Annotated in this window: 52 protein-coding genes and 1 pseudogene (1 of these 53 cut by a window edge); 30 read left to right on the top strand and 23 right to left on the bottom strand. The window is 67.7% G+C overall.

Going from position 1 to position 56,856, the window contains the following annotated elements; all coding sequences use genetic code 11:
- The 5 genes from M9902_RS05315 to M9902_RS05335 all read left to right on the top strand — a co-directional run.
- On the top strand, window positions 1-1,209 hold the 3' portion of the coding sequence (locus tag M9902_RS05315; RefSeq protein ID WP_297221500.1) for a bifunctional (p)ppGpp synthetase/guanosine-3',5'-bis(diphosphate) 3'-pyrophosphohydrolase. It extends 831 nt beyond the left edge of the window; only the last 1,209 of its 2,040 coding nucleotides appear in the window; its start codon lies off the left edge, out of view; the stop codon is at window positions 1,207-1,209.
- Window positions 1,210-1,303: 94 nt separating this feature from the next.
- On the top strand, window positions 1,304-3,793 hold the full coding sequence (gene mrcB / locus M9902_RS05320) for a penicillin-binding protein 1B (RefSeq protein WP_297221463.1): 2,490 nt from the start codon (window positions 1,304-1,306) through the stop codon (window positions 3,791-3,793).
- A 68-nt stretch (window positions 3,794-3,861) separates the two neighbouring features.
- Entirely contained in the window at window positions 3,862-5,805 is a 1,944-nt protein-coding gene (locus M9902_RS05325) for an ATP-dependent DNA helicase (protein WP_297221501.1), read from the top strand.
- Between the two features lie 8 nt (window positions 5,806-5,813).
- On the top strand, window positions 5,814-6,527 hold the full coding sequence (tsaB, locus tag M9902_RS05330) for a tRNA (adenosine(37)-N6)-threonylcarbamoyltransferase complex dimerization subunit type 1 TsaB (protein ID WP_297221464.1): 714 nt from the start codon (window positions 5,814-5,816) through the stop codon (window positions 6,525-6,527).
- Between the two features lie 77 nt (window positions 6,528-6,604).
- Complete coding sequence (locus M9902_RS05335; RefSeq protein ID WP_297221465.1) at window positions 6,605-7,093, top strand: hypothetical protein; 489 nt, start codon at window positions 6,605-6,607, stop codon at window positions 7,091-7,093.
- 44 nt (window positions 7,094-7,137) lie between these two features.
- Here M9902_RS05335 and M9902_RS05340 read toward each other — a convergent pair whose 3' ends face one another.
- Complete coding sequence (locus M9902_RS05340) at window positions 7,138-8,025, bottom strand: TonB family protein (protein ID WP_297221466.1); 888 nt, start codon at window positions 8,023-8,025, stop codon at window positions 7,138-7,140.
- Window positions 8,025-8,987 carry a glutathione synthase gene (gene gshB / locus M9902_RS05345; RefSeq protein WP_297221467.1) on the bottom strand — a complete coding sequence of 321 codons (963 nt, stop codon included), beginning with the start codon at window positions 8,985-8,987 and terminating at the stop codon, window positions 8,025-8,027. Before gshB ends, M9902_RS05340 begins: the two co-directional genes overlap by 1 nt.
- A 154-nt stretch (window positions 8,988-9,141) precedes the next feature.
- Between gshB and pilG the strand changes: the two genes are divergently transcribed.
- The 7 genes from pilG to M9902_RS05380 all read left to right on the top strand — a co-directional run bounded on the left by pilG (window position 9,142) and on the right by M9902_RS05380 (window position 20,203).
- Window positions 9,142-9,543, top strand: coding sequence for a twitching motility response regulator PilG (gene pilG, locus M9902_RS05350; RefSeq protein ID WP_297170626.1), 402 nt, complete (start codon window positions 9,142-9,144; stop codon window positions 9,541-9,543).
- Between the two features lie 16 nt (window positions 9,544-9,559).
- Window positions 9,560-9,925 carry a response regulator gene (locus tag M9902_RS05355; protein ID WP_297221468.1) on the top strand — a complete coding sequence of 122 codons (366 nt, stop codon included), beginning with the start codon at window positions 9,560-9,562 and terminating at the stop codon, window positions 9,923-9,925.
- Window positions 9,926-10,261: 336 nt separating this feature from the next.
- The gene (locus M9902_RS05360; RefSeq protein WP_297170666.1) at window positions 10,262-10,831 is read left to right on the top strand and encodes a chemotaxis protein CheW; all 570 of its coding nucleotides are present in this window, start codon (window positions 10,262-10,264) and stop codon (window positions 10,829-10,831) included.
- A 33-nt stretch (window positions 10,832-10,864) separates the two neighbouring features.
- Entirely contained in the window at window positions 10,865-12,880 is a 2,016-nt protein-coding gene (locus tag M9902_RS05365) for a methyl-accepting chemotaxis protein (protein ID WP_297170630.1), read from the top strand.
- Between the two features lie 80 nt (window positions 12,881-12,960).
- The gene (locus M9902_RS05370; RefSeq protein ID WP_297221469.1) at window positions 12,961-18,747 is read left to right on the top strand and encodes an Hpt domain-containing protein; all 5,787 of its coding nucleotides are present in this window, start codon (window positions 12,961-12,963) and stop codon (window positions 18,745-18,747) included.
- Window positions 18,744-19,721, top strand: a complete 978-nt coding sequence (locus M9902_RS05375; RefSeq protein ID WP_297221470.1) for a chemotaxis protein CheB — start codon at window positions 18,744-18,746, stop codon at window positions 19,719-19,721. The genes M9902_RS05370 and M9902_RS05375 overlap by 4 nt, the downstream gene beginning before the upstream one ends.
- An 8-nt stretch (window positions 19,722-19,729) precedes the next feature.
- The gene (locus M9902_RS05380) at window positions 19,730-20,203 is read left to right on the top strand and encodes a chemotaxis protein CheW (protein WP_297170636.1); all 474 of its coding nucleotides are present in this window, start codon (window positions 19,730-19,732) and stop codon (window positions 20,201-20,203) included.
- A 31-nt stretch (window positions 20,204-20,234) separates the two neighbouring features.
- Here the strand turns inward: M9902_RS05380 and M9902_RS05385 are convergent, their stop codons facing one another.
- Window positions 20,235-20,966 carry a 16S rRNA (uracil(1498)-N(3))-methyltransferase gene (locus M9902_RS05385; RefSeq protein ID WP_297221471.1) on the bottom strand — a complete coding sequence of 244 codons (732 nt, stop codon included), beginning with the start codon at window positions 20,964-20,966 and terminating at the stop codon, window positions 20,235-20,237.
- A gap of 43 nt (window positions 20,967-21,009) precedes the next feature.
- A complete protein-coding gene (gene bioA / locus M9902_RS05390; protein WP_297221472.1) occupies window positions 21,010-22,440 on the bottom strand; it encodes an adenosylmethionine--8-amino-7-oxononanoate transaminase in 1,431 nt (476 codons plus the stop codon).
- Between the two features lie 29 nt (window positions 22,441-22,469).
- Here bioA and nudE point away from each other — a divergent pair, with 29 nt between their 5' ends.
- From nudE to M9902_RS05460, 14 genes are all read left to right on the top strand, one after another.
- Entirely contained in the window at window positions 22,470-23,024 is a 555-nt protein-coding gene (gene nudE, locus M9902_RS05395; protein ID WP_297221473.1) for an ADP compounds hydrolase NudE, read from the top strand.
- Window positions 23,011-23,802, top strand: coding sequence for a 3'(2'),5'-bisphosphate nucleotidase CysQ (gene cysQ, locus M9902_RS05400; RefSeq protein WP_297221474.1), 792 nt, complete (start codon window positions 23,011-23,013; stop codon window positions 23,800-23,802). The genes nudE and cysQ overlap by 14 nt, the downstream gene beginning before the upstream one ends.
- On the top strand, window positions 23,799-24,623 hold the full coding sequence (mazG, locus tag M9902_RS05405; protein WP_297221475.1) for a nucleoside triphosphate pyrophosphohydrolase: 825 nt from the start codon (window positions 23,799-23,801) through the stop codon (window positions 24,621-24,623). Before cysQ ends, mazG begins: the two co-directional genes overlap by 4 nt.
- Before the next feature lie 158 nt (window positions 24,624-24,781).
- Window positions 24,782-25,087, top strand: coding sequence for a DUF962 domain-containing protein (locus M9902_RS05410; protein ID WP_297221476.1), 306 nt, complete (start codon window positions 24,782-24,784; stop codon window positions 25,085-25,087).
- Between the two features lie 352 nt (window positions 25,088-25,439).
- Window positions 25,440-26,141 carry a response regulator transcription factor gene (locus M9902_RS05415; protein ID WP_297170668.1) on the top strand — a complete coding sequence of 234 codons (702 nt, stop codon included), beginning with the start codon at window positions 25,440-25,442 and terminating at the stop codon, window positions 26,139-26,141.
- A gap of 15 nt (window positions 26,142-26,156) precedes the next feature.
- Window positions 26,157-27,206 carry a HAMP domain-containing sensor histidine kinase gene (locus tag M9902_RS05420; RefSeq protein ID WP_297221477.1) on the top strand — a complete coding sequence of 350 codons (1,050 nt, stop codon included), beginning with the start codon at window positions 26,157-26,159 and terminating at the stop codon, window positions 27,204-27,206.
- A 159-nt stretch (window positions 27,207-27,365) separates the two neighbouring features.
- Window positions 27,366-28,934, top strand: coding sequence for an efflux RND transporter periplasmic adaptor subunit (locus tag M9902_RS05425; protein WP_297170653.1), 1,569 nt, complete (start codon window positions 27,366-27,368; stop codon window positions 28,932-28,934).
- Window positions 28,934-29,656, top strand: a complete 723-nt coding sequence (locus M9902_RS05430; protein ID WP_297221478.1) for an ABC transporter ATP-binding protein — start codon at window positions 28,934-28,936, stop codon at window positions 29,654-29,656. The genes M9902_RS05425 and M9902_RS05430 overlap by 1 nt, the downstream gene beginning before the upstream one ends.
- Window positions 29,653-30,888: an ABC transporter permease gene (locus tag M9902_RS05435; RefSeq protein ID WP_297170657.1), complete on the top strand. Its 1,236-nt coding sequence runs from the start codon at window positions 29,653-29,655 to the stop codon at window positions 30,886-30,888. Before M9902_RS05430 ends, M9902_RS05435 begins: the two co-directional genes overlap by 4 nt.
- 144 nt (window positions 30,889-31,032) lie before the next feature.
- The gene (locus M9902_RS05440; protein ID WP_297170659.1) at window positions 31,033-31,419 is read left to right on the top strand and encodes a diacylglycerol kinase; all 387 of its coding nucleotides are present in this window, start codon (window positions 31,033-31,035) and stop codon (window positions 31,417-31,419) included.
- Between the two features lie 27 nt (window positions 31,420-31,446).
- On the top strand, window positions 31,447-32,196 hold the full coding sequence (locus M9902_RS05445) for a TerC family protein (RefSeq protein ID WP_297170662.1): 750 nt from the start codon (window positions 31,447-31,449) through the stop codon (window positions 32,194-32,196).
- Window positions 32,197-32,241: 45 nt separating this feature from the next.
- On the top strand, window positions 32,242-33,123 hold the full coding sequence (gene lgt / locus M9902_RS05450; protein WP_297221502.1) for a prolipoprotein diacylglyceryl transferase: 882 nt from the start codon (window positions 32,242-32,244) through the stop codon (window positions 33,121-33,123).
- On the top strand, window positions 33,123-33,917 hold the full coding sequence (locus M9902_RS05455) for a thymidylate synthase (RefSeq protein WP_297221479.1): 795 nt from the start codon (window positions 33,123-33,125) through the stop codon (window positions 33,915-33,917). Before lgt ends, M9902_RS05455 begins: the two co-directional genes overlap by 1 nt.
- A 138-nt stretch (window positions 33,918-34,055) precedes the next feature.
- Window positions 34,056-34,541 (top strand): dihydrofolate reductase, encoded by a 486-nt coding sequence (locus tag M9902_RS05460; protein WP_297221503.1) that lies wholly within the window; start codon window positions 34,056-34,058, stop codon window positions 34,539-34,541.
- Here the strand turns inward: M9902_RS05460 and M9902_RS05465 are convergent.
- The 13 genes from M9902_RS05465 to M9902_RS05525 all read right to left on the bottom strand — a co-directional run bounded on the left by M9902_RS05465 (window position 34,526) and on the right by M9902_RS05525 (window position 47,532).
- Complete coding sequence (locus M9902_RS05465) at window positions 34,526-35,473, bottom strand: symmetrical bis(5'-nucleosyl)-tetraphosphatase (protein WP_297175722.1); 948 nt, start codon at window positions 35,471-35,473, stop codon at window positions 34,526-34,528. The two genes, M9902_RS05460 and M9902_RS05465, sit on opposite strands and share 16 nt — an antisense overlap.
- Before the next feature lies 1 nt (window position 35,474).
- Window positions 35,475-35,855 (bottom strand): Co2+/Mg2+ efflux protein ApaG, encoded by a 381-nt coding sequence (gene apaG, locus M9902_RS05470; RefSeq protein ID WP_297175724.1) that lies wholly within the window; start codon window positions 35,853-35,855, stop codon window positions 35,475-35,477.
- Between the two features lie 78 nt (window positions 35,856-35,933).
- The gene (gene rsmA / locus M9902_RS05475) at window positions 35,934-36,776 is read right to left on the bottom strand and encodes a 16S rRNA (adenine(1518)-N(6)/adenine(1519)-N(6))-dimethyltransferase RsmA (protein ID WP_297221480.1); all 843 of its coding nucleotides are present in this window, start codon (window positions 36,774-36,776) and stop codon (window positions 35,934-35,936) included.
- The gene (locus M9902_RS05480) at window positions 36,773-37,111 is read right to left on the bottom strand and encodes a tRNA-binding protein (protein WP_297221481.1); all 339 of its coding nucleotides are present in this window, start codon (window positions 37,109-37,111) and stop codon (window positions 36,773-36,775) included. Before M9902_RS05480 ends, rsmA begins: the two co-directional genes overlap by 4 nt.
- A complete protein-coding gene (pdxA, locus tag M9902_RS05485) occupies window positions 37,111-38,085 on the bottom strand; it encodes a 4-hydroxythreonine-4-phosphate dehydrogenase PdxA (protein ID WP_297221482.1) in 975 nt (324 codons plus the stop codon). The genes M9902_RS05480 and pdxA overlap by 1 nt, the downstream gene beginning before the upstream one ends.
- Window positions 38,086-38,091: 6 nt before the next feature.
- Window positions 38,092-39,516, bottom strand: coding sequence for a peptidylprolyl isomerase (locus tag M9902_RS05490; RefSeq protein ID WP_297221483.1), 1,425 nt, complete (start codon window positions 39,514-39,516; stop codon window positions 38,092-38,094).
- The gene (lptD, locus tag M9902_RS05495) at window positions 39,513-41,813 is read right to left on the bottom strand and encodes an LPS assembly protein LptD (protein ID WP_297221484.1); all 2,301 of its coding nucleotides are present in this window, start codon (window positions 41,811-41,813) and stop codon (window positions 39,513-39,515) included. The genes M9902_RS05490 and lptD overlap by 4 nt, the downstream gene beginning before the upstream one ends.
- 89 nt (window positions 41,814-41,902) lie before the next feature.
- Complete coding sequence (locus M9902_RS05500) at window positions 41,903-42,832, bottom strand: histone deacetylase family protein (protein WP_297221504.1); 930 nt, start codon at window positions 42,830-42,832, stop codon at window positions 41,903-41,905.
- Window positions 42,833-42,843: 11 nt separating this feature from the next.
- Entirely contained in the window at window positions 42,844-43,410 is a 567-nt protein-coding gene (locus tag M9902_RS05505; RefSeq protein WP_297221485.1) for a cob(I)yrinic acid a,c-diamide adenosyltransferase, read from the bottom strand.
- Between the two features lie 60 nt (window positions 43,411-43,470).
- Entirely contained in the window at window positions 43,471-44,037 is a 567-nt protein-coding gene (locus M9902_RS05510) for a DUF6580 family putative transport protein (protein WP_297221486.1), read from the bottom strand.
- Window positions 44,038-44,099: 62 nt separating this feature from the next.
- Window positions 44,100-45,188, bottom strand: coding sequence for a 23S rRNA (cytidine(2498)-2'-O)-methyltransferase RlmM (rlmM, locus tag M9902_RS05515; RefSeq protein WP_297221487.1), 1,089 nt, complete (start codon window positions 45,186-45,188; stop codon window positions 44,100-44,102).
- Between the two features lie 25 nt (window positions 45,189-45,213).
- Entirely contained in the window at window positions 45,214-45,777 is a 564-nt protein-coding gene (locus M9902_RS05520) for a nucleoside deaminase (protein ID WP_297221505.1), read from the bottom strand.
- Window positions 45,778-45,789: 12 nt separating this feature from the next.
- Window positions 45,790-47,532 carry a glutamine--tRNA ligase/YqeY domain fusion protein gene (locus M9902_RS05525; RefSeq protein WP_297221488.1) on the bottom strand — a complete coding sequence of 581 codons (1,743 nt, stop codon included), beginning with the start codon at window positions 47,530-47,532 and terminating at the stop codon, window positions 45,790-45,792.
- 99 nt (window positions 47,533-47,631) lie between these two features.
- Here M9902_RS05525 and M9902_RS05530 point away from each other — a divergent pair, with 99 nt between their 5' ends.
- Window positions 47,632-47,901: a DUF2007 domain-containing protein gene (locus M9902_RS05530; RefSeq protein ID WP_297221489.1), complete on the top strand. Its 270-nt coding sequence runs from the start codon at window positions 47,632-47,634 to the stop codon at window positions 47,899-47,901.
- A 65-nt stretch (window positions 47,902-47,966) separates the two neighbouring features.
- Here M9902_RS05530 and M9902_RS05535 read toward each other — a convergent pair.
- From M9902_RS05535 to ahpC, 3 genes and pseudogenes are all read right to left on the bottom strand, one after another.
- Window positions 47,967-48,830, bottom strand: a pseudogene (locus M9902_RS05535) (LysR substrate-binding domain-containing protein); the annotation flags it as partial.
- 3 nt (window positions 48,831-48,833) lie between these two features.
- Window positions 48,834-50,414, bottom strand: a complete 1,581-nt coding sequence (ahpF, locus tag M9902_RS05540) for an alkyl hydroperoxide reductase subunit F (protein WP_297221490.1) — start codon at window positions 50,412-50,414, stop codon at window positions 48,834-48,836.
- A gap of 152 nt (window positions 50,415-50,566) precedes the next feature.
- Window positions 50,567-51,130, bottom strand: coding sequence for an alkyl hydroperoxide reductase subunit C (gene ahpC / locus M9902_RS05545; protein WP_297175740.1), 564 nt, complete (start codon window positions 51,128-51,130; stop codon window positions 50,567-50,569).
- Window positions 51,131-51,297: 167 nt separating this feature from the next.
- On the opposite strand from ahpC, the gene prmC reads away from it, so the two are divergent.
- Window positions 51,298-52,152, top strand: coding sequence for a peptide chain release factor N(5)-glutamine methyltransferase (prmC, locus tag M9902_RS05550; RefSeq protein WP_297221491.1), 855 nt, complete (start codon window positions 51,298-51,300; stop codon window positions 52,150-52,152).
- An 82-nt stretch (window positions 52,153-52,234) separates the two neighbouring features.
- A complete protein-coding gene (gene pip / locus M9902_RS05555) occupies window positions 52,235-53,179 on the top strand; it encodes a prolyl aminopeptidase (RefSeq protein ID WP_297221492.1) in 945 nt (314 codons plus the stop codon).
- 197 nt (window positions 53,180-53,376) lie between these two features.
- On the opposite strand, the gene M9902_RS05560 is transcribed toward pip, so the two are convergent.
- Together M9902_RS05560 and M9902_RS05565 are read right to left on the bottom strand one after the other, a co-directional pair.
- Window positions 53,377-53,919, bottom strand: a complete 543-nt coding sequence (locus M9902_RS05560; RefSeq protein WP_297221493.1) for an NUDIX hydrolase — start codon at window positions 53,917-53,919, stop codon at window positions 53,377-53,379.
- 172 nt (window positions 53,920-54,091) lie between these two features.
- Window positions 54,092-54,985, bottom strand: coding sequence for a 5'-3' exonuclease H3TH domain-containing protein (locus tag M9902_RS05565; RefSeq protein WP_297221494.1), 894 nt, complete (start codon window positions 54,983-54,985; stop codon window positions 54,092-54,094).
- Window positions 54,986-55,419: 434 nt separating this feature from the next.
- Here M9902_RS05565 and M9902_RS05570 point away from each other — a divergent pair, with 434 nt between their 5' ends.
- Window positions 55,420-55,815: a hypothetical protein gene (locus M9902_RS05570; RefSeq protein ID WP_297221495.1), complete on the top strand. Its 396-nt coding sequence runs from the start codon at window positions 55,420-55,422 to the stop codon at window positions 55,813-55,815.
- A gap of 623 nt (window positions 55,816-56,438) precedes the next feature.
- Here the strand turns inward: M9902_RS05570 and M9902_RS05575 are convergent.
- Window positions 56,439-56,585 carry a hypothetical protein gene (locus M9902_RS05575; protein WP_297221496.1) on the bottom strand — a complete coding sequence of 49 codons (147 nt, stop codon included), beginning with the start codon at window positions 56,583-56,585 and terminating at the stop codon, window positions 56,439-56,441.
- Window positions 56,586-56,856 lie beyond the last annotated feature (271 nt).

Here is a 56,856-nt window from a genome sequence, read left to right on the forward strand (position 1 = left end):
ACCCTCGAAGTCCAGATCCGCACCCGCGAGATGCATGCCCAGGCCGATCTGGGCGTGGCCGCCCACTGGCGCTACAAGGAAGGCAGCAGCGCCGGCGGGGCGGCGATGGACAAGCGCATCGCCTGGATGCGCAAGCTGCTGGAACAGGCCGCCGAGGCCGCCCGCGAAGGCGAGCCGGCGCCGCTGCAGGGCGTGGACAGTGACCTGATCGAAGACCGGGTGTATGCGCTCACGCCCAAGGGCGAAGTGATCGACCTGCCGCAGGGCGGCACCGTGCTCGATTTCGCATACGCGGTTCACACGATGGTCGGGCACCGCTGCCGGGGCGCCAAGGTCGACGGCCGGATCGTGCCGCTGTCGCATGCGCTGCACACCGGGCAACGGGTCGAGATCCTCACCGGCAAGATCCCCGACCCGAGCCGTGACTGGCTGCTGGCCAGTAGTGGCTTCCTCGCCAGCTCGCGCTCGCGAGAGAAAGTGCGCTCCTGGTTCAACAAGCTCGATCGCGAGCGCAATCTGCAGGCGGGGCGCGATTTGCTGGATCACGACCTGCGCCGGATGGGCCTGCTGCACGCCGACCTGGCGCCGGTGCTGGCACGCTTCAACGCCCAGACCGAGGACGACCTGCTGGTGGCGGTGGCGCTGGGGGACGTCGGGCCTGGCCAGGTCGGCCGGTCGCTGCTGGAACTGGAGAAACCCGCGCCACCGCCGGAGCCGCCGTCTGCGCCCCTCACGCCGGCCGAAGGCGTGACGGCGCGCAGCGCCGGCACCGTCACCGTGCAGGGCGTGGACAACCTGCTGGCGCAGGTAGCGCGCTGCTGCCAGCCGCTGCCGGGCGAGGCCATCGTCGGCTACCTGACCCGCGCGCGCGGGGTCAGCGTCCACCGCCCGGACTGCGCCGCTTTCCTGCGGCTGGTGGCGAAAGAGCCGGCGCGTGCGCTGCCGGTGGAGTGGGGCGCGCGCCAGAGCGGGCAGAGCGTGGCGATCCGGATCGAGGCGCTCGACCGCAAGGCTTTGCTCAAGGACATCACCACCCTGATGGCCCAGCTGGGGGTCCACGTCCTCGGGCTGAACGCGGAGCAGAGGCGCGGCGGCCATGGCCAGGTGCGGATCGCTCTGCATGCGCGGGTGGCCGATTTCGGCCAGCTCGGGCTGCTGCTGGCCCGGCTGGAATCGTTGCCCGGCGTGCGCTCGGCGCGCCGGGATTGAGGGCGCTGCCTGCGCGGGTTCAAGGCAGCGTCATCCGACTGCGCTAGACTGCTCGCGGCTGTGCCAGTGACGCTCAGGAGTTCCCAGTTCGCCCATGCCCCGGATCGAAGACGATGACCTGCGCGACGGGGACGACGACGAGGTCGGCGCGGACGATGAAGGCAGCGGTTGGCACGGCGGTCTGCTGCGCTTGGGACTGCTGGGCCTGGCCCTGCTGCTGGGTTTCCTGATTCCGTATCTGCTCTATCTCAACCACGAGGTGGGCGAACGCTTCGGCAAATTGCGCTGGCAGGTGCCGACCCGGGTCTACGCCCGCCCGCTGGTGCTGCGGGACGGGCTGGCGATGGACGCCCAGACCCTGCAAATCGAACTGCATGCGGCCGGCTACCGGGCCGGCAACGGCAAGGCGCCGGGCAGCTACGCCCGCGATGGCGCGCGCTGGCGGATTTCCAGCCGTGGCTATGACGATATCGACGGCCGGGTGGCGCCGGCGGTGGTCGAGGTGACGCTGGCTGGCAGCACGGTGGCGACGATCCGCGATGTTTCCGGCAGGCGCATGCTGCGCAGCGCGCGCATGGATCCGGCCCGGATCGCGACCTTGTACGGCCAGCTGCAGGAGGAGCGCCGGCTGGTGCGGATCGACGAAGTCCCGGAGCTGCTGGTCACGGGGCTGCAGGCGGTGGAGGACCGCGATTTCAATCACCACATCGGCGTCGATTTCAGCGGCATGCTGCGCGCGGTCTTCGTCAACATCAAATCCGGCGGCGAGACCCGCCAGGGGGCCAGCACCCTGACCCAGCAGCTGGCGCGCAGCGGCCTGCTCGGGATCGGCAAGGAGCAGACTTACCGGCGCAAGTTCAAGGAAATCCTGTTCGCGCTGCTGCTCGAGGCGCGCTACGACAAGCGCACGATCATGGAGGCCTACCTCAACCAGGTCGACCTTGGCCAGAACGGCGCCCAGTCCATCCGTGGCGTCGCCGCCGCATCCGAATTCTGGTTCGGCAAGGACCTGAAGAGCCTGTCGTCAGAACAAATCGCGCTGCTGATCGGCATGGTCAAGGGACCGTCCTGGTACAACCCTCGGCGCAATCCGGAACGTGCGCTGGAACGCCGCAACTTCGTCCTCAAGCAGATGTTGGACACCCACCTAATCGATGCGGCGAGCTACCACCGCGCGGTCGCGGCCCCGCTCGGCGTGACGGCCACGCCCGGCACGCCCAATGCCAATCGTTTCCCGGCCTACGTCGATCTCGTGCGCAAGCAGCTGGCGCGCGATTACCCGGCGGACCAGCTTTCCGGCGCCGGCCTGATCGTGATGAGCGGCATGTCTCCTTCTGCCCAAGGCTATGCCGAGGGGGCGGTGCAGCGCACCTTGACCGCGCTGGATCGCCGCGGCCGGCCGCCGCTGCAGACCGGGTTGGTGATGACCGATGTCCACAACGGCGACGTGCTGGCGGTGGTCGGTTCCCGGGAGTTCACCCAGCCCGGCTTCAATCGCGCGGTGGATGCGCGACGCCCGGTCGGCTCGCTGTTGAAACCGTTCGTCTACCTGCTGGCGTTTTCGCAACCGGACAAGTGGTCATTGGCGACGACCATCAGCGATGCCCCGGTCGAGGTCGGGCTCGGTCGTGGGCGGAAGTGGAAGCCGGGCAATGCCGACGGGCGCAGCCATGGCGACGTGGCCCTGGTCGATGCGCTGGCGCACAGCTACAACCAGGCAACCGTGCGGCTCGGGATGGCAGTGGGCACGCAGCGGCTGGCGGATCTGATCCACGTCCTGACCGGGGTCACGACCAATCCGCAGCCCGCGCTGATCCTCGGGGCCACCGATCAGAGCCCGTTCATGATGGCGCAGCTCTACGAGTTCCTCGCCTCGGAAGGCGAGATCCATCCACTGCACGCGGTGCGCGGTGTGCTCGATGCGCGGGGTCGCGCGATCAAGCGCTACGACAGCTCGGTGCCGCCGGCGCAGCCGGGCGACTCGCTGGCCGCGCGCCTGGTCGGCAATGCGCTGCAATTCGTCGTCACCTCGGGAACCGCGACCGGATTGCTGCGTGATGGCCTCGGGCGGCTGGCGCCGGCCGGCAAGACCGGCACCAGCAACGATGGCCGCGACAGCTGGTTCGCCGGCTATACCGGTGACCACCTCGCGGTGGTCTGGGTAGGCAATGACGAAAACAAGCCGACCGGGTTGTTCGGCGCGTCCGGCGGGATGCGGGTCTGGGCCGACATCTTCCGGCGCATGCCGAGCGCGCCGCTGCGGTTGTCCAACGCCGGCATCGACTGGCGCTGGGTGCTGGACGGCCAGAGCACCGATCCGGATTGTCCCGGCGCCCGGCACCTCCCGTTCGTGGCCGGGCACGCGCCCGCCTATCAGCCTTGCCAGTACCCACCGCCGCAGGAGTTCGATGAATTCGGCAACCCGCTGCCGTCGCCGGATGATGCCAGCGGCGATCCGCTGGAGCGTGCCGGTCAGTTCTTCCGGGGCCTGTTCGGCGGTGATGATCCGGCCAAACGGGAACCGCCGCCGCCGCAGCCGCCGGCACCGCCCCCGCAGACGCCCGTGGCGCCACCAGTCCAGTGAGTTCTCCAGCGCCCGGCCAGGAGCGGCTTGCGGTTGAGGTCAGTGCCGCGCTCGCGGCCGGCTCGGCGCTGGCCGGCTGTTTCCCCGGGTTCACGGAACGCCCGGCCCAGCAGCGGCTGGCCGCGGAAATCGCGGACACCGTCGAGGCACGCGCCATCCTGCTTGCCGAGGCCGGTACCGGCACCGGCAAGACCTTCGCCTATCTCGTCCCGATCCTGCTGTCGGGCGCCCGCACGATCGTTTCGACCGGAACCCGCGCGCTGCAGGACCAGTTGTTCCTGCGCGACCTGCCGCGGGTGCGCGAAGCGCTGGGCGTCGAGTGCAAGGTGGCGCTGCTCAAGGGGCGCGCCAATTACCTGTGCCACTACCGCCTGGAACAGACCCGGGAGGATCCGCGTTTCCAGCGCGGCCCGCTGGCGGCACAATTGCAACAGATCGTCGACTGGAGCCGGCAGACCCGCAGCGGTGACCTGGCCGAGCTCGACGGTCTGCCGGAGGATTCACCGCTGCTGCCGCAGGTGACATCGACCGCCGAAAACTGCCTTGGCACCGCCTGCGCGTTCTGGAACGAGTGCTTCGTGGTGCGTGCCCGCCAGCGGGCGCAGGCCGCCGACCTGGTCGTGGTCAATCATCATCTCCTGCTGGCCGACCTGGCGCTGAAGGAGGAAGGCTTCGGTGAAATCCTGCCCGGCGCGCAGGCCTACGTGGTCGATGAAGCCCACCAGCTTCCCGAACTTGCCGCCCAGTTCTTCGGGGAAGCCACCAGCCTGCGTGCGCTGACCGAGCTGGCCACCGATGTGATTGGCGAGTGCCGCCATCTGGCGGGCGCGTTGGCCAGCGTGCAGGGGCCGGCACGGGCGCTGGAGCTGGCGGCGCGTGCCGCCCGTGCGGCGATGGAAGTCCTGCCTGCGCGCGGCACCGCGTCGCGGGCGCTGGCGGCGGTGGACGTGGAGTCGGCCTTTGCGGCGCTGGTTGCGGCGCTGCGGAAGCTGTCGGACACACTGGAGCCGCTGCGCGAGGCGACGGCCGGATTCGATGCCTGCCGGCTGCGCGCGACGCTGTTGCTGGCCCGGCTCGAACGCTGGCTGGCAACACCGGAGGCAGCGCTGGCTCTTGATGAGGCCCGTGCCGATGCAGGCAACGCTGCGGCAGACGTGGACGCGGATCCCGACTTGCGTGTTTCCGTGCACTGGTACGAGCTGACCCCGCGCGGTTTCCGCTTGCAGCGCACGCCGCTGGACGTGTCCGAGCCGCTGCGGGCGCACCGCGAACGCTCGCACGCGGCCTGGGTGTTCACATCGGCGACGCTCGCGGTGGCCGGCAGCTTTCGCCACGCCGCCCGTCGTCTTGGCATCAGCCAAGCGCGTGAGTTGATCGAACCCAGCCCCTTCGACTGGCCGCGGCAGGCGCTGTGCTACCTGCCGCCGAACCTGCCGGAGCCGTCCGCGCGCGACTACACGCGCAGCGTGGTCGCCGCAATACTGCCGGTGCTGGAGGCCTCCGGCGGTCGCGCATTTCTGCTGTTTGCCTCGCATCGTGCCCTGCGCGAGGCCGAGGACTGCCTGCGCGACGCCCCTTGGCCGCTGTTCGTGCAGGGCAGTGAACCGCGCCACGCGCTGCTGCAGCGCTTTCGTGCTTCCGGCAATGGCGTTCTGCTGGGCACTGCCAGCTTCCGCGAGGGCGTGGACGTGGCCGGCGCGGCGCTCAGCGTGGTGGTGATCGACAAGCTGCCGTTCGCGGCGCCCGACGACCCGGTCTTCGAGGCCCGACTCGACGCGATCCGCCGGGCTGGCGGCAACCCGTTCCGCGACGAGCAGCTGCCGCAGGCGGTGATTGCGCTCAAGCAGGGCGCGGGGCGGCTGATCCGCACCGAGACCGACCGCGGCGTGCTGGTGTTGTGCGACCCGCGGCTGCGCGGCCGATCCTACGGGCGCACTTTCCTCGATTCCCTGCCGCCGATGCCTTTGACCCAGTCCATTGGCGACGTGGCGGCATTTTTCGCTGGTTCATAATGTCAGCGATGAGACTGCTTGCCTTTGAAACCGCGACCGAAGCCTGTTCGGTCGCCGTCTGGGCCGATGGCCAGGTGCTGGAACGTTTCGAGATCGCCCCGCGCCGGCACGCGGAGCTGGCCTTGCCCTGGGCCGAGGCGCTGCTTGCCGAAGCCGGACTGGTGCGCGCGCAGCTGGATGCGATCGCGGTCAGCCGGGGCCCGGGCGCATTTACCGGGGTGCGGCTCGGGATCGGGGTGGCCCAGGGGATCGCGCTGGCGCTGGATCGTCCGGTGGTCGCGGTTTCGACGCTGGCGGCGCTGGCGGCGAGCGCGTCCGGACCTGCGCAGGCGGCGGCCGGCCACGATATCCGCGTCCTCGCCGCCATCGACGCGCGCATGGGCGAGGTCTATTTGGGACGCTTTGCGCTGCGGGCAGGCGAGGTGGCCGGGCTGGGGCCGGAGTCGGTGCTGCGCCCGGACGCCGTCGAGCCCTTGGAAGGTGTCGGCTGGCTGGCTGTGGGCACCGGGTTTGCCGCGGCTGGGGGCGTGTTGCAGGCCCGGTTCGCGGGTGCGCTGGCGGGCGTGGACGCACAGGCCATGCCGCACGCAGGCGCAGTGGCAAGGCTGGCTGCGGCCGCGTTCGCGCGCGGCGAAGCCGTGGCGCCGGAGCGGATCGAACCTGCCTACCTGCGCGACAACGTGGCGCTCACCCTGGCTGAACAGCGGCGGCGTGCGCCCTGAGCCTCACGGGCCGTCACTTTGCGTTATCCTTCGGGAACGAGCCCCTTGATGCAAGCGAATTGATGCAAGCAAAACCCGTGACGTCGAGACATCTGATTTTCCTCGCCGCATTGGCCCTGGCTCCGGCATTCGCCGCTGACGTGCCCTACAACGGACACACGCTGGAAATTGCCGATGGTCAGGACAATGGCCCGATCCAGCGCATGCTCAGCGCGCAGTACACCATCCCGGGAACCGGCGCCGACATCATCAATAAAGCGCAGACCTGTGCGGGCGGGGTTGCCGGCCTGACCGTGGAATCGTCCGCGCCCGAGGCTGGCACGCTGGTGCTGCGGGCCACGACCGATTACCGCTCGGGGTTTTCGAGCTGGACGATTCGCAGCCGGCTCGATTTTGGCGCGGCCGATGCCGCTTTCCGCATCGCCGCCACGGAGATCGCGGTTCGGCAGGGCTCGGGAGACGAGGCGGCCTTCGCGCCGCTGGCCAAGGGCGCCTCCGGCTGGGAGAAAGGCCTGGACGCCCTGCTCGGGGTGGAAAACAAGCTGGTCGACTGCCTGTACCGCTGAAGTTCGGGCGCCTGAGCGCGCCGGGAAGCTCGGCCCTGCGCAGGTCAGCGATCGATCAGCTCGCCGCCCGGCAGGAATTGCCAGGTGCGGGTGACGTGGAGGATGTCGGGGTCCTCGCGGGTCTTGGGCAGCGGCGCGAACGGCTCGGACAGGCGGACGATCCGTTGCGCGGCCTCGTCCAGCATGGGGATGTGGCTGGAGCGGATGATCTTGATGCTTTCGACGCTGCCGTCGCGGCGCACTCCGACGCTGATCACCACAACCCCGCCGATGTGGCGACGGCGCGCCTCGTCCGGGTAATTCAGGTTGCCCACCCGCTCCACCCGGTTCACCCAGCCGCGCAGGTATTGCGCCCATTCGTATTCCTTGGTGCTGGCCGACACGAACTTGCGTTTGGGACGGCGCGCATACTGCTCGGAACGCAGCTCAATTTCCGCGGCCAGCCGCGCCATTTCGATGTCGTGATCGATCTTCTCGCGCCCGCGCGGCGCGGTGGTGGCATCGGCGTCGGGGCGGCTCAGTGGCTCGGGCAATGCGGTCTCGCCGCGCGTCGAGGCGACGATGCGGTCGCGCGGTGGCGGGCTCGGGGCCGGCGACTGCACGTGCAGCGGGCGCGGCGCCAGTCCGTCCTCCGGCTGCGGCAATGGCCCGGCCTGCGGGGCGCTGGGGCGACTGCTCTTGTCGTGCTCGCCGCCGCCCTGGTTGCTGGCCTGGGCGAGGAAGTCCGCCTGCTTTGGCGTCAGCGGGGTCTGGACCCGGGTCTGGATCACGTCCAGGGTGGGCACCAGCGGCGCCGCGTCCTCGAGGGTGAAGCCGATGCCGAAGATCACCATCGCATGCACCAGCACCGACAGCACCACGGTCGCGCGCATCCGCTCGACCTCGCCGATGCGCGGCGGTGGCGGAACGACCGGGGCGGGCGTGCTGGCCATCAGCCGCCGACCAGCGCTTCGATGCGGTCGAACAGGGTGCCGGCGATGTTCAGGCCGAACTGTTTGTCCAGTTCACGGATGCAGGTCGGGCTGGTGACGTTGACTTCGGTGAGATGGTCGCCGATCACGTCCAGGCCGACGAACAGCATCCCGCGTTCACGCATCAGCGGTCCGACCTGGGCGGCGATCCAGCGGTCGCGGTCGCTCAGCGGGCGACCCTCGCCGCGGCCACCGGCAGCGAGGTTGCCGCGGAACTCATCTCCCTGCGGGATCCGCGCCAGGCAGTAGTCCACCGGTTCGCCGTCAACCAGCAGGATGCGTTTGTCGCCGGCGGCGATCTCGGGCAGGTAGCGCTGCGCAAGCGCGAGCTGGCGCCCGCCTTCAGTCAGGGTTTCCAGGATCACGTTGAGGTTGGGGTCGCCGGCATGGGTGCGGAAGATCGAACGCCCGCCCATGCCGTCCAGCGGCTTCAGGATTGCCTCGCCCAGTTCGTGCACGAAGGCCTTGAGCGCCTTGCCATCGCGGCTGACCAGGGTGGGCGGGATGCACTGCGGGAACAGCAGCGCCGCCAGCTTTTCATTGAAATCGCGCAGCCCCTGCGGATCGTTCACCACCCGCGCGCCCTGGCGCTGGGCCAGGCCGAGGATCTGGGTGTCGTGCAGATAGGCGGCATCGACCGGCGGGTCGGTGCGCATCAGCACCACCTGGCCGGGACCGAGGTCCAGCGTGGTCCAATCGCCCCGGCTGAAATGGTCGCCGTGGATGTCGCGGACGGTCAGCGCGGCGGCGCTGGCAACGGCGCGCCCGGCCCGCACCGCCAGCCCGCCGGGGCGGACGTAGTGCAGGCGGTGGCCGCGCAGTTGCGCCTCCAGCAACATCGCGAAAGTGGAGTCCTTGGCGGTCTTGATGGATTCGATCGGGTCCATCACCACCACGACGTCAAGCGCGCTGGATTGCGGCATACGGGCCTTCCGGGATGGGGATGGGGATGGTAGCAGGCTGCGACCGGCTGCCGGTTTCGGCCATGCGGCGCTTGACAGTCCGTGCGCGTGCTGGAATATAGGTATTCCGCAATGCGTCGGTGCGTTGCGGCAGGCAATCGCCAAAGGGGACTACATGGCGCAGCAAGGCGACTCCGATTCGGGCCTCAAGGGTCTGAGGGTGATGATCATCGATGACTCGAGGACGATCCGGCGCACGGCGGAGACCCTGTTGTCGCGCGAAGGTTGCGATGTTGTCACCGCGACCGATGGGTTCGAGGCCTTGTCCAAGATCGCGGACCACACCCCGCAGATCATTTTCGTGGACATCATGATGCCCAGGCTCGACGGCTATCAGACCTGTGCGCTGATCAAGAACAACCAGACCTTCAAAAACGTGCCGGTGATCATGCTTTCGTCGAAAGATGGTTTGTTCGACAAGGCGCGAGGCCGTATTGTCGGGTCGGAGCAGTATCTCACCAAGCCGTTCACTCGGGAGGAGCTGCTCGGAGCGATTCGAACTTACGTGAACGCCTGACCAGGGGAAGGCAATCGTGGCCCGCATTTTGTTGATCGAAGATTCACCGACCGAGACCGCCGTGATGGTCCAGTTGCTCGAACGCAACGGCCATCAGGTGACGACCTCGGGCAGCGCCGAGGACGGCATCGAAGCCTGTCGGCGCGGCAAGCCGGATCTGGTCCTGATGGACGTGATCCTGCCGGGCATGAACGGTTTCCAGGCCACCCGCCTGCTGTCCCGCGATGCCGAGACCAAGCACATTCCCGTTCTCATCGTGAGCACCAAGGGCCTGGACACCGACCGGGTCTGGGGGATGCGCCAGGGGGCGAAGGATTACATCGTCAAACCACCGCGCGAGAGTGACCTGATCGCGCGCATCAATGCACTGATCGGACACTGACGCATGGCCAAGCGCGGCAAGCAGAAGCAGAAGCAGAAAGGCAAGCCGGCGGCAGCCCCCGCGGACAAGGCTGGGCAGGTTGCCGCTTCCGCTGCCGATGCGCCCGTGGACACCGAAGCAGACTCGGGTGCGGTGGCGGAAGCGGAAGTCAGCGCCGAAGCCGACGCCGTTGCCGAGGGAAGCGATGCGTCCGAGGCCGTCGTCGCGGCCGCCGAGGAAGTCGCGGCGGCCGCTGCCGACAGCGACTCGCAATCGGAGCCGGCCGCCGACGAAGCAGAAACCGTGGCCGAGCTTGACGCCGGCGCGGCTGATGCCGGTCTGGCGGAGCCAGTCGAAGTGCCGGCACCGCGGCCGCGCCGGGCCCGCCCGCGCGACCAGCGCTCACCGTTCCTGGTATTGGCCGACTACGAGCAGCGCAGCCTGGCGCACGTGGCCGGCCTGCCCGAACAGCTCGATGCGCCCGGGCTCTGGCGCGGCGTGGCCTACCGCATCGGGTCCCGCCGGCTGGCGTCCGGGTTCGATGAGGTGCTGGAAATCCTGCCGATGCCGGTCGTCACCCATATCCCCGGATCCATGCCGTGGATGCTGGGCGTGGCCAACATCCGCGGCACCCTGCTGCCGGTGGTCGACCTCAAGCAGTTCCTCGAGGGCGAGCGCACCGTGCTGCAGGAAAAGCAGCGGGTGCTGGTGGTCCACCAGCCTGGCGGCGACGTTGCCGTCACCATCGACGAACTCTACGGGCAGCGCAGTTTCATCGATGCCCAGGGCGTCGATGCCGCCGTGATTGCCGATGGCCGCTATGCGCATTTCGTCGAGCGCGCCTACCGATACGGTGATTTCGATTGGGGCGTGTTCAGCCTCAGCCGTCTCGCCCGAACCCCTGAATTCCGCCAAGCCGCCGCCTAATCCGCGGACTTCACTGCAAGCCGAGGTTTCAACATGAGCACGATGATGGATACTGCCGCCGGCAAGGGCCGCAATCTCAGCACCAACTTCTGGATCTGGATGCTGATCGGTTCGCTGGTCGTATTTGCGGGCAATACCCTGTACGCCACGACCAAGGCTTCGCGCCTGGGCGGTGCCAGTACCTCGGCATCACGGCTGCAGCTGAACTCGCAGCGCATGGCCAACCAGAGCCGTGAGGCCATCGACGGCAATGCGCAGGCCTTCGATGCCTTCAAGGCGACCCGGGCGGAAATCGACGAGGACATCAAGTCCCTGAACGATCGCTTCGGTGATACCGCCGGCGTTGCCGGGCCGATCCGCAGCGTGTCCGCGACCTGGGCGCCGCTGGCCAAGCGCGCCGACGAAGTGCAGGCCTCGCAGTCGGCGGTGCTGGCGCTGGCCGGCCACGCCGACAGCTTCACCTCCAAGGTGCCGCAGCTGCAGGCCCAGCTCAGCGAGGCGGTGCGCGGACTGGCGTCCGGCGGTGCGACCTCGGCGCAGCTGTTCACCGCGCTGAACCAGGTGGTGACCTCGGCTTCGATGGCCCGCCGCATCGCCGAACTGCGCGCCGGTGGCGAAGGCGCGCAGGTGGCGGCCGATGCGCTTGGCCGCGACGCGGCGGTGTTCGAGCGTCAGCTCAGCGCCCTGCGCGAGGGCGGTGGCGACATCGCCAAGGTGACCGCAGCCGGCGCGCTGGCGCCGCTCAACCAGGCCGCCGCGATGTGGGTGGGCATGAAGAAGGACCTGGACGCGATCGTCAGCGACTCCGGCAAGCTGATCGGCGCGCAAACCTCGGCGGCGGCGCTCGGCAGTGGCTCCGACAAGCTGCTTTCGGACAGCGAGAGCCTGTTCGCGGCCTTCACCTCGTTCGGCTCGCTGAAGGACACCAGCATCATCGGCGGCGTCTGGGTCAGCATCCTGTCCGGCGTGGTGGCGCTGTTCTCGATCGTCGGCCTGCTCTGGGCCCTGGGCCGCGCGCAGCGCGTCCGCTACCAGACCACCAAGGAACTGAATGACCGCAACCAGGAGGCGATCATGCGCCTGCTGGACGAAATGGGTTCGCTCGCGGAAGGCGACCTCACCGTGAAGGCGACCGTGACCGAGGACATGACCGGCGCGATCGCGGACTCGATCAACTTCGCGGTCGAACAGCTGCGTACCCTGGTGACCACGATCAATGACACCTCGGTGCAGGTGGCGTCGAACGCGCAGGAAACCCAGGCCACCGCCATGCACCTGGCCGACGCGGCCGAGCACCAGGCGCAGGAAATCAACTCCGCCACCGACCGCATCAACGAAATCGCGGCCAGCATCAACCAGGTGTCGCGCAACTCCGCCGACTCCGCCGAGGTGGCGCGGCGCTCGGTGCAGATCGCGACCAATGGTGCCGGCGTGGTGCGTCAAACCATCGCCGGCATGGACAGCATCCGCGACCAGATCCAGGAAACCTCGAAGCGCATCAAGCGCCTCGGCGAGTCCTCGCAGGAAATCGGCTCGATCGTGGAACTGATCAACGACATTTCCGAGCAGACCAACATCCTCGCGCTGAACGCGGCCATCCAGGCGGCCTCGGCCGGTGAAGCGGGCCGCGGGTTCGCGGTGGTGGCGGACGAAGTGCAGCGCCTCGCGGAACGTTCCTCCAACGCGACCAAGCGAATCGAATCGCTGGTGCAGACCATTCAGGCCGATACCAACGAAGCGGTCAGCTCGATGGAGCAGACGACCTCGGAAGTGGTCGCGGGTGCGCGCCTCGCCGAAGACGCGGGTACCGCGCTGGGCGAGATCGAAAAGGTGTCCTCCGACTTGTCCGGGTTGATTGAAGGCATCTCGGTGGCGGCGCAGGAGCAGTCCTCGGCGGCCTCCAACATCACCCAGGCCATGAACACGATTCAGGCCATTACCGCGCAGACCTCGCAGGGCGCCAGCCAGACCGCCGAATCGATCGGAAACCTGGCCCAGCTCGCGTCCGACCTGCGGCGTTCGGTCGCCGACTTCAAGCTGCCTGCCTGATCCGGAGTGCACAGAGGAAACGGAATGAACAGCACTCGCCAGGCCATCCCCGCGGCGCGGGGTCCTAACGGAGCCTCGACATGACGACGGCACTGCGGGACGCCATCGACCAAACCGCGCTCGGCTGGGTGAAGCCGGAAATCGACGAGACCCTGCGGCAGACGCGGATCGACCTGGAAACATTCGCCGATGCGCCGGATGACGCCTCGTCGATGAATTCCTGCATCAGCGGCCTGCACCAGGTGGCTGGCACCCTGCAGATGCTGGAATTGCAGGCGCCGACGCTGGTTGCCGGGGAAATGGAGCAAGTGGCGGTGGCCCTGCTCGGCGGTGCCGTGCAGCAGCGCGACGAAGCGCTGGCGGCGCTGATGCGCGGCATGGTGCAGCTGCCGGATTATCTGGAGCGCCTGCAGGGCGGTCACCGCGACATCCCGATCGTGCTGCTGCCGTTGATCAACGAGCTGCGCGCCGCGCGCGGCGCCGAGCCGATGGCGCAGGAAGATCTGCCCGCGCTGGTGGTTGCACCGACCGAAGCCGAACTCGAACACGCCCGCGGCAGCCTGGCCGGGCGCAACCGCGCCCTGCTCGACACGGTGTCGGCGGCGATCAAGGAAGACCTGCTGCGGGTCAAGGATGCGTTGGACCTGTTCCTGCGCGGCACCCGGGAAAATGTCGGTGACCTGATCCCGCAGGCCGAGGCACTGGACCGGATCGGCGACACCTTGGGCATGATCGGCCTGGACGGTGCGCGGACCACCGTGCATGCCCAGCGCCAGATCGTGCAGGACATTGCCACCGGCGCACGGCCCTCGAGCGAGGCTGACCTGATCGAGGTCGCCGGCGCGCTGATCACCATCGAACATTCCCTGGATGACCAGGTGGCCGACATCGGCAGCGGCAGCTCGGGCGGCGCCGAGGAAGACCAGCTGGCGCAGGAATCGCGCAAGGTCATGGGCGTGCTGTCGCGCGCCGCAGCGGCCAACTTTGCCGAAGTGCGCGGGGCGTTCGTCGCGTTCATCGAGACCAATTGGGACCATGCCGCACTGAAGAAGGTCCCGGACATGCTGACCGAGGTCAGCGGCGCGATGCGCATCCTCGAACTGCCGGAACCGGCGGGGTATCTGGATGCACTGCGGGCCTATTCCGAACGTGAACTGATCGCCAGAAAACGCGTGCCCGACGGTGTCCAGCTCGATACCCTCGCCGACGCCCTGTCGAGCATGGAGTATTTCCTGGAATCGCTGCGCGACCCGCGCGACACCCGCACCGATCTGCTCGGAAAGGCGCGTTCCAGCCTGGAGGCGCTGAGCTACTGGCCCATCCCCGAGCCGGAGGCCTTGCCCGAAGTGGAGGCGGCGCCAGAAGTCGAGGCGAGCGTCGAGGCGAGCGTCGGGACGACGGTCGAGGTGTCGGCCGGCGAAGCCGCCGCTGCGGCGACCGCCCAGGCGAGCGTCGAGGAGGACGAGGAAGCCGGCGCGCCGGAGGCCGCAGCGGCCACCGTCGCACTTGCGCAGGGCGGTTCCGGCCTGGATGCCGGATTCATCACCGCGGGCGAGGAAATCGACGACGAAATCCGCGAAATCTTCGTCGAGGAGTTCCAGGAAGAGCTCGCCAACCTCGACCAGCTGCTGCCACCGTGGCGGCTGCAGCCGGACGATGTCGAGCTGCTGCGCCCGATCCGGCGCGTGTTCCACACCCTCAAAGGCAGCGGGCGCCTGGTGGGTGCCAAGGTGCTGGGCGAGTTCAGCTGGCACGTCGAGAACATGCTCAACCGCGTGCTCGACGGCACTCGCCCGGCCAGCTATGCGGTCGTGGCCTTCGTCGGTGAGGTCAACGGCGTGCTGCCCAAGCTGCATGCGGCGCTGCGCGGCGAGCCCGGGTTCGACGTGGATATCCCCACTTTCGAGTCCGTGGCCGATCGTTTGGCGGCGGGCGAAGACGTGTTGCTGCAGGCGGCGGCGCCGGTGGCGGCAGAAGCCGTGCCGGAAGCGGCGGTCGAGCCGGTTTCCGAACCGCCGGCGGCGGCGGAAGCCGAGACCGCAGCCGTGGCAGTCGATCCGGTTCTGCTCGAAATTCTGGGCTCGGAAGTCGGCGGCCACCTCGAGACCATCGATGCCTGGCTGGCAGCTGCCCGCAGTGGCAATGCCCAGCCTACCGATGGGTTGGTGCGCGCCATCCACACCCTGAACGGTGCCTTCGCGATGACCGAAGTGCCGTCCGTCACCGAGTTCACGGCGCCGGCCGAGGGCTACGTGCGCCGGCTCATCGCGGCGCGCCAGACCCCGGATGCGGATGGCATCGCAACCATCGGCGAGATGGCCGATGCGGTGCGCGCGTCCACGGCGGCGTTGCAAAACACGCCCGATCGGGTGCCGCTGTATGCCGCTCTGGCCGGGCGCATGGCGGCCCTGCGCGATACGCTGCCGGAGCCCAGTGTGCCGTTCATCGACCATGCCGCAGCCGAAGCGCTGCGCGAGGCCGAAGCGGAGGCAGAAGAGGCCGAGCGCCTGGCGGCGGAGCAGGCGGCAGCGGAAGAGGCGGCGCGCCTGGAAGCCGAACGCGTCGCGGCCGAACAGGCCGAAGCCGAGCGCGTCGCGGCTGAACAGGCCGAAGCCGAACGTGCCGCGGCGGAGCAGGCGGAAGCCGAGCGCGTCGCGGCCGAACAGGCCGAAGCCGAACGCGTCGCAGCCGAACAGGCCGAAGCCGAGCGCGTTGCGACCGAACAGGCCGAGGCCGAGCGACTCGCTGCTGAACAGTCCGAAGCGGAACGGGCGGAAGCGGAACGGGCGGAAGCCGAGCGCGTGGCGGCCGAGCAGGCCGAAGCCGAACGCGTGGCGGCGGAACAGGCCGCAGCGGAGGCAGAAGAGGCCGAGCGCGTCGCGGCGGAGCAGGCGGCGGCGGAAGAGGCGGCCCGCCTCGAAGCCGAGCGCGTTGCGGCCGAGCAAGCCGAAGCCGAACGCGTGGCAGCGGAACAGGCCGAAGCCGAGCGCGTTGCAGCCGAGCAGGCCGAAGCCGAACGCGTGGCAGCGGAACAGGCCGAGGCCGAGCGCGTGGCAGCCGAGCAAGCCGAAGCCGAACGCGTGGCAGCGGAACAGGCCGAGGCCGAGCGCGTGGCGGCCGAACAGGCGGCGGCGCAGGAAGCGGCACGTCTGGAGGCCGAGCGCCAGGAAGTCGAACGCATCGCTGCGGCCCGCGCGGCCGCGGAAAAAGCCGAGGCCGAGCGGATTGCGGCCGAGCGCAGGGAAGCGGACCGGCGCGAAGCCGAACGGCGTGCGGCCGAGGCGGCCGCTGCCGCCAAGGCGCGCGAAGATGCCGCGCTGGCATCGTTGCTGGCAACCGCGACCGCGGCCGAAGACCCGGACGCGCCGCTCGATACCAGCGATCTCGACGTCGAATTGATCGATATCTTCGTCGAAGAAGGCAACGATCTGCTCGATCATTCCGACGGCCTGCTGGCGCAGTTGCGCGATGCCCCGGACGACAATGAGCTGATCGTGGGCTTGCAACGCGACCTGCACACCTTCAAGGGTGGCGCGCGCATGGCCGGCATGATGACGGTTGGCGAACTGGGCCATGCCATGGAGTCGCTGCTGGAAGCCGTGGCGGTCCAGCGCGCCGAGCTCGGGGACGATGGCGTGCGTCTGCTGGAGCGCGGCTTCGATCGCCTGCGCGACATGGTGACCCGGGTGACGGCGCGACGTGCGGTCGGCTTGCCGGCCATGCTGATCGAGGAATTCGTCGCCCGTTCCGAAAACCGGGCCTACGAAGCGCCTGCGGCGGCCGAGCCGCAGCCTGCCCGCCAGCCGGAGGCGGTCGAGCCGCCGGAAGTGGACGCGACACAGGCGGCCGAGGCCGGCAGCGATGCGGCCCCGGCCCAGGCCGACGCGGCCCCGGCAAGCGCCGATTCAACGGCAGAGGAAGCGACGCCCCGGGCTGCGGAAGTCCCTGCGCCGGCCAAGGTTGCCGCCCTCAAGCCGCTGTCGGCACCGATCGACGAGCGGGCGTTTGCCGGCGACGACGATGCCGCCGTGCGCGCGCCGCAGGAACAGGTCCGCATCCGCGCCGACCTGCTCGACCGGCTGGTGAATTACGCCGGCGAAGTCGCGATCTACCGCGCGCGCCTCGAACAGCAGCTTGCCGCGTTCCGCGCCACCGCGCAGGAAATGGAACGCACCAACATCCGCCTGCGCGACCAGCTGCGCCGCCTCGATTCCGAGACCGAAGCGCAGATCATGGCGCGCTACCAGCGCCAGGGCGAGACCGGGGATGAATCCTTCGATCCGCTGGAACTGGACCGTTTCAGCACCCTGCAGCAGCTCTCGCGCGGTCTGGCCGAATCGGCCGCCGACTTGCAGAGCCTGCATGATTCGATGGACGACCTCACCCGCCAGTACGAGACACTGCTGACGCAGCAGTCGCGGGTGAGCTCGGACCTGCAGGAAGGCCTCATGCGCACGCGCATGCTGCCGCTGGACTCCTTGCTGCCGCGTCTGCGTCGGGTGGTGCGCCAGGCCGCGGGCGAGACCGGCAAGCAGGCGGTGCTCAAGGTCGACGGGGCGCAGGGCGAACTCGATCGCAGCGTGCTGGAGCGTATGACCGCGCCGCTGGAGCACATGCTGCGCAACGCCGTGGCGCACGGGCTGGAAGCGCCCGATCGGCGCGCCCAGGCCGGCAAGTCGCTGGAAGGCGCGATTCGGATCGCGGTCCGCAACGAGGGATCGGAAGTGGTGCTGGAGGTCGGCGACGATGGCGCCGGCCTCAACCGCGATGCCATCCGCAAGCGGGCGACCGAGCGCAGCCTGATCCAGGCCGACGCGGTCATGACCGACGCCGAGCTCGATCGGATGATCTTCGAGCCGGGCTTCTCGACCGCCGAGTCGGTCAGTCGCCTCGCCGGCCGCGGCGTCGGCATGGACGTGGTGGCGAGCGAAGTCCGCCAGCTCGGCGGTTCGATCGAGATCCAGTCCAAGCCGGGCGAGGGCACCAACTTCGTGCTGCGCCTGCCGCAGACGCTGGCGGTGACGCAGGCGGTGTTCGTCAAGATCGGCGAGACCGAATACGCGGTGCCGATCGCCTCGGTGCGCGGCGTCGGCCGCATCCCGCGCGAGGATCTGGCCAAGCCGGATGCGGTGTACCGTTATGGCGGCGAGGATTACGCCCTGCACGATCTCGGCGCGCTGGTCGGTGCACCGACGGCGAAGGCCGAAGGCCAGATCCAGATGCCGCTGCTGCTGATCGGCTCCGGCGAGTTGCGCGCGGCGGTGGCGATCGACCAGGTGGTTGGCAGCCGCGAAATCGTGGTCAAGGACGGCGGCCCGCAGCTGGCTTCGCTGCCCGGCGTGTTCGGTGCGACCATCATGGGTGACGGCCGCGTGGTCGTCATTCTCGACATCGCGCCGATGGTGCGCCGCTACGTTTCGATGGCGCACCTGGAGGTTCCGGTCGAGGAAGCGCCGGCCGAAGAGCAGCGCAAGGTGCCGCTGGTCATGGTGGTCGACGACTCGGTGACGATGCGCAAGGTCAGCGGCCGCGTGCTGGAACGCCACGGCTTCGAGGTGGCGACGGCGAAGGACGGCCTCGATGCGCTGGAGCACTTGATCGATATCGTGCCGGATCTGATGCTGCTGGACATCGAAATGCCGCGCATGGACGGCTACGAGCTGGCCACGGCGATGAAGGCCGATCCGCGCCTTCGCAACGTGCCGATCATCATGATCACCTCGCGCACCGGCGACAAGCATCGCCAGCGCGCGATCGATATCGGCGTCGAACGCTATCTCGGCAAGCCTTACCAGGAAGCCGAGCTGATGCGCAACGTGTTCGAGCTGCTCAAGCTGGAGCGCGTGGGCGACGGTAGCCTGCAATGACAGGCCGGAAGGTGGTCGTGCTGGCGAAAGCCGGCGCCGCCTGTGACCGGACCGTCACGGCGGTCCGGCAGTCCGGCGCCGAGTTGCTGGCCACACTTGACCCGGCGTCGGTGGCCGAGGCCGACGTTCGCGCCAGTGCGCCCGAGGCGCTGCTGGTCGTGCTGGATGCGGCCACCGAGGCGGCACTGGGCAAGTTCGATGACCTGTTCGCGGATCCGACGCTGGAAGTGCTGTTTGATGATGCCGAGGTTGCCGCCAAGCGCACCGGTTGGGAGGAAGCCCGCTGGGCGCGGCATCTGAAGGCCAAGCTGTCCGGCAGTGGCAACGTGCTGCCCGAGCCGGTGGGCAGTGCTGCGGGAGACGGCGGGTTCGAGGCCGAGATGCAGGCGTTGACGCTGGCGGTGGCAACGCTGCCCAGCGAACCGATGCCGTCGCGACATGCCCCCAAGCTTGCCGACGGGTGCGTCGTGATCGTGGCGGGCGTGGGCGGGCCCGATGCGGTGCGCCAGCTGCTGGGCGCGCTGCCGGCCGGGTTCCCGCGGGCGTTGCTGTTGCGACAGCGCATCGAAGGCGCGCAGTACGATCGCCTGGTGCGGCAAATGCAGCGGGCGACCCCGCTGCCGGTTGTGCTGGTCCAGCCAGGCGATGTGCCACAGCACGGCACGGTGCACGTCCTTCCGGATGGCGTGGACGTGGAGACCGGGGAAGCCGGGCTGGTTTTCGCCGCGGCCAACGGCGAGCCGCGCTTTGCCGCTCTGCGCCAGAGTGACAGCGCGATGCTCCTGCTCAGCGGCGCCGATCCGGCGATGGTAGACGTGGCGCTGACGCTGTCACTGGCCGGCGGTCTGGCGCTGGGCCAGGCCCCGGAAAACTGCTTTGATTCAACCGCCACCCAGGCGCTGGTCGCGCGCGGTGGTGATTCGCGCAGCCTGACCATCATGGCGCGTCAACTCCTGGAACGCTGGTCACCCTGAGGACTCCCATGGCCGATCTTGCCCACATCATCCGCGGCGTGTTGATCCAGGTGGCTGGCGCGCGCCTGCTGCTGCCCAACGCGGCGATTGCCGAAGTGTTGTCCTACGCGCCGCCGGATCCGATTGCGGGTGCGCCCGATTGGCTGCTCGGCCGCATTCGCTGGCGCGGCTGGGCGCTGCCGCTGATCGCGTTCTCGCGCTTCTCCGGCATTGCCGAAGAACAGGGCGGGCTGGGCAGCAAGGTGATCGTGCTCAAAGCCTTGGGCGGCGATACCAAGCACCCGTACTTCGCGGTGCTGACCCAGGGCTTCCCGCGCTTGGTGACGGTGACCGATACCGCCCTGACGCGGCTCGATGAAAGCGGCGAGGAATTGCCCGAAGGCGTGCTGTCACGGGTGCGGCTGAACGAAGACAATGCGTTCGTCCCGGACCTCGAAGACCTGGAAACCAGCCTGCGCGAAGCGCTGGAACTGGTCGCCTGACAGGTTGCTTGATCGCAGACGCGGCGCGGCTCTAACCCAGATCCCCTGCCAGCGCTTGCAGTACCGCGATCGCCGCGATTCCAGCGGTTTCCGTGCGCAGCACGCGCGGACCCAGCCGCAGACCGCCGAAACCGGCGGCGCGCAGTTGCTCCAGGTCGCGCGGTGACCACCCGCCTTCGGGCCCGATCGCCAGCGTGCACGCCCGTTGCAGCGACGCCGCGACGCTGCGGGCAGAGCCTTCCGCCAACGGATCGAGGACGAAGCCGGGACCGTCGCGCAATCCCGCGGCCTGTGCCAGCGGTTGCGGTGGCGCCAGCTCCGGCAGCAGCGCGCGCTCGCTTTGCTCGCAGGCCGAGACCGCGACCTCGCGCCAATGCGCCAGCCGGCGTTCGGCACGCTCGCCATTGAGGCGGACTTCGCTGCGTTCGCTGAGCACTGGCAGGATCCGCGCCACGCCCAATTCGGTCGCCTTCTGCACGATCCAGTCCATCTTCTCGCCGCGCGCGATGCCCTGCAGCAGGGTGATTCGCAGCGGGGATTCGTTTTCGATCAGGCGACGCGCGGTGATCTCGACCCGCGCCTCGCGCTTGCCGACAGCGACGATGCGGGCATCGCAGTCATGCCCATCGCCATTGAACAGTACGCAGGCATCGCCTTCGCGCAGGCGCAGCACGCGCAACAGGTGCTGGGCGATGGCCTCGGGCAACACCGCCGTCGTGCCGACGGCCAGCGGCTGGTCGAGATGGCAGCGAGTCAGTCGCATCGGCAGGCCCCTGCACGCAAAGTGGAATCGAAACGATGGCGCGTCATGACGCCGCCGCCGTGAGCGCCGCGCGCGTCGCCTGTGCCAGCTGCTCCAGCTGCGCAGCATCGACGCAGTAGGGCGGCAGCCAGTACAGCACGTCGCCCAGCGGGCGCAGCAATACGCCATGCTCCAGCGCGGCGCGGTACATGCGCAGGCCACGGGAGCCGGAGATTTCCACCGCATGGCCGTCCTCGCGGTTGTCCGGCTCCGGATGCAGCTCGATGGCCAGAATCATCCCGGTCTGGCGCACTTCCGCCACCCGCGGGTGCGCGGTCAGCGGTGCGGCCAGTTCCGCCATGCGCACAGCGGTACCGTGGTTGCGCTCGAGCACGCCATCGGTATCGAAGATGCGCAGCGACGCCAGTGCCGCCGCGCAGGCCAGCGGATTGCCGCTGTAGCTGTGCGAATGCAGGAAGGCGCGCTCGCGCGAATCGTCGAGGAAGCCGTCGTAGATCGCCTGTGTCGCCAGCACCGCGCACAGCGGCAGGAAGCCACCGGTCAGGCCCTTCGACAGGCACAGCAGGTCGGGCTGGATGCCGCCTTGTTCGCAGGCAAACAGGGTGCCGGTGCGGCCGAAGCCGACCGCGATCTCGTCGGCGATCAGGAAGATGCCGTGCGCATCGCACAGCTCACGCGCGCGCCGCAGATAGGCCGGAGGGTGCATGCGCATGCCGCCCGCGCATTGCACCAGCGGTTCGAGGATGAAGGCACAGATCTCCCCGGCATGCGCCTGGAACAGCTGTTCCAGCGCATCGGCGGCGGCGTGGGCGCATTGCTCGGCGCTGGCGGAATCGCGGCTGCCGAAAGCGTCGGGCGAGGGTGCAAACAGCGCCTCGGGCAGCAGTGGGGCATACACGCGCCGGTACAGGGGCAGGTCGCCGACCGCCAAGGCGCCGATGGTCTCACCGTGGTAGCTGCCGCGCAGGGCGACGAAGCGGGTGCGACCGCGATCGCCGCGGTTGTGGAACCAGTGGAAGGCCATCTTCAGCGCGACCTCGACCCCGGAGGAGCCGTTGTCGGCATAGAACACCTTGGCCAGCGGGGCGCGCCCGGCTTGCCGGGGCGCGACAGCGAGCAGGCGTTCGGCCAGTTCCACCGCCGGCGGGTGCGAACAGCCGGCGAGGATGACCTGTTCAAGCGTCTGCGCCTGGCGGGCGATGGCGGCGGCGATCCGCGGCTCGGCGTGGCCGTGCAGATTGGTCCACCAGCTGCTCACCGCGTCCAGCACGCGGCGACCGTCGTGGCCGATCAGCCACGCGCCTTCCCCGCGCGCCACCGACAGCAGTGGCAGCGCGGCGCTGTCCTGGCCCGTCGCCGGCAAGCCGACGCCGTGCTCGCGCATCTGCGTGCACGGATGCCACAGCACCGCGAGATCGCGCGCGCGCCAGCGCTGCGCGGCCGCTATCATGTCGTCATCGTGACGTCCTTCCATTCCGCCATTATCGCCGCCAAGGCGCTCGCATGAGTCGCCGCCTGCCGACCATCCACGGCATCACCGAGCAGGACGCCGGCCCGTACCGGATGGAGCGGCTCGACCTCGAATTCGACAACGGCGAGCGCCGCCTGTACGAGCGCCTGCACGGGCGCGGCCACGGTGCGGTGGCGGTGGTGCCGATGCTGGATGCCGACACCGTGCTGTTGATCCGTGAATACGCGGCCGGCGTGCACCGCTACGAACTCGGCCTGGTGAAGGGCCGCATCGACGCCGGCGAGTCGCCCGAGCAGGCGGCCAACCGGGAATTGATGGAGGAGGCCGGCTACGGCGCGCGCGAGGTCCGGGTGCTGCGCAGCCTGACCCTGGCGCCAACCTACATGAGCCACCAGACCCATCTGGTGCTGGCGCGTGACCTGTATCCGCAGCGCCTGCCGGGCGACGAACCGGAACCGCCGGAAGTGGTGCCGTGGAAGCTGGCCGAGCTGGACCAGCTGATCCTGCGGGAAGATTTCTCCGAAGGCCGCACGATCGCCGGCCTGTTCATCGTTCGGGAGTGGCTGCAACAGCATGGACATCAATGACGAGCTGCGTGAAGGCGTGATCGCACTGGCGCGGCAGGCCGCCGAGGCCATCCTCGCGGTGTACGAGGGCAGCGACTTCGGGGTGCAGGAGAAATCCGACCATTCGCCGCTGACCGCCGCCGACATGGCCGCGCATCGCTGCATTACGGCGGGCTTGCAGGCGTTGACGCCAGAAGTTCCGGTGCTGTCGGAAGAGTCCAAGGGCGTGGACATCGCCGAGCGCAGGACCTGGCGAACCTTGTGGCTGGTGGATCCGCTCGACGGCACCCGCGAATTTATCAAGCGCAATGGCGAATTCACCATCAATATTGCGCTGGTCGAAGATGGCGTCGCGAGCTTTGGCCTGATCCAGCAGCCGGTGACGGGCGGGCTCTGGCATGGCGGTGCCCACGGCGCGTTCCGTCGCGACGGCGAGCGCGATGTCGCCATCCACACCCGCAAGCCGGCCATCGCGCCGCTGCGGGTGGCGGCCAGCCGCTCGCATCGCGACGCCCGCACCCAGGCCTTGCTGGACGCGCTGCCGGGTGCGGAAGTCATCGGCTGCGGTTCGGCGCTCAAGTTCTGCAAACTCGCCGAAGGCGGCATCGACCTGTACCCGCGCTTCGGGCCGACCAGCGAATGGGACACCGGCGCCGGCCAGGCCATCCTCGAAGCCGCCGGTGGCGCGGTGCTGGATCCGCAGGGGCGGCCGTTCCGTTACAACCAGCGCGACGGCCTGCTCAACGGCGATTTCATCGCCTTGGGTGACGCGGAGCTGCGCGCAAGGCTGCCGACGTGAGCCCGCAGCACGCGATCGACGACCTGCTGGCCATCATGGCCAGGCTGCGTGACCCGGCGACCGGCTGCCCGTGGGACAAGCAGCAGACCTTCGCCACGATCGCGCCCTACACCATCGAGGAAGCCTACGAGGTGGCCGATGCGATCGACCGCGGCGACATGGCCGACCTCAAGGACGAGTTGGGCGACCTGCTGCTGCAAGTGGTGTTCCACGCGCGGATGGCGCAGGATGCCGGCGCGTTCGCGTTCGGCGATGTGGTCGCAGCCATCTGCGACAAGATGACCCGTCGCCATCCGCATGTGTTCGGCGATGCCAGTTTCGAAGACGCCGAAGCCCAACTGGCCGATTGGGAAGCGCGCAAGCGCGCCGAGCGTGCGGCCAAGGGGGAGTCCGATGCGTCGGCGCTGGCCGGAATCGCGCGCGGCATGCCGGAATGGCAGCGGGCGGTGAAGTTGCAGCACAAGGCCGCCAAGGTCGGTTTCGACTGGCCGGGGCCGGAGCCCGTGCTGGAAAAATTGGCGGAGGAAATCGCCGAGGTGCGCGCCGAATTTGCCGCGGTCGCCCGTGCGCCGGACGATGCGCAAGCGCGTGATCGGCTGGAAGACGAGATCGGCGACGTGCTGTTCGTCTGCGCCAATCTTGCCCGCCATGCCAAGGTCGACGTGGGCAGTGCGTTGCGCCGCGCCAACCATAAATTCGAGCGCCGGTTCCGGGCGATGGAAGCGCTGGCCGATGTCGACGGCGGATTGGCGGGCAAGTCACTGGCCGCGCAGGACGCCTATTGGGATCGCGCCAAGGCTGCCGAACGCAAGCGCCCGTAGGAGTGCACCGAGGCCGCAGGCTGTAGGAGTGCACCGAGGCCGCAGGCCGAGGGGCGCGAAACGCCCGACGCTCGCAATGCCAGTCGCGCTCCTGCGGTGCGCTCCCACAATCCGGGTCGGCAAGTGCAATCATGGCGGCCGCTGCAGGGAGAAAATCGATGAGCGAGCGCTTTGCCAGCTTCCGCGAGTTCTATCCGTTTTATCTGGGCGAACATCGCAACCGCACCTGCCGGCGCCTGCACTTCGTCGGGACGAGTTTTTCGATCGGCTTCATCGTGCTGGCGCTCAAGTCGATGCAGCCGTGGTGGCTGTTGGCGTCGCTGGTGTCCGGCTATGCCTTCGCCTGGGTCGGGCATTTCTTCTTCGAGAAAAACCGCCCGGCCACCTTCAAGCATCCGCTGTACTCATTCATCGGCGATTGGGTGATGTACAAGGACATCCTGATCGGGCGCATCCCGTTCTGAGGGAATCACCCAAAGGCAAGAGGCATCCGCGCGGCCGGCTTCACTCGGGGACCATCGGCGGCAGGGATGCCGCCGATGAGCCTACATGGATGTATTCACGGCGTGTCCCCGAGTGAAGCCGGCCGCACGGATGCACGCGAGCCACGCAGTCGCCCCACGGAAATCAATCACGCCGAGGTGGCCGGACCAGGCAAACATCCCGAACAAAGAGGGGCACATCAGTCGTCACAGGATCAACAAGCGCGCGGGCAGGTCGGGCGTCTCGTGATCGCCGGAGAGTAGGGGCCGCCTTCACGCCCTTTCGACCGTGCGGGCCGCATCTTGCACGCAACGGAGTGGACAGGTGCGGCGCATGCAGGACAAGGAACAGGCGGGCTTGGTGCTCATCATCGAGGACAACCGCAACATTTCCGAAATGGTCGGCGAATACCTCGAGAGCCGGGGCTTCGAAGTGGACTATGCGGCCGACGGCGTCGATGGCTATCGCCTGGCCTCGGAGAATACCTACGATGCCATCGTGCTCGATTTGATGCTGCCGCGACTGGACGGGGTCGAGGTCTGCAAGCGGCTGCGCGGGGAAGCGCGCAGGGCGACGCCCATCCTGATGCTGACCGCGCGCGATACCCTCGATGACAAACTCACCGGGCTGTCCTCCGGCGCCGACGATTACCTGACCAAACCATTCGCGATCCGCGAACTGGAAGCGCGCCTGCATGCCCTGATCCGCCGCGACCGCCGCCAGATCGGCGCGGAGGCGCTGCGCATCGGCGACCTCGAATTGGATCCCGGCGCGATGCGGGCCACCCGCGCGGGCGTTGAATTGCAGCTCTCGCCGATCGGACTGCGGCTGCTGTCGATCCTGATGCGCGAATCGCCGCGCGTGGTCAGCCGGCAGGAAATCGAGCGCGAGATCTGGGGCGATGACCTGCCCGATTCGGACACCCTGCGCAGCCACCTGTACAACCTGCGCAAGGTGGTCGACAAACCCTTCGGCCGTCCGCTGCTGCACACCGTCCAGAGTGCCGGCTATCGCGTCGCCGACCTGGCGGCGTGAATCACGGCGGCTGTCGTGACGACCTGGCAATACCGCGTTCGCAGGATCTTCTTCCTGCAGCTGGCCCTGCTGATTGCCGTCGCCGCCGGTGGGCTGGCGGCGTTGGCGTGGTATGGCAGCGCGTTGCGGTCGTGGCTTCCGCCGCTGGTGTTTTTCGTCGCGGCGCTGATGATGCTGGCGGTCATCTGGATCGGCGACCGTGCTGCCCGCCGTGCGATTGCGCCGGTGTGCTGGATCCTGCGCGAAGTCGGCGCCTGGGATCCGCGCCGCCCGAACCCGGATGCGTTGGCGCCCGAGCGGTTGCCCAAAGGCATTCGTGATGACGTGCGCACGCTTGCGGATGCCTTGCATGGCTTCGGTTTGCGCCTGCGCGAGCACGCCGCGCGCGAACGCGAGTTCACCCGCGCCGCCAGCCATGAGCTGCGGACGCCGCTGACGGTGATCCGGGTCGCCGGTGACCTGATCGGTCATGACGAGACGCTGTCGGAGGCGTCGCGTCGCTCGCTGGAGCGGATCCAGTCGTCGGCCGTCGGAATGGAGGCGATCATCGACGCCCTGCTGCTGCTGGCGCGCAGCGAGGAAGTGGAGCCCGAAGCCGAGGATTTTGCCGTGGCCGAGCTGCTGGAGCGGGAGCTGGATCGGGTCCGGCCCGTCGCCGAAGGCAAAGGTCTGGCCTTGCGAATGGAGCGCAGCCACGATCTGGAACTGCATGCGCCGCCGCGGGTGCTGCAAATCGTGCTCGGGCGCCTGCTCGACAACGCAATCCGCTATACCCGGGAAGGTGAGGTGCAGGTCCGCCTGCTGGCGGACCGTTTGCAGGTGTGCGACAGCGGCATCGGCATGGACGCGGCGACGCTGGAGCATGCCGTGGAGCCGTTCTACTGCGGTTCGGGTCCCTGCGATGCCTCCGGGCCGGGGTTGGGACTGACCATCGCCCATCGGCTCGCCGAACGCTGCGGGTGGTCGCTGGCACTGGAAAGCACGCCAGGCCGCGGCACCTGCGCCAGCGTGGTGTTCCAGCCCGATCGAGAGGCAATGGTCTCGGCGCGCCCGACCGCCGAGTGAGGCCATCTCGGGGCTGAACGACGCGGGAAGATGCGGGCCGGACCATCCCGAATGGCACGGTGCATGAATGCGCGGTCCGGGTAGCATCCGCAGCCTGTCAACCTTTGCGGCACGCATGCGTTGAGTGAGGCGTTGCCGTCTTTCCGGACCTTGGACCGCATGAACAAATCCGCTCGTTCCCGCAACCTGTTCAGCCCGCGTCGGTTGGGCGTGGCCGCCGTCGTCATTGCCGCCCTTGCCGGTGCCTGGTATCTGTGGGGGCCGCGCGGCGCCAGCGCCGGGGATGGTGGTTATCGCACCGAAACCGTACAGCGCGGCAACATCCGGGTGACGATCTCCTCCACCGGCACGCTCAGCGCCATCTCCACCGTCACCGTCGGCAGCCAGATCTCCGGTCAGGTGACCGATGTGCTGGTCGATTTCAACTCGCCGGTGAAAAAGGGCGACATCCTGGCGCGGATCGATCCGTCCACCTATCGGGCCCAGCTGGAACAGGGCAATGCCTCGATTGCCAGCGCCCGCGCCCAGCTCGCGCAGGCGCAGGCCTCGCTGCGCAATGCCAGCCTGGATTTCCAGCGCAAGCAGGACCTGGCCGATCAGAAGCTGATCGCCCGCAGCGATTTCGACCTGGCACGAGCCGCGCTGGATCAGGCGCGGGCGCAGGTGAGCTCGGCGCAGGCGCAAATCCGCCAGCAGACCGCGTCGGTCCAGAACACCCAGGTCAACATCGATCGTGCGGTCATCACCTCCCCGGTCGATGGCGTGGTGCTGACCCGCAAGATCGACCCCGGCCAGACCGTGGCGGCGAGTTTCTCGGCGCCGGAGTTGTTCACCATCGCCGAAGACCTGTCGAAGATGCAGATCCAGCTGGCGGTGGACGAGTCCGACATTGGCCAGATCCGGGTCGGCCAGCAGGTCAGTTTCACCGCCGACGCCTTCCCGGATCGCCAGTTCAAGGGCGTGGTCGGACAAGTGCGGATGGCGGCCACGACCACCAACAACGTCGTCACCTATCCGGTGATCGTCACCGTGGACAACAGCGACGGTACTCTGCTGCCGGGGCTGACCGTGAATGCCGAGATCGAGGTCAGCAGCCGTGAAAACGTTCTCAAGCTCGGCAACGCGGCGCTGCGCTTCAAGCCCGGTGATGATTCGCCGCTGGCCGAGCTGCAACCGGAAGGGGCCAGTGGCGGCCCGCCCGGCGCCGGCGGCGGCAGCGCCGACATGAGCCAGGATTGGCAGGCATTGGCGACTTCGTTGGGCCTGAACGCCGAGCAGAAAGCGGCATTCGACCAGGCGCTGCAGGAAATGAAGCAGCGCCAGGCCGAGCGTGCGGCGCAGTGGCAGCAAAACAACGCTTCGCAGCAGGGTGGCGGCAACCGCTTGTTCGGCGGCGGTCGCGGCTTCGGGCGGCCTGGCGGTGGTGGCGGCGGCGACCCCAACATGATGGCGCAGATGCGTGCGCGCATGCGCGACCGGCTCAACCAGCAGTTCACCGCGTTCGTGGCAACCCTGAGCCCCGAGCAGCGCGGCAAGTGGAGCGCCGGCGTGGATGCCCAGCTCAGCGCGCGGCGGGTGACGGTCTATCGTTCGAGCAACGGCAAGCCTGAGGCCATTTCGATCAAGATCGGCGCCAGCGACGGCACCAGCACCGAGGTCTCGGGGCCGAACATCCGCGAAGGTGACCTGATCATTTCGGGTGAACGTGCTGCCGCGGGGAGCAAGTAATGGTCGCTGCCGCTTCCACCGTTCCGGTGATCCGGACGCGCAGCCTCGGCAAGGTGTATTCGGCCGGGACCGAGGCCGAGGTGGTGGCGCTGCGCGGCGTGGACCTGACGATCGAGCGCGGCGGCTTCGTGGCGATCATGGGGCCGTCGGGCTCAGGCAAATCGACCCTGATGAACCTGCTGGGCTGCCTCGATCGGCCGACGTCGGGCAGCTACGAATGCGACGGCGTGGACGTGGCGACGCTGGACGCCGAAGCGCTGGCCCAGCTGCGTCGCGAAAAGATCGGTTTCGTGTTCCAGGGTTTCCACCTGCTGCCGCGGATGGACGCCACCGACAACGTGGCGATGCCTCTGGGCTATGCGCGCATCCCGCACCACGAGCGCCGGACGCGGGCCTTGGCGGCACTGGCCTCGGTGGGTCTGGCGGAGCGCGCCGACCACCGCCCGAATGAGCTGTCCGGCGGCCAGCAGCAGCGCGTGGCGATCGCGCGCGCACTGGTCAACCATCCGCCGATCCTGCTGGCGGACGAACCGACCGGCGCGCTCGACAGCAAGTCGGGTGAAGAAGTCCTGGCGCTGTTCAAGCGCCTGCGCGATGACGGCCACACGGTGATCCTGATCACCCACGATGCCCACGTCGCCGCGCATGCCGATCGCACCTATGTGATGCACGATGGCGCATTGGTCGCGGCCACGGCGGCCACGCCGGAGCCGCAGCCATGACCTGGGGCGATGTCCTGCGCACCGCGTTCTTCGCCCTGCGTGGCAACTGGGCGCGCAGCGCGCTGACCTCGCTGGGCGTGATCATCGGCATTGCCGCCGTCATCGTGATGGTGTCGATCGGGCAGGGCACGCAGGCCGAGATCGACAAGATGGTCTCGGGGCTGGGCTCGCAGCGGCTCGACATCAGCAGCTTCGGCGGGATGGGGCCGGGTGGGGCGCGAATGGCGCAGGGCAGCCGCTGGACCCTGACCGTGGGTGACGTGGAAGCGATCCGCAACGAGGTGCCGGAAGTGCAGTACGCCGCCGGTTCGCTGCGCGGCGGTGCGCAAATCGTTTCCGGCGTGAACAACACCTCGACCCAGTGGCAGGGCGTGCAGCCGGACTGGTTTTCGATCAACGATTGGCAGATCGCGCAGGGCAGCGGTTTTGACGCGGCGGACTACGGCGGCGGTTCGAAGTCCGTGCTGATCGGCGAAACCGTGCGCAAGACCCTGTTCGGCGATGATTCCGGGATCGGCCAGAGCATCCGGATCGGGCGGGTGCCGTTCACCGTGGTCGGCGTGCTCGGCTCGAAGGGGCAAGGCGGCTTCGGCCAGGATCAGGACGACATCGTGGTGGTGCCGCTGGAAACGGCCCGGCGCCGGCTGTCCAGTTCGACCGACATGCCGCCGGGCACGGTCCAGCAGATTGCCGTCGGGGTCGACGATGCGCGCAACCTCGACAGCGCGCAGAGCGAGATCGAGGGCCTGCTGCGCCAGCGCCACAAGATCGAGCCCGGCGCCGACGATGACTTCGCGGTGCGCAACATCAGCCAGATCGTCGCCACCCGCACCGCCACCACCAACCTGATGTCGAAGCTGCTGGGCGCGGTCGCCGGGATCTGCCTGATCATCGGCGGCATCGGGATCATGAACATCATGCTGGTGTCGGTGACCGAGCGCATTCGCGAGATCGGTTTGCGGATGGCGGTCGGCGCCGGCCCCTCCGACGTGCGCCGGCAGTTCCTGGCCGAGGCGATGCTCATTTCGCTGGGCGGCGGCGTGATCGGGATCGCCATCGGCATCGTCGGCGCGCTGATCGTGGGCAAGATCGGTGACCTGCCGGTTCAGCTCGACACCCAGGTCGTGCTGCTGGCCGCCGCGTTCTCGATCTGCACCGGCCTGTTCTTCGGCTACTACCCGGCGCGCAAGGCCTCGCTGCTCGATCCGATCGAGGCGCTGCGTTCGCAATAAAGACGCGTGCGCGAGCCCCGCCCAGCGCGCTGGCGCCGGGTTGTGGCAAAATTGCAGGGACAAAGCGGGTCCTGCCGCCGGTTGCGATCCGCACGATGCCCGTTCCAACGCCCGATATGCCAGCCGATTGCGGGGTTTGCCCGAATGGCTGATGTCCATGGGCATCTTCCGCGCAGTCCCGCCGGCGTTTGGCGCGCGCTGCGCTGGTCCCTGCTGGGGCTGCGGGCGGCCTGGCTGCACGAATCCTCGTTCCGGCTGGAGGTCTATCTGCTGGCCATCCTCGGGCCGCTGGGTTGGTACCTCGGTGAAACCGGAATCGAGCGCGCCCTGTTGATCGGCAGCTGCCTGCTGGTGCTGGCGATGGAGCTGATGAACTCCTCGATGGAAGCGGTGATCGAGCGTTTCGGTCCGGAGCGGCACGAACTTTCAGGCCGGGCCAAGGACATGGGGTCGGCAGCGGTGTTCGTGCTGATGATGAACGTGGTGTTGGTGTGGGCGCTGTTGCTGTTGCCCCGCGTGTCGTTGTTTTGACGGCCGGGATGATCGGGTGAGAATGAAATGGATCTGAGTTTTCTGGCCAGCCCCGACGCCTGGCTTACCCTGGTGACCTTGAGCGCGCTCGAGATCGTGCTCGGCATCGACAATCTGGTGTTCATTTCGATTGCGGTCGGTCGATTGCCGGAGAACCGCAAGTCGCTGGCGCGCCGGCTCGGCATCGCCGCTGCCTGCATCACCCGGGTGCTGCTGCTGGTGACGCTCGCGCATCTGGCACACATGCACAAGAACGTGTTCGAGATCGGCGGGATGGGGATCTCGATCCGCGACCTTGTCCTGATCCTGGGCGGAGCTTTCCTGCTGTACAAGGGCACGGTCGAGATCCGCGAACTGATCAGCGGTGGCGAGGATGAAGACCCCCGGACCACCAAGACCTCGGCGGTGTTCGGCATGGTCATCGCGCAGATTGCGGTGATCGACATCGTGTTCTCGCTGGATTCGGTCATCACCGCGGTCGGCATCGCCGAGCACGTACCGATCATGGTGGCGGCGATCCTCGCGGCGGTCGCCATCATGCTGCTGGCGGCTGACCCGCTGGGCACCTTCATCGACAACAACCCGACCGTGAAGATGCTGGCGCTGGCGTTCATCCTGCTGGTGGGCGCCGTGCTGATCCTCGACGGAATCGAGATCCACGTGCCCAAGCCCTACATCTATTTCGCGATGGGCTTCTCGGTGCTGGTCGAGTGGCTGAACCTGCTGATGCGGCGCAAGGCGGCGGCCAATTACATCCCGGGTGCGGGTGAATGGTGAGCGGGGCGGCTTACAATGTGCGCTGACCCGAGCCGTTGACGCATGATGCCGTATCTGGACCAGATCGACCCGATTGCCGTTTCGCTGGGGCCGGTCAAGGTGCACTGGTACGGGCTGATGTACCTGCTCGGCTTCGCCGTGGCCTGGTGGCTGGGCGCGCGGCGCGCGCGCGCGGGGCGGCTGCCGGGCGTGACCGAGGCGGGATTCTCCGACCTGATGTTCTACACCATGCTGGGCGTGGTGCTGGGCGGGCGGATCGGCTACATGCTGTTTTACGGATTCGCCGACCTGCTGAACGACCCGCTGTCGCTCTTCCGTGTCTGGGAGGGCGGCATGAGCTTCCATGGCGGGCTGCTGGGCGTGTTGGTGGCAATCGGCTGGTGGTCGCGCAAGCATCGGCTGCACTATTTCGATACGGTGGATTTCATCGCACCGCTGGTGCCGGCGGGTCTGGGTTTTGGCAGGATCGGCAACTACATCGGCGGCGAGTTGTGGGGCAAGCCGACCGCAGGCACGGTCTTCGATGGCTGGGGCGTGGTGTTCCCGCGCGCCTTGCCGGAACCGTTCGCCTCGATGAGCCCGGCCGCGCTGCGGGCGCAGTTCGAAACCGGCGCGCTCAACGCCTTCGCCCGCCACCCTTCGCAGCTCTACCAGGCCGCGCTGGAAGGCCTGGTCCTGTTCTGCGTGCTGGTCTGGTATTCGCGCAAGCCGCGCCCGCGCTATGCCGTTTCGGGTTGGTTCGCGCTGCTGTATGGCTGCTTCCGCTTCCTGGTCGAGTTCGTGCGCGAACCCGATGCCCAGCTCGGCTACCTGGCGTTTGGCTGGCTGACCATGGGCCAGTTGCTGAGCACGCCGCTGATCCTGCTGGGCCTGTATTGGCTGTGGAAATCGCGTTCCAGCCCGACCCTGGAGCCGGAGTCGCGCTGATGCGGCAATACCTGGACCTGCTGCAGCACGTGCTGGAACACGGCGGCGAGAAGACCGACCGCACCGGCACCGGCACCCGCAGCGTGTTCGGCTGGCAGCTGCGCTTCGACCTGCGCGCAGGCTTCCCGCTGGTGACGACCAAGAAGCTGCACCTGCGCTCGATCATCCACGAGTTGCTGTGGTTCCTGCAGGGCAGCACCAATGTCGCCTACCTGCGCGACAACGGCGTCAGCATCTGGGACGAGTGGGCCGATGCCGAGGGCGAGCTGGGCCCGGTCTACGGCAAGCAGTGGCGCAGCTGGGCAGGCGCGGACGGGCAGGCGATCGACCAGATCCAGTGGGTCATCGACGAGATCAAGCGCAATCCCGATTCGCGGCGCCTGATCGTCTCGGCCTGGAACGTGGCTGATCTGCCGAAGATGGCGCTGATGCCTTGCCACAGCCTGTTCCAGTTCTACGTCATCGACGGCAGGCTCAGTTGCCAGCTGTACCAGCGCAGCGGCGACATCTTCCTCGGCGTGCCCTTCAACATCGCCAGTTATGCCCTGCTGACCCACATGGTGGCGCAGGCCTGCGGGCTGGGAGTGGGCGATTTCGTCCACACACTCGGCGATGCACACCTGTATTCCAATCATTTCAAGCAGGCGCGCACGCAACTCGCACGTAGCCCGCGCGCCTTGCCGGCTCTGCGTCTGAATCCGGACGTGCAAGACATTTTAGATTTCCGCTATGAGGACATCGCCATCGAAGGTTACGATCCGCTGCCTGCGATCAAGGCCCCGGTGGCGGTGTGAGGAGACGGGAGACGGTGATTCGTGATTGGTGATTCGAAAGAGCCTGGGGGCGGTGCGGTTGATGGCGCTAAGGCGCCGGGAGATGGCGTGCCTGCCGAAGGCTCTTGCAAATCACGAATCACCCATCACGAATCACCCATCACCCTCCTCGCCGCGCTGGATCGCAATTACGCCATCGGCAAGGGCAATGACCTGCCTTGGCATCTGCCGGATGACCTCAAGCGCTTCAAGGCGCTGACGCTGGGCAAGACGGTGCTGATGGGGCGCAAGACCGCGGAATCACTGGGGCGCGCGCTGCCGAACCGGCGCAACCTGGTGCTGACTCGAAGCGGACAGCTGCCGCATGCCGGCATGCAGGCCGTGGGCACGCTGGAGCAGGCGGTCGCGCTGGCGACGGCGGCGGGCAGCGAACTGTGCGTGATCGGTGGCGGCGAGGTGTTCGCGCTGGCCTTGCCGCTGGCCACCCAGATGTTCCTGACTTGGGTCGATGTCGAGGTCGAAGGTGCGAACGCATACTTCCCGCGCTTCGATCCCGGCCAGTGGCGGGAAACCGCGCGCAGCCGGCACCCGGCCGACGCCCGCCACGCGCTGGCTTTCGCATTCGTCGACTACGTCCGGTCCTGATCCGTGGTGACAGGCGTGCCGGCGTTCGACTGCGGGCCGCGCGGATCACGTGGGCCATGGTGGCGTCGGGGTTGCGGCCGCGCCTGCGGCCGCGCCTTGTGCAGCGCGGCAGGCACATCGCGGCCCGGCACCTGCACGATCTCCAGGCGGTCCGTATCCAGCCGCAGCGCGGTGAGCGGCCCGCCCCAGACCGCGCCGGTGTCGATCGCGTGGACGCCGTGGCCGATGAACAGCCCCAGCGTGCTCCAGTGGCCGCTGACGATCTTCAGGTCGCGCGGCGCGTGGCCGGGGACCGCATACCACGGGTACAGGCCGGGCGGCTGGCTGCCGGGCGCACCTTTCTGGTCGAAGGCGATACGCCCGCGCGGACTGCAATAGCGCATCCGCGTGCAGGCGTTGATGATCGCCCGCGCGCGTTCGACCCCATGCAGCTGCGGTGACCAGTCCGGCCGATCGCCGTACATGTTGCGCAGCAGGGAGCGGAAGCCGTCGCCGCGCAGCCGCGCCTCAACTTCGCGCGCGTGCTTTTCCGCTTGCAGGGTCGTCCACTTCGGCGCCAGCCCGGCGTGCACCATCATCCAACCCAGTTCGCGGTCGCTGTGGATGAGTTCGCAGCCGCGCAGCCAGGCCAGCAGCTCGGGCGCGTCTTCGGCAAACAGGACGCCCTGCAGATCCGGGTTGACCCGGCGCTGCTCGTCGGGCGTGCGCTGGGCAATCGCCAGCAGCGACAGGTCGTGGTTGCCGAGCACGACGTGGCTGACTTCGCGCAACGAATGCACCAGGCGCAGGGTCTCGATCGACTGCCCGCCGCGATTGACCAGGTCGCCGCAGAACCAGAGGCGATCCACGGCCGGGTCGAAGCGGATGCGTTCGAGCAGACGCTGCGTCACGTCGTGGCAGCCCTGCAGGTCGCCGATTGCCCAGACCGCCATCTCAGTGCAGCGTGCGCGGGATGGACAGGGTGAACTGCGGGATCGGCGCCGCGAATCGGGAACCATCGTCGGCGAGCAGGTCATAACTGCCGCACATCACCCCGGTATCGGTTTCCAGCACCGCGCCCGAGGTGTACTCGAAGCCTTCGCCAGGGCGCAGCCAGGGCTGTTCGCCGACCACGCCCTCACCGCGCACTTCCTCGATCTTGCCGTTGCCGTCGGTGATCTGCCAGCGGCGGCCGAGCAGGCGTGCGGCAACGGTGCCGCGGTTGTGGATGCGCACGGTGTAGGCGAACACGTAGCGCCCGGACTCCGGGGCCGACTGCTCGTCCAGGAAGCAGGCGTCGACGGCGATGTCGAACCTGTAATCGTTCTCGTTCATGCGGCCATTCTAGCGGTCGCAAGGCCGCAGCACGATCACCCCGCGTACATCACCCCGCGCCGCGCCGCATTGCCGTGTTCACCTGGCAGCCAGTCGGTTGGCCAATTGCACGAAGCCGGTGACGGCCACCTGCTCGGCGCGGGCATTGGCCGAAATCCCCGCCGATTCGATTTCCGCCGCCTCGGCCAGGCCCTTGAGCGCATTGCGCAGTGTCTTGCGCCGCTGGCCGAAGGCGGCCCGGACAAGCTGGGCGAACAGCGCGGGATCGGCGATGCCGACCTGTGTGGAAGGTCGCGGCACCAGCCGGACCACCGCAGAATCCACCTTGGGTGCCGGCCGGAAGGCGCCCGGCGGGACGGTGAACAGCGGCGTCACCGTCGCAAAGGCTTGCAGCATCACCGACAGCCGGCCGTAGACCTTGCTGCCATGCGCGGCCGCCATCCGGTCAACCACTTCCTTTTGCAGCATGAAGTGCATGTCGACGATGGCGCGCGCGTGGGACAGCGCGTGGAACAGGATCGGCGAGCTGAGGTTGTAGGGCAGGTTGCCGACCAGGCGGATGCGGCCGCCGGGGGCGTTCAGTTCGGCGGCCAGCGCGCTGAAGTCCACCTCCAGCACGTCGCCCTCGATCAGCCGGAGCTGGCCATGGGCGCGAGCGGCGGCCTGCAGCGGTGCGTGCAGGTCGCGGTCGAATTCGATCGCGGTCAGCGCAGCGTGCCGATCCAGCAGCGGAAACGTCAATGCCCCTTGGCCGGGGCCGATCTCGACCAGGGCGTCGCCGGGCTTGGGTGCAATGGCCTGGACGATTTTTTCGATCACGTCGCGCGCGTGCAGGAAGTTCTGCCCGAGGTGCTTCTTGGCGCCGGGCTGGAAACCCTGCGAGGGCCCGGCGTTTGCAGGCGGTCGGTGGCCGGCGCTCACAGCAGGCGCGTCCCGAGCGGCACGTCCCGATCCGGCACGCACAGCACCACCGCGCCGTCGGCGTCGTGGAAGCCGGTCACCAGACACTGCGACATCAGCGGGCCGATTTGCTTGTCCGGGAAATTGACCACGGCCACCACCTGCCGCCCGACCAGATCTTCCGGTGAATAATGTGCGGTGATCTGGGCGCTGGACTTGCGCACGCCCAGTTCGGGGCCGAAGTCGATTTGCAGCACAAAGGCCGGCTTGCGGGCCTGCGGGAAGGGTTCGGCCGACAATACCCGCCCCACCCGCAGCTCGACTTTCAGGAAATCCTCGAAACCGATCGTGTCCATCAGGCAATCACGTTGCGCATGGCCAGTCGTGCGCAGGTCGCGATCGCCGCGAACAGGCTGGACGGATCGGCCCGGCCGCTGCCGGCCAGCTCCAGCGCGGTGCCGTGATCCACGGCCACCCGCGAGTAAGGCAGGCCGAGGGTGATGTTCACCGCGTGGGCGAAGTCGGCGTGTTTGAGCACCGGCAGGCCCTGGTCGTGGTACATCGCCAGCACCGCGTCGAAGCCGCGCAGCTTGTCGGGCAGGAAGGCGGTGTCGGCGGGGAGCGGCCCAACCAGCTGCATGCCTTGTCCGCGCAGGCGTTCGAGCACGGGGATGAGGATGTCCAGCTCTTCGCGGCCGAGCAAGCCATCCTCGCCAGCGTGCGGATTCAGGCCCAGCACGGCAATCACCGGTTCGCGGATGCCGAACTGCACGCGCAGCGCGCGCGCGAGGATGTGCAGGGCATCGGCAAGCGCCTCTGCGGTGATCCGATCCGCAACCTCGCGCAGCGGAATATGGACGGTCTGCAGCGCCACACGAACCACCGGATTGGCCAGCATCATTAGCACCTGGCAGCCGGCCTGCGCCGCCAGCAGTCCGGTGGTGCCGGTATACGGAATGCCGCCGGCGTTGATGACGGCCTTGTGTACCGGGCCGGTGACAAGGCCGTCGAGTTCGCCGTTGAGGCAGGCCTGGCCGGCTTGGGTCAGGCTGGCGACGACCGATGCCGCGTTGGCGGGCTCCGGCGTTCCCGGCGTTGCGGCCACCGGGTGCGGGAGGTCACGAATTTCCAGGCTGCACGGATCGCGCGGCGTTTCGCCGCGGGCGTGCAGCCGCAGCGGCAGGTCCAGGCGGGACGCTGCCTGCTGCAGCGATGCGGCATCCCCGAAGATGACCAGCTCGGCGTCCCAGGTGCGCTGCGCCGCACGCACCACCAGCTCCGGGCCGATGCCCGCCGGTTCCCCGGGGACGAGGGCGAGCCGCGGGCGCATGGTGGATCAGAACCGACCGGTCGGGTCGCTCAAGCGGGGGTCGGTCGAGGGCGGCCGGGTCGGCGTCTCCGGTGCGGTCTGCGGCAGCTCGGGACGGGTGGAATGGCCCTGGGCATCGCGAATGTCGACATAGGCCTCGCTGCGCATTTCGCGCAGGAAGCGGCCCCATTCCTCTTCCATCTTGCGACGGCCGATGGTTTCGCGAATCTGGCCACGCAGCGCATCGTTGCCGGCGGCGATCTCGCGGGACCCCGAGCGCTGCACGATGGCCCAGCCTTCGTCGGTCTTGAAGGGCGCGGAGGTCTGGCCGTCGGCAAGTGCGGCCACCTGCATGCCCAGCGCCGCGCCGTGCGAATCCGCGGTGAACCAGCCAAGGTCACCGCCGCGCAGGCGGGTGGTCTGGTCATCGGAGTTCTCGCGTGCCAGCTTGGCGAAATCGCCGCCACCGGCAAGCTGGGCGGCAATCGCGTCGATTTTGGCCTTGGCGGCATCGTCGCTGGTGTCGGCGTCGATCCGAATCAGGATCTCGCGGGCGGAATACTGGGTCACCTTTTCGCCCGCGGCCGGCACCTGGTCGCGTGCATCAACCAGCTGCAGCAGCTGGAAACCGCTGGCGCCGCGAATGGGGCCGATCACCTGGCCGGGCTGCATCTGCTGGATCGCGGTGGAGAAGGCGGGCGGAATTTCGTTGGCGCCGCGCCAGCCCAGGTCACCGCCTTCCAGGGCATTGGGGCTGTTGGAGTAGCGAACCGCAGCGGCGGCGAAGGTGAAGGTGCCGCGTTCGATCTGGTTCTTGATGCCCTCGGCTTTCTGTACTGCCGCCTGCACCTGGTCGGCGCTGGCATTGTCGGGGATGGAAATCAGGATATGCGCCAGATGGAACTGGCGAATGGCCGTGTTCGCCGCATTGGCGAGGGCGGCATCGACCTCGGCCTCGCTGACGTTGATGCGGCTCTGGGCGAAGCTCTGCTGCAGTTTCTGGCTGATGATCTCGTCGCGCAGGTTGGCCCGGAATTCGGCGGGACTCAGGCCGTCTTTGGCCACCCGTTCCAGCAACTGGGGCAAGCTGAGCCGGTTTTGCTGGGCGATGCTGTTCATCGCATTGTCGATGTCCGCATCGGTGGCGGTGATTCCGGCCGCAGTCGCACGGTCGAGTTCCAGCCGTTGCAGGATCAACCGTTCGAGTACCTGGCGCTCGAGCACGGCCGGCGGTGGCAGCATGTTGGGGCGGTCGGCGTACTGGGCGCGGATGTTGGCGATTGCGCGTTCCAGATCGCTGCGCAGGATCACGTTGTCATCCACCACGGCGGCGATGCTCTCCACCGGCTGGATGTCGCTGGATTGTGCCAGGGCGGCCCCGGCCAACAGCAGGAGTGGCAGCAGGGCGGTGGCGAGGCGGCGCGGTTTGCACGTATGGGAAGAAAGCATCATGGGTTGGCGCTGGTCCGGTCCGGCGAGGGGGGTTGGCCCGTCGCAGTTTGCGGCGGAACCAGATAGAGATCATCGCGATTGTAGCCGAGGATGGCCCGGCGCAACGTGCTGCGGGTGTCCTGACCGGCTCCGCCAAGGCCCTTGAGCTCGATTTCCAGCATCAAGGTGTTGTCGAGGCGACCATCGCGGTTGCGCATGTAGCGGCGGCCGACCAGCCGGACGGCGACGCAGCAGCTGTCCCACTGCACGCCGACCAGGCTTTCCAGGGTCTTGCGGTCGCGCAGCGAGTAATAGTGGCGTCCGACCAGGCTCCAGGTCGGATTGATCGGGTACAGGAAGGAGAAGTCCACCTGTTCCAGCAGGGTGCGGCGGTAGCGGTAGGACAGGTTGATCACGCCGTCGTTCGGGAACAGGTAGCGGGCGCGCAGGCTGGCCAGATCGGTGTGGCGGAACTTGGGATCGCGCTGGTAGGAGGCGCCGATGGTCCAGCGGTCGGTGGGCGCGTAGTTCACGTCGGCCACCCACGCCGAGCGACCCTGCTGGGTGATCGGTTCACCGGGCAGGCGCACCCGCGAGTCGCGGAAGTAGCGGATTTGGCCGAGACTGGCGGAAAAGCGCTCGCGTCCGTCCGCTTCGCGGATCATCCGGGTACTGACGGCCAGGGTCAGCTGGTTGGCATCGGCTTGGCGGTCGGCGCCGGAATAGCGGTTGTCGCGGAACAGCTGCGGCCAGCTGAAGGTCATGGGCTGGGTGTCGAACACCGGCATGTCGCTCTGGTCGGTGTAGGGCACGTTCAGGTAATACAGCCGCGGCTCGATTGTCTGCAGGTAGCTGCGACCCTTGGCTTGGACCTGGCGGTCGAAGAACAGTCCGGCGTCCAGGCTGAAGATCGACTGCCCGCGCGAAGGCGAGGCGCTGCCGAGGGCTTGGGCCAGGGCGTGGTCCAGCGTGTAGCCGGTCTGGCGGAAGGCGAGGGTCGGACGCAGGAACCAGGCGTTGCCTTCGAGCGGAACGCTGATCCACGGCTTGAGGTCGAACCGGGTGCCGGCCGGGAACAGCGGATGATGGAAGCGCACGGCTTCGGCGTCGATGCCGAAGCGCACCGGGCCGGCGCCCAGCGGGCGCTCCCAATGGGCAGCGGCGCGCGGCATCCGGTCGTAGGGCAGGACCCAATCATTGAGCGTGTAATCGGCCAGTTGCCAGTGGTCGGCGCTGAGCGAAACCGTCCAGTTTGACCCGCGGCCGTACAAGCCGACCGCGCTGTAGGCCGTGGACTGTGACAGGCCCTCGATGCTGTTGCTGAAGTCCTCGAAATAGCGCGGGTCGCTGATCCAGTTGACGTTGGCGCGGGCCTGCCAATGGTCGTCGATGTCCTGGTGGGCGTCGAAATGCACCCGCCAGCGGTTGCGGTCACGCAGCCGGTCATGCGGCATCCACAGGGCATCGAAAGTCCCTTGGCCGCGCTCCTCGAGGTAGCGGAACTGGGTGCTCAGCAAGGTGCCGCGACGGGACATGAACCGTGGGCTGATGGTCATGTCACGGTTCGGCGCCAGATTCAGGTAGATCGGCTGGGCCCAGTCGAGGCCGTTGCGGCCAGAGTTGGAAATCTTCGGGTAGAGCAGACCGCTGCGGCGGCGATCGTCGGTGGGGAACATCAGCCACGGCAGGTACAGCACCGGGATCTTGCCCAGTTTGAGGCTGGCGCCGTGGGCGGTGGCCATGCCGGTGGTCTGGTTGATGTCGATCCGGCGCGCGCTCAGCTCCCAGTGGCGCGCTTCCGGCGCGCAGGTCGAATAGGTCGCGCCGTACAGGCTGCCGGTATCTCCGGTCAGGTTGGCGCTTTTGGCGGTGCCGTTGCCGCGCCGCGACAGCAGCTGGTAGCGGATGTCCTCGAGCGTATGGGTGTCGGTGTTCTGGTTGCCCTCGGCGCGGTCGGCACGCAGGCGCAGCCCCGGGGCCTGATAGCGGATGTTGCCTTCGGCGGTGTAGCGGCCTTGTTCCTGGTCGTAGGTGATTTCGTCCGCGCCCATGAACTGGGCGCCGCTGCGCATGGTCACGTTGCCACGGAAAATCGGGTTCGCGTCGGTGCCGGTGAGCTGGTCGCCCTCGATGTCGGTGGCTTGACCCTTGCTGTCGATGTCCAGACCTTCCGGCGCCTGCAGCGCTTCGGCGAACTGCGGGATCACGTCAACGATCGGGCACAGGCCCCAATTCTGCGGGCTGTCGTCGCGGGCCTGCGCTTGCAACGACAGGCCGATCAGCAGGGGCAGGGCAAGAAGGCGCGGGGCTGGGCGCACGGGGCAGTCACAGGCGAAAACAAGCCGCTAGCTTGCCGGAACCGGCGGGTTGCGGCAAACCCCGGCCTCGCCGAATCGCGCGACTGCGTTCATGTGGGTTCCCGTACCGGCTGGCGCATTGCCGTGACGTGGGCAAGGCTGCTGTCGGCCAGCGCAGCCAGATCGTAGCCACCTTCCAGCATCGAGACGATCCGGCCGCCGCAGTGGCGCTCGGCCAGCGCCACCAGTGCCTGCGTGAGCCAGCCGAAATCGTCGGCTTCAAGACGCAGGTCGGCCAGCGGGTCGCGGCGGTGGCCGTCGAATCCGGCCGAGATGAACAGCAGCTGCGGGCCGAAGGCATCCAGCGCCGGCAGCAGGTCACTCTCCCACGCCGAGCGAAACGCCGTCCCATCGGCGCCGGGCGGCAGCGGGGCGTTGAAGATGTTGCCGCAGCCGGTTTCGCGGCGCGCGCCGGTGCCGGGATACAGCGGCGACTGGTGGCTGCTGGCGTAGGCAACGCGGGGCTCGGCCTGGAAGATGGCCTGGGTGCCGTTGCCGTGATGGACATCGAAATCGACGATGGCCACGCGCTCCAGCCCGTGCCCGGCGAGCGCGTGGCGGGCGGCGATGGCGATGTTGTTGAGCAGGCAGAATCCCATCGCGGTGTCGGCGGTGGCGTGGTGGCCGGGCGGGCGCACCGCGCAAAACGCCCGCAGCGCGGCTCCGGCCAAAACAGCGTCCACCGCCGCGATACCGGCGCCGGCCGCGCGCAGGGCGGCCTCGGCCGACCCGGGCGAAGCGACCGTGTCCGGATCCAGTGCCACCCATCCCGATGGAATCGGTGCCAGTACGGAGTCCAGCAACTCCGGCGCGTGGACGCGCAGGAGCTGCTCGCGGCGCGCGCGCGGAGCCTGTTGCCAGTCAAGATCAGGAAAGGCATCGCCCAGCGCTTGCAGGATGGCGGCAAGTCGCTGCGGGCGCTCGACGTGATCGCTGCCGGTGTGGTGTTCCAGGCAGGCCGGATGGGTGAAGACTTGCAGCGTGGCCGCGGTCACGGGGCCGCGGGTCGGCGCCGGCGTTCGTGGTTCCACATCACTTCGCCATGGCCGGAGGCCAGCGCCAGCACCCGTGCCAGCACGAACAAAAGGTCCGACAGCCGGTTGAGGTAGCGCCGCGGCTGCGGCCGGATCTCCTCGGCCTGCGCCAGGGTGACGGTGGCCCGCTCGGCCCGGCGCACCACGGTGCGGGCAACGTGGCAGCGCGCCGAGGCTTCGCCGCCGCCGGGCAGGATGAATTCCTTGAGGTACGGCAGGCCCGCGTTGTAGTGATCAAGCTGGTGTTCCAGCGCTTCGACGTCGGCGTCGAAAATCGCCTCCGAACCCGGGATGCACAGCTCGCCGCCCAGATCGAACAATTGGTGTTGGATATGGATCAGCAGTTCGCGCACGTCGTCTTGCAGCTCGGCCTGGAGCAGCAGGCCGATCGCGCAGTTGGCTTCGTCCACGGTGCCGAACGCTTCGACCCGCAGGGAATCCTTGGCCACCCGCGAACCGTCACCCAGGCCGGTGGTGCCGTCATCACCGGTGCGGGTGTAGATCTTGCTGAGTCGATTGCCCATGCCTTGTGTACCGGCGCTCCGCCTTGGCTGAAGTCGATTGGAAACGCCCGGTGGCGACGCTTAAGCGGTCTGCGCGCGCAGCGCCGGATGGCGGTTGCGCAACAGCTCAAAGCCACCGAACAGCAGCGCCGAATAGAACAGGGTGCCGGCGACGGTCCACTGGAAGAAGGGGATGCCGGCAATGTAGGCCGCCGCCAGGCCCGCACCTGTCTGCGGATACAGCGCCCCACCCAGCCAGGTGCCGAAGTTGGTGACGAGGAAGAACAACACCGAGCCGGCCAGCGAATAGCCGAGCACGCGGCCGCCGCTGACCTTGCCGCGCAGGCCGAAGCCGAGCAGGGTGGACAGGGCGATGCAGGCGTACACCATCAGGTAGCCGGCGCTGGCGAAGTAGCTCCAGTAGATCCCGCCGTTCACCAGCCCAAGCACGAGGTCGGAAGCGAACATCGCCAGCAGTGGCACCACCAGCGCCCAGCCGCGCGGAATGAAGTAGGCGCCGCCGAACAGTGCGACCGCTTCGATCGGCGAGAAGTTCGGCGGATGCGGGATCACCCGGCTCAGGGCGGCCGCGAAGATCAGCGCGGCGAGGATCAGGGGGGCGGCAGCGAGCGTGGCGGGGCGATTCATGGCGGCAAGAAAATCACGACGACGGAGTCGCAAGCATAGCGCAACCACCCCCGGACTCGGCGTCAATCGTGCCGTCGCCGCGGCAACGCTTCATTGCGGGTCGTGATGGGGGTGGCGAAAACGGTGATCTCCTCGCGGTCGTGGTAGAGCTGGCGGGCGCGGATGGTCAGGGGTTTTTGCGCCTGCTGGGCGAACAGGTCGAGGCACAGGGCGGTTTCCTGCCAGCGCTTCTTCATCGGCAGTTTCAGGTTGAAGATCGTGTGCCGGCACCAGCCTTCACGCAGCCAGGTGGCCATCCGCTCGGCCACCCGGCGCGGTTGCTCCACCATGTCGCAGACCATCCAGTCCAGCGGGTGCGGCGGTTGCCAGGAAAAGCCGTCGGCGCGCAGGTGCTGCACCAGGCCGGTGTCGAGCACGCTCTGCCGCAGCGGGCCATTGTCGACCGCGGTCACCCGCAGGCGGTGGTGGGTCAGCACCCAGCTCCAGCCGCCGGGGGCGGCGCCGAGGTCGGCGGCGACCATGCCTTCCTTCAGCAGGCGGGCGCGCTCCTCCGCATCCAGCAGCACCAGCAGGGCTTCTTCGAGCTTGAGTGCCGAGCGCGAGGGTGCATCCTTGTGCGTCTTCAGGCGCGGGATGCCGAGCGGCCACGGCGCACTGTCGGCGGCCACGCTGCGCGCCAGCAGGGCGTGATCGCCGGCGAGCACGCACACATGCAGGCGCGGCAGGCCGGGGTTGTCCTTGGCGGTCAGCAAGCCCGCCTTGCGCAGGGCCGACCGCAACGCATTGCCAAGGCTGCGTGCCAGCCCGGCCAGCGGTTTGCCGGCCTCACTGTCCGGGTATTCCATGACCAATTCGCCGAAGCGCCCGCCCTCGGCCAGCGCCGCCAGCATGGGAGTGATGCGGTCGTTCGGGTCGAGCCCGGGCAACTCGGCCAGCAGGCGCAATTTCTGCCGCGCGAAAATCAGGGTGGAGAACGGCAGCGCGCGATCCAGCGTCGCGCCGTCCGCGCACAGGAACAGCACATGCCCCGCGTCGCGCTCGGTGCGCGCGTAGCCGGCAATCCCGGCCATCGCCGCGCGTTCGGTCAGCTCGGCCGCCAGCTCCGGCTCGAAGCCCTGGCGGCAGTAGCACAGCAGGCCGGTTGCGGTCATGAGACGGGTGACGGCTGGCGCGGGATCAATAGTTCGGCCCGCCCAGTTCGCCGTAGGCCTTGAGCACTTCGCGGGCGGTGTCACGCTCGACGTCGCGCACGACTTCGATTCCGCGCTTGTTGAGCTCACCCACCCAATCCGCCGGCAATGGGCCTTCGTCGAACGCAGTCAGCGCCATCACGTCTTCGGCGCGCGCGCCGATCAGCAGGCGGTCGATGCCGGCCCACATCGTCGCGCCGTAGCACTGGCAGCAGGGCTGGGCCGAGGTCGCCAGCGTCACCGGGCCGCCCAGCGCGTTGAGGCGGAACTGCTGCAGGCGCTGCTGGGCCAGCATGTAGGCCATGGTTTCGGCGTGCGCCAGCGAACAGCTCTGGCGCACCACGCGGTTGACGCCCACGGCGATCAGCTGGTCCTGCGCGCTGAACACCGCGGCGCCGAACGGGCCGCCGCTCTGGCGCTCGATATTGCGCCTGGACAATTCGATGGCGAAGCCGACCTTGGCGGCATCGGTGCTGAAATCGCGCCCGCCCACATCCAGTTCCAGCACCCAGATCGGCAGAGTGATATGCAGCTGTGCAGGCAGGGGCATCGGCATGCGTGATTACACCTTCTGCGCCCAGGTGTCGCGCAGCGTCACGCTGCGGTTGAACACCGGCGCGTCGGCCTTGTGGTCGTAACGGTCGGCGACGAAGTAGCCCAGCCGCTCGAACTGGAAACTCTGTTCCGGCGCGGCGCGGGCGGCTTCCGGCTCCACGTAGGCGGTGACCACCTTGCGCGAATCCGGGTTCAGATGATCGACGAAGGTCTTGCCGTCTGCATCGCTGTCCGGATCGGGCACCCGGAACAGGCGGTCGTACAAGCGCACTTCGGCGGCCACGGCGTGGCGAGCGCTGACCCAGTGGATGGTGCCCTTGACCTTGCGGTTGGCGCCTTCCATGCCGGGACGCGACTCCAGATCCAGCGTGCAGCGCAGCTCGGTCACGCGGCCGTCGGCATCCTTGATCGCTTCGTCGCAGCGGATGATGCCGGCCCCGCGCAGGCGCACTTCGCCGCCCAGGGTGAGGCGCTTGAAGCCCTTCGGCGGCACTTCCTCGAAGTCCTCGCGCTCGATCCACAGCTCGCGCCCGAACGGGATGTCGCGCATGCCCTGCGCGTCGTCCTTGGGGTGGTTGGAGAAACGCAGCATTTCCGTGTGCGCGGCGTCGAGGTTGGCAAGCACCACTTTGAGTGGTTCGAGTACCGCCATCCGCCGCGGCGCGTGCGCGTCCAGATCGTCGCGCAGCGCGCCTTCGAGGATGGAGATGTCCAGCAATGAATTCTGTTTGCTGATGCCGACGCGCTCGACCATCAGCTTCAGCGCGGAGGCGGTGTAGCCGCGGCGACGGATGCCCTGCAGGGTGGGCATGCGCGGATCGTCCCAGCCGTCCACCAGTTTGTCGGTGACCAGCTGCATCAATTTGCGCTTGCTCATCACCAGATAATTGAAATTGAGCCGCGAGAACTCGATCTGGCGCGGCTTGGCGGCTTCCTTCGGCAGACCCTTGGTGGCCAGCGGTTCCAGCAGCTCGGGGTGGCCGGCCAGATCCACGTTGTCCACGCACCAGTCGTACAGCGGGCGGTGGTCTTCGAACTCCAGCGTGCACAGCGAGTGGGTGATGCCTTCAATGGCATCGCCCAGCGCGTGCGCCATGTCGTACATCGGATAGATCGGCCACTCGCTGCCGGTGTTCTGGTGTTCGACGTGCTTGATCCGGTACAGCGCCGGGTCGCGCAGGTTCATGTTCCCGCTTTGCATGTCGATCCTGGCGCGCAGGGTGCGCGCGCCGTCCGGGAATTCGCCGGCGCGCATGCGGCGGAACAGGTCGAGGTTTTCCTCGACGCTGCGCTCGCGGAAGGGCGAGTTGCGTCCGGGCTCGGTCAGCGTGCCGCGGTATTCGCGCACCTGTTCCTGCGACAGGTCGCAGACGAACGCCTTGCCGTCCTTGATGAGTTTTTCGCAGGCTAGGTAATACACGCCGAAGTAGTCCGAGGCGTGGCGCAGGCTGTGCCAGTCGAAGCCCAGCCAGCGCACGTCGTCCTGGATCGCGCGCACGTACTCGGGGTCTTCACGCGCGGGGTTGGTGTCGTCCAGGCGCAGGTTGCAGACCCCGCCGAATTCGGCGGCGATGCCGAAGTCCAGACAGATCGCCTTGGCGTGGCCGATATGCAGATAGCCGTTGGGCTCCGGTGGGAAGCGGGTCTTGATCGCACCGTGTTTGCCGCTGGCCAGGTCCTCGCGGACGATCTGGCGGATGAAGTCGGTGCGGACGGGGGCGTCGGTGGCTTCAGGAAGTTGAGAGGACACGGGCGGATGGGCTGTGAAGGCGACCATCTAGTCTAGCGGACAGGCAGCGCGGCGGTGTTCCCTTCCGGCCTTGACATCGACCTTGCTAGGCTGCCGCCCATGCGCAGCGTCTATGTGGCCGAAAATCTGATCGATGCCCATCTGGTGAAGCACGCGCTGGAGGCCGAGGGCATCCCGGCCTGGGTGCGCGGGGAAGCTTTGACCGGCGGCATCGGCGAGCTGGGCGTATTCGGTCTGGTCGGCGTGATGGTTCCGGATCTGGCGGTACCGCGGGCGCGTCAGATCATTGCCGAACTGCATCTTGGCGAACAGCCGGGCGCCGTCGCGCCGGAGGCCGACGAAGGCCTGCCTGGCGCATTGCCGGCCTGACCCTGCCGGAGGGCTTGCTGCGATCAACCGGCGCGCAGCAGCGGTGTCACCTTGCCGGCGATGTCCTGGCCGATCTTGCCGAGAAAATCGTCGAGCGCCGAAGATTTGCGCCAGACCAGCGCAATCCGGCGGCTGGGCGCGGGTTTGCGGAACTTCACGAGCTGCAGGCCGGACGGCTGGACGATCGGTTCAAGCACCGACAGCAATGGCAACAGGGTCACGCCGACGCCGGAGGCCACCATCTGCCGCAGGGTTTCCAGACTGGTGGCGCGGAAACCCGGCGTTTCGTGGGCGCCGGCCAGGCGGCACACGTCCAGCGCCTGATCGCGCAGGCAGTGGCCGTCTTCCAGCAGCAGCAGGCTTTCCTTGTCCAGCGATTCGACGGTCAGGGTCTTGTGCGCGGCCAGCGGATGGCCCTCAGGCGCGGCCAGCCGGAAGGGTTCTTCGAACAGGAACTGCGCGTGCAGCCGGTCGTCGTGGATGGGCAATGCGAGCAGGGCAGCGTCCAGCGCGCCGTCGCGCAGGCGCTGCAGCAGGATGTCGCTTTTCTCCTCGGTCAGCAGCAGCTCGAGCCCGGGATAGCGTGCGTGCAATTCCGGCACCACGTGCGGCAGCAGATAAGGCGCCAGCGTCGGAAACACGCCCAGCCGCAGTCGGCCGACCTCCGGGTTGATGCAGCGCCGCGCCGCCTCGCGCAGTTCTTCGACCTCGGCCAGGATCCGGCGCGCGCGCTGGGCCGCGTCCTGTCCGGCCGCGGTCAACATCACCCGCCGCGGCGCGCGTTCGACCAGCTTCACACCCAGCTCTTCCTCCAGCTTCATGATCTGGGCGGACAGGGTCGGTTGGCTGATGAAGCAGGCCTTGGCGGCTTTGCCGAAGTGGCGCAGGTCGCCCAGGGCCACCAGATATTTCAGATCGCGCAGGTTCATGGTTCAGGCGGCCTTGGCGGTTTCGGCCGGGGCCGAGTGGCGGATCAGGTGATCGAAGGCCGACAGCGCGGCGGTGGAGCCGCCGCCCATGGCGATGGCAATCTGCTTGAACGGCTCGGTGGTGGCATCGCCGGCGGCGAACACCCCCGGCAGGTTGGTGCGGCCGGCTGCGTCGATCACGATTTCCCCGCGCGGTGAGAGCGCTACGGTGCGCTGCAGCCATTCGGTGTTGGGCAGCAATCCAATTTGCACGAATACACCGCCCAGATCCAGCTCATGCGCCTGGCCACTGTGGCGATCGGTGTAGCGCAGGCCGGTGAGCTTGCTGCCGTCACCCAGCATCGCGGTGGTCTGCGCGTTCAGGCGGACGGCGGTGTTGGGCAGGCTGCGCAGCTTGCGCTGCAACACCTCGTCGGCGCGCAGCTTGCCGTCGAATTCCAGCACCGTCACATGGTCGACCACGCCGGCCAGATCGATCGCCGCTTCGATCCCGGAGTTGCCGCCGCCGATCACCGCCACCTTCCTGCCCTTGAACAGCGGACCGTCGCAGTGCGGGCAGTAGGTGACGCCCTTGGTGCGGTAGTCGGCTTCGCCGGGCACGCCGGTCTGGCGCCAACGCGCGCCGGGGGCGAGGATCACGGCCTTGGCGCGCAGGGTGGCGCCGCTTTCGAGCTCGATTCCCGTCAGCGCATCCGCCGCGGCTGCCGGATGCAGCGCCTTGGCGCGCTGGGCGGTGATCACCTCGACGCCATAACTGCGCACATGCGCCTCCAGCGCCGCGGCCAGCTTCGGGCCTTCGGTGTATTCCACCGACGGGAAGTTCTCGATCGACAGGGTGTCCTGCACCTGGCCGCCGAAACGCTCGGCGACCAAGCCGGTACGGATGCCCTTGCGCGCGGCGTAGATCGCCGCCGCCGCGCCCGCCGGGCCGCCACCGACGATCAGGACATCATAGGGTTCCCGTTCATTCAAGGCCTCCGCCACCCGCGCCGCTGCGCCAGTATCGAGCTTGGCGAGGATCTGTTCGACGCTCATCCGCCCGGCATCAAATTCCTCGCCATTCAAGTAGACCGTCGGCACGGACAGGATTTGCCTGGCAGCCACTTCTTCCTCGAACAGCGCGCCGTCGATGGCGACATGGCGAATGCGCGGATTCAGCACGCTCATCATGTTCAGCGCCTGCACGGTATCCGGGCAGCTCTGGCAATGCAGCGACATGTAGGTTTCGAACTGGAAGTCGCCTGGCAGTGCGCGCACCTGCGCGGCCAGCGCCTCGTCCAGCTTCATCGGATGGCCGCCCACGTGCAGCAACGCCAGCACCAGCGAGGTGAATTCGTGGCCGAGCGGAATGCCAGCGAAGGCGACGGCGATCTCGGTGCCGGTGCGGCGGATTTCGAACGAAGGCCGGCGCGGGGCATTGCCTTCGACGCGGCTGATCTTCGGCGACAGTGCGGCGATTTCGCTAAGCAAATCGTCCAGCTCGCGTGCCGCTTCCGATGCGTCCAGCGAGGCCGCCAGGGTGATCGGAAACTGGAGCTTTTCCAGATAGGCGGCCAGTTGGTTCTTGAGCGAGGTGTCCAGCATCGTGGTCTCCTTCAGGCGCAGGACGTTGTCCCGCGTGGCAGTCGGGGGCGCTTGAAAAGGGTTGCGGGAAGTCGGCTTCGAACACGGGGTGCTGGGCGCCGCATTCCCGCAGCCCTCTCCGGAATGGAGAGGGTGCGAACGCGCTGTGGCGGTCAGATCTTGCCGACCAGATCCAGCGACGGGGTGATGGTCTTGGCGCCTTCCTTCCACTTGGCCGGGCAGACTTCGTTCGGGTGGCTGGCGACGAACTGCGCGGCCTTGAGCTTGCGCAGGGTTTCGCTGACATCGCGGGCGATCGCGTTGTCGTGCACTTCCATGGTCTTGATGGTGCCGCTGGGGTCGATCACGAAGGTGCCGCGCAGGGCGAGTCCGGCTTCCGGGATATGCACACCGAACATGTTGGTCAGCGCATGGGTGGGATCGCCGACCAGCGGGAACTGCGCCTTGCCCACCGCCGGGCTGGTTTCGTGCCAGACCTTGTGGCTGAAGTGGGTGTCGGTGGTGACGATGTAGACCTCGGCGCCGGCCTTCTGGAACTCGGCATAATGCTCGGCGGCGTCTTCGATTTCGGTCGGGCAATTGAAGGTGAAGGCGGCCGGCATGAAGATCATCACCGACCACTTGCCCTTGAGATCGGCATCGGTGACCTGGATGAACTTGCCGTTATGGAAGGCGTCGGCCTTGAAGGGCTGGACTTGGGTATTGATCAGGGACATTTCACTTCTCCAGGTTGGGGTTGGGGTTGGGGTTGGAATTGCGAACACATGCAGGTTAGGCAGAATTGATAGATAAGTGAAATCGTTTGTTTTTATCATATAGATAGATATCAGCTATCAACTATCTCTGCCTGAACGGGCGGCAGCCTTGCGGGTACCATCCCTGCATGCAGACCCCGGACAATTCATTGCGCGCACGGCTTGCGCAGGCGCGCAGCCGGATCGATGCCGCCGATGCGGAAATCCTGCTGGCACACGTCCTCGGCCAGCCGCGCAGCTGGCTGATCGCGCATGGAGAGGCGGTGCCGAGCCACGGGCAGGCGGCGGCATTCGACCGCTTGCTGGAACGCCGGGAGGCGGGCGAGCCGGTGGCCTATCTGACCGGTACCCGCGGTTTCTGGACGTTGGAGCTGGCGGTCACGCCGGCCACTCTGGTGCCGCGCCCGGAAACCGAATTGCTGGTCGAACAGGCCTTGGCGAAGATTCCCGCCGATGTTGCGTGGCGCTTGGCGGATCTGGGCACCGGCAGCGGTGCGATCGCGCTGGCGCTGGCCAGGGAGCGCCCGCGCGCACAGGTGCTGGCCACCGACCTGAGTGAAGAAGCGCTGGCGGTGGCGCTTGGCAATGCGGCGCGCAACGGCATCGACAACGTCGAATTCCGCGCCGGCAGCTGGCTGGCGCCGCTGGCTGGCGAAAGTTTCGATTTGATCGCCAGCAACCCGCCGTATGTCGCCGACGGCGACCCGCACCTCGCCCAGGGCGACCTGCGCTTCGAGCCGGCGCTGGCGCTGTCCTGCGGCAGCGATGGGCTGAACGCGATCCGCGGGATCGTCGCGGATGCGCCGCCCCTGCTGCGCGCCGGCGGCTGGCTGCTGCTGGAGCACGGGCTGGATCAGGGCGCGGCGGTGCGCGCGCTGCTGGTCGCGGCGGGCTTCGTCGGGGTCGAAACCGCACGCGATCTGGAAGGCCGCGAGCGGGTGACGCTGGGGCAGCGACCGCGGGAGCGCGCCGCAGCGGCGTAATCCGGCGTGGGGCCGTCGAAAGTGATCGCTCTCCTGCAGTGCGCTTCTACAATGGGGAACCCGAATCCCAGGGAGGTGTCCCATGCGCACGCTGTATCCCGAAATCACGCCGTACCAGACCGGTACGCTGGCCGTGGACGATCGCCACACCCTGTATTGGGAGCAGTGCGGCAACCCCGACGGCAAGCCGGTGGTGCTGCTGCACGGCGGGCCGGGCGGCGGCTGCAGCGACAACATGCGCCGCTTCCACGATCCGGCCAAGTACCGGATCATCCTGTTCGACCAGCGCGGCGCCGGCCGCAGCACCCCGCACGCCGATCTGATCGACAACACCACCTGGGATCTGGTCGCGGACATCGAGAAATTGCGCGAGCACCTCGCCGTCGAGCGCTGGCAGGTATTCGGCGGCAGCTGGGGCTCGACGCTCGCCCTGGCCTATGCCGAAACCCATCCGCAGCGTGTCACCGAGCTGGTGCTGCGCGGCATCTTCCTGCTGCGGCGCTGGGAGCTGGAGTGGTTCTATCAGGAAGGCACCTCGCGGCTGTTCCCGGATGCCTGGCAGCATTACATCGAAGCGATCCCGGAAGTGGAGCGCGCCGACCTGATCTCGGCCTTCCACCGCCGCCTGACCTCGGACGACAGTGCGGTGCGGCTGGCGGCGGCGCGCGCCTGGGCAATCTGGGAAGGCGGCACCAGCTACCTCGAAATTCCGCCCGACTATGCCGACACCCACGGCGATGCCGAATTCGCGCTGGCGTTCGCGCGGATCGAAAATCACTACTTCGTCAACGGCGGCTTCTTCGAGGTGGAAGGCCAGTTGCTGCGCGATGCCCACAGGATCGCCGAGATCCCTGGAGTAATCGTGCACGGCCGCTATGACGTGGTCTGCCCGGTGCAAAATGCCTTTGATCTGCACGCGGTTTGGCCGCAAGGCGAGCTGCGCATTTCCCCGCACTCCGGGCATTCGATGTTCGAGGCGGAAAACACCGCTGCGCTGGTCGAAGCGACCGACCGATTTACTGATTGATCGAACGCGGGGAACGCTTGTCAGGTTTTCCTTCTCCCCGCTGCGCGGGGAGTCGTGCTTGTTTCTTCCTTCTCCCCGCTGCGCGGGGAGTCACGCTTTCTTTCCTTCTCCCCGCTGGGCGGGGAGAAGGTGGCGCGAAGCGCCGGATGAGGGGCACCCGGATGCCGGATGCGGGGCGCCCGGAGGCCGCTGGCGAGCTATCCCACCGCGCTGCCGTCCGGATTGCGTTCGATCATCCACAGTCCGGCCCACAGCTTGAGGTCCAGCTCGTAGCCTTCGGCCTGCTTTTGCATCAGCCACTGCGGCACCTGTGCGCGCGGGATCGCGTGGACGACGATGTTTTCATCGTCCACCCCGCCGCCGGCGCCGACCCGGACCAGATCGCGGGCGCGCACGAAGGCGATGCGCTCGTTGCTCATGCCGGCGCTGGTCGGGCCGGTGAGCAGCACGTCCACGCGCCCCGGTGACCAGCCGGTTTCCTCGATCAGTTCGCGGCGCGCGGCTTCGACCAGTGAGTCCTCGGCGCGGTCATCCCCCACCAGCCCGGCCGGCATCTCGATCGTGCGGGCGCCCAGCGGCACCCGATACTGTTCGACGAACAACACATCATCGGCAGGCGTGACGGCGATCACGATCACCGCCATGCCCTGGCCGTGGGTGCGCTCGCACGATTCCCAGGTCCCGATCCGCACCAGCCGCAGCCAGCGGCCTTCGAACAAGGTCTGTTTCAGATTTCCCATGTCGTGATGCTAGCGCAGGCGGATGGCGAAAATGAGGAGAGAAAGGAGTTGCCCGCCAGAGCGTGGTTCGAGCGCGCCATGGATGGCGCGCGGCCGCGCATCGGAGCCGGACGCGGAGCCTAAGCGGCGAACCACGCTCTGGCGGGCAGCGCCTGTGCGCGATGGCAATCGTTCAAGCGGATAGTCCAGCCGCCTCGGTCAGCCGCTTGCGGGTGAACTCTCCGAATCCCAGCCAGTTCGCCAGCGCGTCAAGTTCCTCGCCGTCGCCCTGCCGCCGCGCGAAGCCGCCCTCCGGCAGCGGCGCATCCAGTGCGATGGTGGTCAGCTGTCGCCACAGCAGCACCTGCGGTTGCTGCTCGCGCAGGCGCGCGGCCATCTGCGCCGCACCGCGCAGGCGCAGGAAAGGCACCTCGTCGACTCGCTCCAGCAAAGCGTCCAAGGTTTCGAAATGGCCCAGCAGGACTGCGGCAGACTTCGGCCCGATCCCGCTGACGCCGGGGATGTTGTCCACCGCGTCGCCAGCCAGCGCGAGGTAATCCGGAATCTGCTCGGCGCGCACTCCGTGCCGCGCCTTGACGCCGGCCTCGCCCCAGCGCTGGCCCTTGGCGAAATCGTACTGTTCGTCGCCTGCGCGCAGCAGCTGCGAGAGATCCTTGTCGGCGGACACGATGACGCTGCGAAAGCCCTGGCCGCGCTGCGCGTGCGCGGCGCTGCCGATCAGGTCATCGGCCTCGTATTCGGGATGGGCCAGCGTCACCAGCCCCAGCGCCTGGCACAGCGCCTTGCACCAGGCGAACTGGCGCTTGAGCTCCGGCGGCGCCGGGTCGCGGTTGGCCTTGTAGGCCGGGTACAGCGCGTGGCGGAAATTGCTGCCCAGGCTCTCGTCGAAGGCGATGGCGATGTGCTGCGGACGTTCGCGCTCCAGCAGTTCCAGCAGGAAGCGCGCGAAGCCGTGCACCGCATGGGTCGGCCAGCCGTCTTCGTCGCGGAAGTCATCCGGCATCGAATGCCAGGCCCGGAACACGTAGAGCGAAGCATCGACGAGGTGGAGAGTGGGCGCGGACATCAAGGCATTGTAGGTGCATGCCGGAGGCGGAACGCCTTCCCGGTGCTTGCGTCAGCGCCGGGGGGGGGGGGGGGGGGCCCCACCCGCCCCCGCCGGGCCCCCCGGGCCCGGCGGTTGGGGTTGGGTGGGGTGGTATGGGGCGGCGCCCCGTCCTCCCCTTATCGATATTCAAAAAATCAAAGCAACAAGCAATCGCGTATCCATGCGCTTCGCGCGACGATATCGCGAGCGAGGGCCGCCACACACAAGCGACCAAGTGGTAGATTGGAAGATGCTGTTCATCCGGCACAGGTTCGTGCCCGATAAGCCAATTCGCCGCTTCGGAGGCTTTGGCACCTGCTCGGCCTTTAGCGCTTGACGTCATTTGCCAGCTGTGAGGCAATGATTGTGCGGCGCTTCTCGCCGAGACAATCCATCAAAAGAAAGTACGGCTCATGGAAGCCTTGCAAGCCTTGGTGCTGACGAACGTTCAATTGCGCGAGATGCTGACGGATGCGGCGAAACAAGGGGCCCTGCTCGCCGTCCAAGACCTCCGCGCTGAACTTCACCAATCTCCAGACGACGCTACGCTCCAAAAGCTCCGCGCCTACCTGGCCGATCCCGCATCCCTGCCCAATCCGCACGAGCATTGGGCCCATGCGGGGCTGATCCGCCAGATCCAGTTGACGGCTCGCAACAAACCGAAATCGACGGCGTGGTTCATGAAGTTCCAGAAACTTACCGGCCTCGTCGGCTGTCAGACCCGCTCGAGTCCCGCGTTCGGCCGACGCCGGGAATGGCGGTTTTCCGATATCAAGCTGGCATGGGGCGCGTATTACCGTAGCGGGTGAAAAGGCGTCAATTTCCGAAGGTCAGGCAACGTCGGCATTTAGGCTGACTTTGCGGATTCACGATTCGCGCCAGCGTGGCAGAGCAGGCCCGAAAATCCTCGGCAAACCGCCCAAGAATCAGCTATTTAGCGTCTTGGCGCTTACTGGCTTGCGTCGTCCGCGCTACGACGATGAAATGCGGGGGCCGTTGGTGGCACTGATGCTGATCACGATATGCATGACGATCTGTGCCTTTGTTTTGGTAGCGTGGGATGAAGGATAAGCGTCGGCTCTTGCATCCGACGATTTCGGCGCAATCCATCAGATTGCTCGATTCTAAAATGGACAGATGCAATCGAACGCGTCGGATTGTGCCGCTTCGATCGTAGGGTAAGGGCCGCAAATGATGGGCGCCGCACCGTGGCGCTCGATATACTGCATACGCCAACCGTTCTGCGTGCTTCTTACCTGGGCTTGCGCTCCCGCGTGTTCGATCTGCCAGACACCATCCTCAATGAGTTTCCACTGAGGCTGTCGGCGCTGGAATGGTCTGCCACAAAGGATTAGCAACGTTTTTGCCAACCTCATGACAATTCAAGCCACATCTTGTGAACATACGGTTGATCGGAGGGTCTCCTGCGGCTTCAGAGCGGCCAGCCGTAGCGGCCAAAGGCGACCGCCGCCAGAACAAGGACCAACGGAAAAAGCAGATCGAACAACCAGCCAAGCACGGGCTTCGGCTTCCCGCGTTCCACTCGCCGATCGTAGTCCGTGCCGAGATTCTTCGTCATCTTGGTGAACCTTCCAATGCTTGGAATAGTGACATTCAAGGGTTAATGGAGAATTTCACAGTTTAACGTTGTGCGGGCAATGGTGCATCCTTGAAACCGCGCGGATGGTTTCTGTGGCGCTTCCATCAAAAAATGTCTTGGTGCCCGGCAAGCTTGCGACAGCGCTCGATCAGCGCGATTTGGTCAGACCGGAGCTGAAGTATCAATCGAGGATGTATCGCGCCAAAAGCAACAGGCGATCGGCTTTTCGTATGCCTACGTTTCCTCACAG

This window comes from Thermomonas sp. (assembly GCF_023953935.1).
GTDB lineage: Bacteria > Pseudomonadota > Gammaproteobacteria > Xanthomonadales > Xanthomonadaceae > Thermomonas.

Excerpts from the sequence above, each read along its gene's own strand:
- apaG (WP_297175724.1), bottom strand. The coding sequence starts at position 35,855 with ATGAACGAGAACGATTACAGGTTCGACATCGCCGTCGACGCCTGCTTC.
- M9902_RS05370 (WP_297221469.1), top strand. The coding sequence starts at position 12,961 with ATGACGACGGCACTGCGGGACGCCATCGACCAAACCGCGCTCGGCTGG.
- M9902_RS05465 (WP_297175722.1), bottom strand. The coding sequence starts at position 35,473 with ATGGCGGTCTGGGCAATCGGCGACCTGCAGGGCTGCCACGACGTGACG.
- cysQ (WP_297221474.1), top strand. The coding sequence starts at position 23,011 with ATGGACATCAATGACGAGCTGCGTGAAGGCGTGATCGCACTGGCGCGG.
- M9902_RS05380 (WP_297170636.1), top strand. The coding sequence starts at position 19,730 with ATGGCCGATCTTGCCCACATCATCCGCGGCGTGTTGATCCAGGTGGCT.
- M9902_RS05575 (WP_297221496.1), bottom strand. The coding sequence starts at position 56,585 with ATGACGAAGAATCTCGGCACGGACTACGATCGGCGAGTGGAACGCGGG.
- M9902_RS05385 (WP_297221471.1), bottom strand. The coding sequence starts at position 20,966 with ATGCGACTGACTCGCTGCCATCTCGACCAGCCGCTGGCCGTCGGCACG.
- mrcB (WP_297221463.1), top strand. The coding sequence starts at position 1,304 with ATGCCCCGGATCGAAGACGATGACCTGCGCGACGGGGACGACGACGAG.
- M9902_RS05340 (WP_297221466.1), bottom strand. The coding sequence starts at position 8,025 with ATGGCCAGCACGCCCGCCCCGGTCGTTCCGCCACCGCCGCGCATCGGC.
- pilG (WP_297170626.1), top strand. The coding sequence starts at position 9,142 with ATGGCGCAGCAAGGCGACTCCGATTCGGGCCTCAAGGGTCTGAGGGTG.
- M9902_RS05565 (WP_297221494.1), bottom strand. The coding sequence starts at position 54,985 with ATGTCCGCGCCCACTCTCCACCTCGTCGATGCTTCGCTCTACGTGTTC.
- M9902_RS05510 (WP_297221486.1), bottom strand. The coding sequence starts at position 44,037 with ATGAATCGCCCCGCCACGCTCGCTGCCGCCCCCCTGATCCTCGCCGCG.
- nudE (WP_297221473.1), top strand. The coding sequence starts at position 22,470 with ATGAGTCGCCGCCTGCCGACCATCCACGGCATCACCGAGCAGGACGCC.
- tsaB (WP_297221464.1), top strand. The coding sequence starts at position 5,814 with ATGAGACTGCTTGCCTTTGAAACCGCGACCGAAGCCTGTTCGGTCGCC.
- pdxA (WP_297221482.1), bottom strand. The coding sequence starts at position 38,085 with ATGCGCCCGCGGCTCGCCCTCGTCCCCGGGGAACCGGCGGGCATCGGC.
- M9902_RS05410 (WP_297221476.1), top strand. The coding sequence starts at position 24,782 with ATGAGCGAGCGCTTTGCCAGCTTCCGCGAGTTCTATCCGTTTTATCTG.
- rlmM (WP_297221487.1), bottom strand. The coding sequence starts at position 45,188 with ATGACCGCAACCGGCCTGCTGTGCTACTGCCGCCAGGGCTTCGAGCCG.
- M9902_RS05375 (WP_297221470.1), top strand. The coding sequence starts at position 18,744 with ATGACAGGCCGGAAGGTGGTCGTGCTGGCGAAAGCCGGCGCCGCCTGT.
- M9902_RS05570 (WP_297221495.1), top strand. The coding sequence starts at position 55,420 with ATGGAAGCCTTGCAAGCCTTGGTGCTGACGAACGTTCAATTGCGCGAG.
- pip (WP_297221492.1), top strand. The coding sequence starts at position 52,235 with ATGCGCACGCTGTATCCCGAAATCACGCCGTACCAGACCGGTACGCTG.
- M9902_RS05430 (WP_297221478.1), top strand. The coding sequence starts at position 28,934 with ATGGTCGCTGCCGCTTCCACCGTTCCGGTGATCCGGACGCGCAGCCTC.
- M9902_RS05365 (WP_297170630.1), top strand. The coding sequence starts at position 10,865 with ATGAGCACGATGATGGATACTGCCGCCGGCAAGGGCCGCAATCTCAGC.
- M9902_RS05490 (WP_297221483.1), bottom strand. The coding sequence starts at position 39,516 with ATGATGCTTTCTTCCCATACGTGCAAACCGCGCCGCCTCGCCACCGCC.
- lgt (WP_297221502.1), top strand. The coding sequence starts at position 32,242 with ATGCCGTATCTGGACCAGATCGACCCGATTGCCGTTTCGCTGGGGCCG.
- M9902_RS05435 (WP_297170657.1), top strand. The coding sequence starts at position 29,653 with ATGACCTGGGGCGATGTCCTGCGCACCGCGTTCTTCGCCCTGCGTGGC.
- M9902_RS05560 (WP_297221493.1), bottom strand. The coding sequence starts at position 53,919 with ATGGGAAATCTGAAACAGACCTTGTTCGAAGGCCGCTGGCTGCGGCTG.
- M9902_RS05455 (WP_297221479.1), top strand. The coding sequence starts at position 33,123 with ATGCGGCAATACCTGGACCTGCTGCAGCACGTGCTGGAACACGGCGGC.
- M9902_RS05425 (WP_297170653.1), top strand. The coding sequence starts at position 27,366 with ATGAACAAATCCGCTCGTTCCCGCAACCTGTTCAGCCCGCGTCGGTTG.
- M9902_RS05530 (WP_297221489.1), top strand. The coding sequence starts at position 47,632 with ATGCGCAGCGTCTATGTGGCCGAAAATCTGATCGATGCCCATCTGGTG.
- M9902_RS05440 (WP_297170659.1), top strand. The coding sequence starts at position 31,033 with ATGGCTGATGTCCATGGGCATCTTCCGCGCAGTCCCGCCGGCGTTTGG.
- bioA (WP_297221472.1), bottom strand. The coding sequence starts at position 22,440 with ATGGAAGGACGTCACGATGACGACATGATAGCGGCCGCGCAGCGCTGG.
- M9902_RS05480 (WP_297221481.1), bottom strand. The coding sequence starts at position 37,111 with ATGGACACGATCGGTTTCGAGGATTTCCTGAAAGTCGAGCTGCGGGTG.
- M9902_RS05520 (WP_297221505.1), bottom strand. The coding sequence starts at position 45,777 with ATGCCCCTGCCTGCACAGCTGCATATCACTCTGCCGATCTGGGTGCTG.
- ahpF (WP_297221490.1), bottom strand. The coding sequence starts at position 50,414 with ATGCTGGACACCTCGCTCAAGAACCAACTGGCCGCCTATCTGGAAAAG.
- M9902_RS05505 (WP_297221485.1), bottom strand. The coding sequence starts at position 43,410 with ATGGGCAATCGACTCAGCAAGATCTACACCCGCACCGGTGATGACGGC.
- gshB (WP_297221467.1), bottom strand. The coding sequence starts at position 8,987 with ATGCCGCAATCCAGCGCGCTTGACGTCGTGGTGGTGATGGACCCGATC.
- M9902_RS05445 (WP_297170662.1), top strand. The coding sequence starts at position 31,447 with ATGGATCTGAGTTTTCTGGCCAGCCCCGACGCCTGGCTTACCCTGGTG.
- ahpC (WP_297175740.1), bottom strand. The coding sequence starts at position 51,130 with ATGTCCCTGATCAATACCCAAGTCCAGCCCTTCAAGGCCGACGCCTTC.
- prmC (WP_297221491.1), top strand. The coding sequence starts at position 51,298 with ATGCAGACCCCGGACAATTCATTGCGCGCACGGCTTGCGCAGGCGCGC.
- M9902_RS05415 (WP_297170668.1), top strand. The coding sequence starts at position 25,440 with ATGCAGGACAAGGAACAGGCGGGCTTGGTGCTCATCATCGAGGACAAC.